Genomic DNA, 57671 nt, shown 5'->3' with positions numbered 1-57671 from the left:
GCGCACCTCGCCGACAAGCGGGTGCGAAGCGAGCGTGCGCAGCCGCTTCTGCATATGCGCGCCGACCGCACGCGCATTGCCGACAAGGTCGCGCTCCTCGATCAGCTTCAGGTTCTCGAGCGCGACCGCTGCCGCAACAGGATGGCCGCCGCCGGTGAAGCCATGGCCGAAGGTGCCGATACGATTGCTTTCGTCGGCAATCGGCTGGAATACCTTGTCGTTGATCAGCAAGGCCGAGATCGGCAGATAGGACGAAGAGATCTGCTTCGACAGCACCATGATGTCGGGCCTGATGCCGAAGGTCTGCGAGCCGAACATCTCACCTGTCCTGCCGAAGCCGCAGATCACCTCGTCGGCGACCAGCAGGATGTCGTATCTCGACAGCACCGCCTGGATCTTTTCCCAGTAGCCGGAAGGCGGAACAATGACGCCGCCAGCACCCATGATCGGTTCGCCGAAGAAGGCGGCGATGGTTTCCGGTCCTTCGGCCAGGATCAGCTTTTCCAGCTCGTCGGCGAGCCGGCTCGAAAACTGCTCTTCGCTCTCACCCGGCATCGCCTCACGCCAATGGTGCGGTGTCGAGGTATGCAGCACATTGGCGATCGGCAGATCGAACGAGATGTGGTTGTTGGGCAGTCCGGTCAGGCTCGCCGAGGCAATGGTGACGCCGTGATAGCCCTTCTTGCGGCTGATGATCTTCTTGCGCGCCGGCTGGCCGAGCGCATTCGACCGGTACCAGATCATCTTCATGGCCGTATCGTTGGCCTCGGAGCCGGAATTGGTGAAATACGCCTTGCTCATCGGCACCGGCGCCATCTGCACCAGTCTCTCGGCGAGATCGATCAGCGGCGAATGCGATTTGGAGCCGAAGTCGTGATAGTAAGGCAGCTTCGACATTTGCCGTACCGCCGCATCGACCAGCCGCCTCTCCGAAAAACCGACCGCGACGCTCCAAAGCCCGGCCATCGCCTCGATATAGCGGTTGCCGGCGAGGTCCTCGACATAGATGCCGTCGCCCTTCTCGATGACGAGCGCCCTGCCTCCTGATGCTTGCGGGCGTTGGTGTAGCCATGCATGTGATAGCTTATGTCGCGGGCTTCGGGCGAATTCGGTCGTGCGTCCATGACGGCTCCTGTGCTGCACGCAGAAACAGTTCCGCCGCCGGTCCGGCTCGGCAGGTCCCCGTGCATTATGCGGTTTGATGCATCTTTCTCGAACGATATAGTGTCAAGCGCTTTCGACAGGGCCAGCGGATGGATGGACGCATGCAGAACTTCGGCTTGACCTGATCGTGGACCAAATCGACTGCATTGTCGCCGGCGCCGGCGTCGTTGGCCTGGCGATCGCGCGAGAGATGGCGAAGCGCGGCATCGACACGCTGGTGCTGGAAGCCGAGAGCGCCATCGGCACCGGAACAAGTGCGCGCAATTCCGAGGTCATCCACGCCGGCCTCCACTATCCACTTGGATCGCTGAAAGCCCGGTTCTGCGTGGCGGGCCGGGAAAAGCTCTATCGCTACTGCGACGAGTGTGCGATCCCGCATTTGCGCTGCGGCAAGCTCATCGTCGCCACAAATGCCGAACAGGAGCCGGTGCTCGCCTCGATCCGGGCCAATGCGCGCGCTTGCGGCGCCGGCGACCTGGCGCCCTTGAGCGAAGCCGAGGCACATGCGCTGGAACCCAGCCTCAAGTGCACGGCGGCGCTGCTGTCGCCGGCCACCGGGATCGTCGACAGCCATGCCCTGATGCTTGCCTTGCTGGCTGATGCCGAGGAGCACGGGGCGGCACTCAGCCTCAACACCCGCGTCGCCGCCGGCCGCATCGAAGCGGGCCGCGTCGTGCTCGACACGGTGGACGCTACCGGCGGCGAGCGCTTCGAGACCGCTACCACACGCTTCGTCAATGCGGCCGGGCTTAGCGCCGCAGCGCTTGCCCGCTCGCTTGAAGGGCTAGATCAGCAGTTCGTGCCAAAGCTCCATTACGCCAAAGGCAATTATTTTTCGGTGGCCGGCCGGGCGCCCTTCTCGCGGCTGATCTATCCAGTACCCGAACCAGGCGGACTCGGTGTTCATCTGACGCTCGATCTCGACGGCGTCACCCGCTTCGGGCCGGACGTCGAATGGACTGATCAACTCGACTATCGCGTCGATCCAGCTCGTGGCGAGCGCTTCTACAGCGAGATCCGCAAATACTGGCCGAACCTGGCCGATGGCAGCCTGCAGCCCGCCTATAGCGGCATCCGGCCAAAACTGTCCGGTCCCGGTGAGGCCAATGCCGACTTCGTCATCCAGGACGTGGCGGTGCATGGCGTGGACAGCCTGCTCAACCTGTTCGGCATCGAAAGCCCCGGCCTGACCTCCTGCCTGGCGATTGCCGATCATGTCGCGCAGCGCCTCGCGCCGAAGTTGTAGCGTGCGGCGCCCGCGCCACGATCTGAGGCGCATTGCGTGAACTTTCAGGCGCAAGTCGCCTAAGAGGCACATCGCGCACTTGCAGCCCGCTCCGCGCTCTGATTCCCTGCATTCTGGGCTGTTCTGATTCGCACTGCCCGGTTCAAAGTTTTCGCAGTGCGCCCGGGACAAGCTTCCAGCGACCACTCGGCGTATCCAGGGAGAACGGCAATGAACACCGCGACGAGGCCGGTAATCTCGGAGATAAGGCCTAAGATCACCGTCGTCGGGGTCGGCGGCGGCGGCGGCAACGCCGTCAACAACATGATCGCCGAAGGCCTGCAGGGCGCGGAATTCATCGTCGCCAACACCGATGCCCAGGCCCTTGCCATGTCGAAGGCAACGAGGCTGATCCAGTTGGGCGCTCATATCACCGAAGGTCTGGGCGCCGGGTCCCTGCCCGAGGTCGGCCGTGCCGCGGCCGTGGAATCCATCGACGAGATCATGGATCACCTTGCTGGAACGCATATGTGCTTCGTGACCGCCGGCATGGGAGGTGGAACCGGAACAGGTGCCGCGCCTGTTATAGCGCAGGCAGCGCGGGCAGCTGGAATACTGACCGTCGCCGTCGTCACCAAGCCATTCGTCTTCGAAGGCAGGCGCCGCATGCACGCTGCCGATGACGGCATCGAGCGCCTGCGCGAAAGCGCCGATACCGTCATCGTCATCCCCAACCAGAACCTGTTCAGGATCGCCGACGCCAGAACCACGTTCGCCGACGCATTCGCCATGGCCGACCGGGTTCTCTATGCAGGTGTCGGCTGCATCACCGATCTGATCGTCAAGGAAGGGCTGATCAATCTCGACTTCGCCGATGTGAAGTCGGTGATGCGCGACATGGGTCGCGCCATGATGGGAACCGGCGAGGCCGCCGGAGAAGGCCGTGCCAAGAAGGCGGCGGAAGCGGCAATCGCCAACCCGCTGCTCGACGAAGCTTCGATGATGGGCGCCAAGGGCGTCCTTGTCTCGATATCGGGCGGCATGGACATGACGCTGTTCGAGGTCGATGAAGCGGCTACCCGCATCCGCGAGGAGGTCGACAACGATGCCGACATCATCGTCGGCGCCATCTTCGACAAGGCACTCGCCGGAAAATTCAGGGTGTCGGTCGTCGCGACCGGCTTGCGGCGTGGCCTGGAGATTCCACTGCTGGCGGAACCGGAAGTTCGAATGAACTGAACGCGTATCGCGTGCGGCTCGCTCAGCTGATTGCCAGCCTCTCCTCACCAGGGCCGCGTGCCATCGATGACTTCCATGGCGCGTGCAGCAAAACGGCCGGCCAGCGGCGACACGTCGGCCGCATCGGCCGCAACCGCGCTGCCGGCCATCACGCGGTCGGCGATGCCGACGAAAATCACGGCAAAGCGGAACATGGCAAACACCAGATGGAAGTGCTGCAGCGGCGCCGTCAGCACTGCGTAGGCAAAGTAATGATCGAGGAATTCGCGCTGTGTCGGAATGCCGAGCGCTGCCTGATCGAGGCCGAGGATGCCGCCATATTCGTCAGGCGAGGAATGCCAGGGCATCGAGCAGAAGCCGAGATCGGCAAGCGGATGGCCAAGGGTCGATAACTCCCAGTCGAGTATGCCGATCACTTCGGGCCGCTCGGGATGGAAGATGAGGTTGCCGAAACGGAAGTCGCCATGCGCGATCGAGACGTGGCCGTCATCTGGCGGAAGATGTCGCGGCAGCCATTCGGCGACGGCTTCGAGCGCGGTGATGCGCTCGCTCGGCGATTCCCGCAACTGTCTGGTCCAGCGCGCGATCTGTCGTTCAAAATAGTTCCCGGGACGGCCATAATCGCCGAGCCCGACCTCTTCCGGCCGGACTGCGTGCAGTTTTGCCAGCGCCTCGGCCATGCCAAAATAGATGCCGCGCCGCTCGTCCGGCGCCAGTCCCGGCAACGAGCCATCGTGGAACACCCGGCCGTCGAGCCGCTGCATCAGGTAGAATGGCGTGCCGAGCGGCTCGTCGCCGTCGTGAAAGAGCACCGGCCGCGGCACCGGCACCTCTGTCGCCGCTAGCGCTTCGATCACCCTGTATTCGCGATCGACGGCATGAGCGCCGCGCAGGATCGGTCCCGGAGGTTTCTTGCGCAGCACCATGCGGCGGCCGCCGTAGTCGACGAAATAGGTCGGGTTGGATTGGCCGCCGACGATCCGCTCAAGCGACATCTGGCCATCGCCAAAATGCGCTCTCAGAAAATCCTCTGGCAGCCGCGGCCGGAACGGACGAACCGAGCAACAGCCAGGACACGATTCCAAGCGCCAGGGAGAAACGCAAATTCCGAGTAGTTTTCGGCATCTCGTCCACAGAATTTCTCCTCCTCTGTCAACAGTCTACCAAATCTCCCAGTAGAACATTACCAAAAAATCAACGCTCTCACCATTTTCGATATTCTGTGGACTGGAAACTGACCTCCCTCTTCTTCTATCTTGAACCTGCTGGCGGCATATCGTATCGCATCAGATCAATTCGATGATAGCACAGCCATAGCCGTCCAGGGTCAGCACTCCGGAGACAGGCCTTTTGCCGTCGAGCAGGTTGCTGCCGGCGGGAACGCCGGTTACCGCAACCGGCGTGTCCTTGATGTTTTGCATGAACAGAAGCTGGCGTTCATCATTCTCGCGCATCGTCACCTCGACGCCGTCCGGCAGATCCGGAACCAGAGGCTCCACGTTCGCGTCGGCGAAAGTGCGGGTTGCGAGCTGAGCCGTCAGTTCCGGAGTCAGGTAGGTGCCGACATAGAGCACACGGCCCTTGCCGACGGCGCGGGAAGTGATTGCAGGCGCTCCCACCGCGTAGCGGTTCGACCAAACCCCGATAATTTCGACTTCCGGTTCGACTGCGAGGTTCTCATAGAAATAACCGGCATCGAACTCGTGGTTGCCGAAGGTATAACGACGGATGCGGCGGCTGGATTCGGCCGGTCTGTCGGGAGGAATGACGAGCCCGCCGGAGCGCGACATGGTGTTGAACAGGCCATTAGCCCCAGGTGCCGCCAGCCGCCCGAAATCCTCGACGCGAACACCGGTCAGCTTCGACAGCGACCGGCCCGGCGCTGTCTCGCGGATGACGTGGTTGTTTTCGTCGCGGGTTCCCGTGCGCGCGCCGATGATGATGATACCGCCATTTTCGGCAAAGACTTGCAGCCGCTCGGTCCAGTTGTCCTTCCAGATCACCCAATGCGGCACGTAGAACACCTTGAGCTTCGATAGATCGTCTTCCGGGTGGATGAAGCCGCAGGCGATGCCGCGGTCATAGCAATACTGATGCAGCAAGGTTGCGTCGTCCTGCGGGCTCGGCAAGCCGATCGGGAAGGTTTTGTGGGCTTCCTGATTGTCGAAGTCCGAGCCGGCGATGCCGACATCCATCCGCACATGGGTGCCTAGGATCTTGTCTTTAAGCGCCGTCATCTCGGTGGCGAACTGCCTCGCTTCGTCGTAGCGGCGGCGAGCGACATCATCGTGATCGATGATGCCCATCCAGTATATCTCGGCGCCGAAATGCGCGGGACGCCAGCGGAAGAACATGATGCCATCGGCGCCACGCGCAACGGACGACATCGCCATGCGTCGCATTTCGCCCGGCTCCGGCGTCAGCGTGCAGAAGCCCGGCTGGGCGCCAAAACCTGACTGTTGTTCCGGCACTATGTAGTTGCCGGAAAATCCCCTGCAGATGTCGAGATGCAGTGCCTGGATCTTGGCGTGGTTGCCGAGGCGAAAGAACTCGTCATAGAGGAACGGGTAGATATCGTAGCCGACAAAGTCGAGATCGGTGGAGAACTGGCCTCGAAAATCGATATCGCGCAATCCGCCGAGATTGTGGAAGATGAACCAACCGGCATTCGTGGCTCTCAGGATCTCGACCTGGTCGTGCTGGAACCGTGCTGTCGAAAACGCGAGAAAACGGTGGTAGTCCTGGAGGTGACCGGGACCGGGAAAGGACGGGGAAAAATCCAGCGGGAAGACAATTTCGCTGAAATCGCCGTAAGCCGTCGCCCAGAAATCGCCACCCCAGGCGAAGTTCAGCCTGTCTATCGTCTTGTAGGTTTCCTGGAGATAAGCCTGGAATTCCTTCAATGCCGACGGCGAATAGGATTCCGGCATGCTGGTGTTGAGTTCGTTGTCGGTCTGCCAGCCTATGACATTTGCATTGTCGCGGTAGTGGTCCGCCATCGCCCTGGTAATCTTGCGGCTATAGTCGCGAAACACCGGGCTGCTGGTGTCGGCATACTGGCGCGAGCCGTGGCCCATCGACCGGCCATTTCCATCAAGCCGCAGGATTTCCGGATGCTTTGCGGTCAGCCAGCGCGGCGGGGTGGCGGTCGGCGTGCACAGGATCGTGTTGACGCCGCGACGCGCGAGGCCCTCGATTGCCCGGTCGAACAGGTCGAAATCGAAGGTGCCTTCACGCGGTTCGAAAATGTGCCAGGCGAATTCGCCGAGGCGGGCGACGTTGAAGCCGGCCTCGGCCATGCGCCTGGCGTCATTGTCCCAGTAACTCTCGTCCACATGCTCGGGGTAATGCGGCGCGCCGACCAGAAAGCGGTCGGTCTGGATCGTCCGCCAGACCGACAGGGCGCGGCCGTTTGAAGTCTTGTTCACGAAGGATACTCCTGCAGGTCAGTCGGTGATGGTGGGTTTACGGGCACTGATGGTCCGCTCATCGACAGAGGAAAAGAGATAGACGTCACGCGGCTCGACCTTTAAGCCGACGGTCGCGTCGGCAGAGACAGCGCTCGCATGGCCGATCTGGACGGTGACGTTGCCGCTGCCGCTTTCAGAACTGACGCATTGCAGCGGGCCGGCGTCGGCATAGAGGATGGTCTCGCGGCCGAGATGCTCGACCAGCCGCACCCGTCCTGCAAAACTCGCTGTCCCTTCCGCGGCCAGGCTGATGCTCTCCGGCCGAATCCCCATTGTCACCCTATCGCCGACCTGTACGGATGCCGCTTCCGTCAGTTCGACAGCCAAAGGAGAAAGACCGGCGGTCGACAGCGTGGCGGCGCCGCCGGAGACAGCGGCGACGGTCACTTCGAAAAAATTCATTCGGGGTGCGCCGAGGAAGCCCGCGACGAAGAGATTGGCCGGATTGCGGTAGAGTTCGAGCGGAGCGCCCACCTGCTCGACCGAGCCGCGATTGAGCACGACGATACGGCTCGCCATTGTCATCGCCTCGGTCTGGTCGTGCGTGACATAGACCATGGTGGCGCCGAGCCTGGCGTGCAGATCGGAAAGCTCGACGCGCATCTGCGTGCGCAGCGCTGCGTCAAGGTTGGATAGCGGTTCGTCGAACAGGAACACGTCGGGCGAGCGGGTTATGGCACGGCCAATCGCCACACGCTGACGCTGGCCGCCGGAAAGCTGTTTCGGCCGCTTGTCGAGCTGGTCGGTAATGCGAAGGATCTTGGCGGCTCGCAGCACGGCGGCATCGATCTCGGCCTTGGGGCGATGCGCCATGCGCAGGCCGAAACCCATGTTCTCGGCGACGGTCATATGCGGGTAAAGCGCATAAGACTGAAAAACCATGGCAATGCCGCGCTCACCCGGCTCGGTGGTGGTGACATCACGGTTGTTGATGAGAATTTCACCGGTCGAAACGGTTTCAAGCCCGGCAATGATCTTCAACAGCGTTGACTTGCCACAACCGGACGGCCCGACGGTGACAATGAACTCGCCCTGTTCGACGCTGAGATCAATGCCGCGCAGTGCATGATAGGTGCCATAATTCTTTTGTATCTGCCGGAGTTCAAGACTGGTCATGGAGCCCTGCTTGCAAAATCAGTTTCGAATCGGATGGGCGACGCCTTGAAGCCATGGTCGTTCATCCCTTGACCGCTCCCATGGTGAGGCCGGTGATGAAGTGCTTCTGCATAAGGAAGAACATGGCGACTGGTGGCAAAGCCACGACGATGGTTCCAGCCGAGATCAAGTTCCAGGCCGAGACCCATTCGCCGCGCAGATTGGCAAGGCCGGCGGTGACCGGTTTTACGGTATCGCTGATGGTGAGCACGACCGCCCAGAAATAATCGTTCCAGATGAAGGTGAAGAGCAGGATGGCAAGCGCCGCGAGAGCCGGCCGTACCAGTGGGACGACGACGTGTACCAATGTCTGAAACGGTGTCGCGCCCTCGGCCCTGGCTGCCTGAAACAGTTCTCCCGGCAAGGCGGCGATGAAGTTGCGCATGAACAGTGTTGCAAACCCGGTCTGGAAGGCGATGTGGAAGATGATCAGGGCCGACATCGTGTCGTAGAGGTTGAGCCGCACCATGAGATCGCGGACCGGGATCATCATGATCTGGTGCGGCAGGAAGTTTCCGCCGACGAACAGGGCGAAGACGAGCATGTTGCCGCGAAATCGGTAACGGGCGAGCACGAACCCGGCGAGCGTGCTCAAGATGAGAACGCCGATCACCGAGGGGATGGTGATCGTCAGGCTGTTGAGGAAGTAGCGGGCCATCGGCGTCTGGGTGAAGACTGCCGTGTAGTTGTCGACCAGGCCGAATTGGGTCGGCCAGCCCCACAGATTGCCGCCCATGACATCCTGCGTAGAGCGGAACGAGGTAAGAATGATGGCAAAGAGCGGCGCCAGCCAGACAATCAGGATGCCGACCACCAGCACGACATAGAGGCGACGCTGCCAAATAGCAGTTTCGGGAATCGGGCGGGGAAACATCAGCCGCCCCTTTCATCGGCGCGGATCATCCGCGTCAGGTACCAGGCGATGAAGACCGCCATGATCACGAACAGCACCGAGGCAATGGCCGCGCCATAGCCGAAGCGGTAGGAAAAGATGGACTGCTCGAACATCTGATAGGCAAGCACCTCGGACGAACCGAAGGGGCCGCCGCTGGTCATCACCGAGACCATGTCGAAGGAACGCAGTGCGCCGACGACGGTGACAGCGATGGCGATAAAGGTGACCTGTGTCAGTTGCGGCAACACGATGTGGCGCAGCATGTTCCAGCCCCTGGCGCCGTCGACCCGCCCGGCGCCGATCAGGTCCTCGCTGAGATTGTTGAGGCCGGCGAGATAGAGCACCATGCAGAAGGCGATCTGCGGCCACAACGCTGCGATCACGACGGCGAAGGTGACGAAGTTTTCATCCGACAGCACTGCCGGGGCGGTCGCGCCGAAGGTGCGGAAGATCAGGGCGAGAAGTCCGAATTCCGGCGTATAGACCCAGGTGAAGACAACGCCGACGGCAACCGAAGCCAGCACCAGCGGAATGAAGAACAGCGACTTGAGCAGGCGCATGCCGCGGATTTTCTGGCTGACGAGCAGCGCGATGGCGAGGCCGAGCGGCGGCGCCAGCATGAACATCACCAGCCAGATCAGATTGTTCTTCAGCGAAACATAGAACTGCGGGTCGGCGAACAATTCGCGGTAGTTGCCAAGGCCGATCCAGACCATCGGGCTGAAGCCGTCCCATTCGTGCAGGCTGATCCATAGGCTCTCGACCGCAGAGGCCAGAATGACGACGGAAAACAGCACAGCAGCGGGCAGGATCAGAAGTGTCGGTGTCAGCCACCAGCGATGGCGGCGCCAAAGCTTCGTCATTTTGGGAGACCTCATTCACCGGAACGCATCGGGGAGCGGGCAAGACCCCGCTCCCCTCGGCTGGGAGGCGCTAGATCTTGAAGATCCGGCGACGGGTTCCCTCGAGTCGCTGAAGAATGGCATCCCGGCGCTCCGGCTTGGCCATGAATTCCTGGAAACCGACCAGACCCGCCTGGGCCATGTCGGGATCGGTGTCGCGGTCGTAATATTGCGACGTGCCGGCCACCGTCTTGAGGCTTTCCACAGCCGCGTTGACCAGCGGGTCCTTGCTGGCTGGAAGGTCGTTGCGCGGCGGAACGTTGCCGCCAGGTTCCAGATAGGGGCCGAAATTTTCCGGCTGGTAAAAGAAGGCGAGGAACTCGCGGGCACCCGCCTTGTTCTTGGCGTTGGCCGGGATGTGGACCGAATTGACCGAGAATTCTTCGTAACGGTCGAGGGCGGCGTCAATCTTCGGGAAAGGCGCGAATGTCAGCTGCTCGAGATCCTGCTCAGGGAAAGTAGCCTTCACGAAGGCACCGAGATTCATCATGCCGGCCTTCTTCTGGGCGAGGAAGGCGCCGGCCTCCTGCCAGCCGAACGAGGTTTGATCCGGCGTGAAGAAACCCTGCCTGATCAGCTCCTCCCAGTGGTCGAAAACAGGCTTCAGCGCCGGGTCGGTATAGGCCATCTTGCCGTTCATCAAGGCGAAGTGCTTGTCGAGACCATTGATGCGCAGGTTCATCTGATCGAACCATCCGGCCGCCGGCCAGAGTTCCTTGGTGCCGATGCTGACGGGGATTAGGCCGGCGGCCTTGGATTTCTGGCCGTAAGCGAGGAATTCGTCCCAGGTCGCCGGTACCGTAAGTCCGTGCTCGGCAAAGACGTCCTTGCGATAGAACATGCCCCACATCGTGCCGCCGGTCGGCAGTCCATACTGCTTGCCGTCGACCGTGACGGCACCGGTCGTAGCACCCAGCGCGTCCTTGTATTTTTCCTTCTCGAACAGATCCGAAATGTCGTCGAACAGGCCGCGGTTGACGAAGGCACGCATGCGGTTTCCGGAGAACCAGAAGCAGACATCCGGCGCGCCGGCCACAAGGTAGTTGCGGATCGCGGTCTTGTGGGCCTCGTGATCCATGTTGTTGATCACAACTTTGGTGCCTGACTGCTTCTCGAAATCGGCCGCGATGCGCCGCAAAATCTGCAGGGCATCGGCATTGTTTTCATCTGAAATGATGGTGACTTCGCTCGACTGGCTGAGTGCCAGCATTGGAAAGCCCGTGAGCACCGCGGCGGAAACGCCACCGGCTCCCTTAAGGAAATTGCGCCGCGTCGACGGCTTTTCGATCCACTTGAACGTCATTGTCACTCCTCCCTTGTTGTTAATTCTGCCCGGCATCGCGGCCGACGCGGTCGTCCCCCTCACCGGCGCTGTGCGAACCCGACAACGCATCTCCCGGGCAAGACAACATGCTTGCCCGCTCCTTCAGAGCGCGGTGGCTGCCGGTATGAACCGGATTATTTTCGTTAACCCCGGTTCGGGTGTTGAACAGTTGGGCAAACTTACGCATATGTTTGATCGAGAGGCAATAATTAATTTACAAAATTAAGGAATAAGTCCGTGAAGCTCAAGGGTGACCCGAGCACGACCCGGGCGATGAACCGGAGACTGATCCTCAATCTCTTGCGGCAGGAGGGTCCGCGCAGCCGGGCCGACATAGCGTCCGTTACCGGCCTCAGTCCGGCGGCCGTCACCTTCGTCGTGGCGGACCTCATCGAGGATGGCCTGCTGATCGAGGGCAAGACAGTCGTGGGCTCGGCCGGGCGCCGCCCTATCCCGGTGGATATCAACTACGCAAACGGCCTCGCCATAGGTTTCAAGCTGATGGTCGGGTCGGTCGAATGCGTGGTCACCGATCTTGCGACCAATCCGCTGGGTTCCATGCGCGTCAAGCTCTCGGACAGCGATCCCGACCGTATTACAAAGGCGTTGGCCAAGGCGGTGCCGGAGCTGATTGCGATTGTCGATCGGCCCGGCGCCAAGCTTGCCGGGATCGGCGTTTCAATGCCTGGCGTCATAGACAACCAGAAGGCCGTGTGTATCCGCAGCAATCGCTATAACTGGGACAACGTTCCCCTTGGCCCGATGCTGGCCGAACGGGTGGACGTCCCCGTGTGGCTTGAGGACGACACCAATGCCTACGCCATTGCCCAGCAACTCTTCGGCCTCGGACGCCAGCACCGCAATATGGCGGTGCTGGCGATCGGCGTCGGGATCGGCTGTGCGCTCGTCTTCGAAGGCAAACTCTATCGCGGTGCGAACGGTGCTGCCGGCAAATTCGGTCACACCTCCTATGAGGAGAACGGCCGCCTTTGCGAGTGCGGAAAACGCGGCTGCCTGATGGCCTATTACGCCGAGCCGGCGATCCTGCGCACATGGCGCGAAGCCACCGGGCACGACGAAGCGGATTGCAAAGCGACCCTTATGGAAGCCTTGGCAGACCGCGAACCGCGAGCCGTCGCCATTCTCGAAGAAGCCGGACGTGGCGTCGGCCGGCATCTCGCCAATCTTGTCAACATCACCGACCCGGAGGTCATTGTTGTCGGCGGTGAAGCGGTATCGTTTGGCGACGCGCTGTTTGGCCCGATGCGGGTGATGCTCGGGCAAAACACCTTTCGACAAGCACCGCCAATGCTGCTGGACTGGGAGGACAATTCCTGGGCAAGAGGGGCGGCTGCACTGGTGACGCAGAAGCTCTTCGATTTCGAGACATCGGCCGGCAACGCCGCGCCGCTTTCAAAGCGGGCTTTATGGTCGGCATAGGCGAGTGAAATAGACAGCCCTGCGCCTCAGGCCGCCCGAACGCTGCGCGCTCCGCGCGCCCAGGCCGGCAGCCAATCGCCATGCGCAACCAGCAAATCATCGACCAGCGACCATATCTGGTCGAGGTCGAGCTCAGCCGCCGTGTGCGGGTCCATCATCGCCGCGTGATAGATGTGCTCGCGGTTCTCGGTCATCAGCGCCTGGACCGTCAGCTCCTGGACGTTGATATTGGTGCGGATTAGCGCAGTAAGCTGCACCGGCAGGTCGCCGATGAAGGTGGGTTGAATGCCGGAGGCGTCGACGAGGCACGGCACCTCGGCCGCGCAATTATATGGCAATGACGTGATGCAGCCATTGTTGCGGACATTGCCGTAGATCACCGACGGCTCGCCGGTCCAGACCGAATTCATGATCGAGGACGCATATTCCTTCGACTGCTCCACTTCGATCTTGTCAGCCGAGCGATAGGCTTCCGCTTGCCCCTTCCAGCGTTCGATCTGCTCGATGCAGCGCTTCGGATACTCGTCGAGCGGGATACCGAATTTCTCGATCAGATCTTCGCGCCCGTCCTTGATGAAATAGGGCGTGTATTCCGCGAAATGTTCGGAGCTTTCAGTGACGAAGTAACCGAGGCGCTTCAGCATCTCGTAGCGCACCTTGTTCGGGCAGCGCGGGTTCCACCCCGGCTTCGGCGCCCGCCCTTCGCTATAGGCGCGCAGCAGATCCGGATAGAGGTTGCGATAGGAGCCGTCCGGCTGGCGATGCTCGAACTTCAGGTAGAAGGCCATGTGATTGATGCCGGCCGAGCGATAGCGAATCTCCTCGTAGGGAATGTCGAGATCATGCGCCAGCTCCATTGCCGTGCCTTGCACCGAATGGCAGAGGCCGACCTGCTTGATGTCGGGGTATTTCTCCGCGATCGCCCAGGTGTTGATCGCCATCGGGTTGACATATTGCAGCATGATAGCCTGCGGGCAGACCGCGAGCATGTCTTCGCAGATCTTCCACAGATGCGGCACGGTTCTCAAGCCTCGCATGATGCCGCCGACGCCGAGCGTATCGGCGATGGTCTGGCGCAGCCCGTATTTCTTCGGAACTTCGAAGTCGGTGACCGTGCAGGGCTCGTAGCCGCCGATCTGGAAGGCGACGACGACGAAATCGGCGCCCGCCAGCGCCTTGCGCTGGTCCGAATAGGTTTCGGCTTTGGCCTTTACGCCAAGCGTCGAGATCAACTTGCCAACGACGATTGCACTTTCTTCAAGTCTTTGCGGATTGATGTCCATCAGTGCGATCGTCGCGCCGGATAAAGCCGGACGCTGCAATATGTCACCAACGATGTTCCTCATGAACACCGTCGAGCCAGCTCCGATGAAAGCGACCTTGGGATTTCTTGCCACAATAACCTCCGGCATAACAATCAGGCTACCTCGAAAGCGGCTTTGACCAGCCGTTCGGTGTAAGCGGTTTTGGGATGGGACAGGACTTCGTCGACAGGCCCCTCTTCGACGATCCGGCCGTGCTGCATGACGATGACGCGATGGCACAGCGCCCGCACGACTTTGAGATCGTGCGAGATGAAGATGTAGCTCAGGCCCCGTTCGCGCTGCAGCTTGCGCAGCAGTTCGATGATCTGCGCCTGGACCGAGAGATCCAGCGCCGATGTCGGCTCGTCGAGTACGATGAATTCCGGTTCGAGCGCGACGGCGCGGGCAATCGCAATACGCTGGCGCTGGCCGCCGGAAAACTCGTGCGGGAAGCGCGACAGGATATCGCCCGGCATGCCGGCGCTGATCAGTGCCTCGCGCACCCGCTCGATCCGATCGTTCCTCGTGGCGCCGATGCGGTTGACGACAAGCCCTTCCTCGATGATCTGGCCGATCGTCATGCGCGGGTTGAGCGACGAGAACGGGTCCTGGAAGACGACCTGCATGCGCGACCGCAGCGGCCGCATCTGCGCCCGCGAACAGCCATGGATCGGCTGGCCATCGAAATAGATCTCGCCGCTGTCCGTGGTGTTGAGCCTGAGCAACGCCTCGCCGAACGTGGTCTTGCCCGATCCGCCGACGAGGCCCAGCGTCTCGTGCCGCCGGAGGGTCAGGCTGAGGCTGTCGACGGCGACAAGTTCGCGCAGATCCGGCTTCATGAACGTGCCGTGCCGCAGCATGAAGGAGACGCGCACACCCTTGGCCTCAAGAATGACGTCGGCGCCTTCCGGCAACGGATTTGCCTGGCCGCGCGGCTCGGAGGCAAGCAGGTGGCATGTGTAGGGATGCTGCGGATTGGCGAACAGCTTCTCCGTCACATTGTGCTCGCGCATCTCCCCATGCTGCATGACGTAGACATAGTCGGAGAACTGCCGCACCACGGTCAGGTCGTGCGTGATCAGGATCACCGCCATGCGCAGTTTCTTCTGCAGGTTGCGGATGAGATTGAGGATTTGCGCCTGAACCGTCACGTCGAGCGCCGTCGTCGGCTCATCGGCGATCAGCACGTCCGGATCGTTGGCCAGCGCCATGGCGATCATCACACGCTGGCGCTGACCGCCGGAAAGCTGGTGCGGATACTGCTTCAGCCGCGCCTGGGGCTCAGGAATTTGCACCTGCTGCAGCAGCTCGAGCGCCCTTGCCTCGGCCTGCCTGCGGCTCATCTTGCGATGCACCCGTATCGCCTCGACGATCTGGCTGCCGATCGTGTAGATCGGGTTGAGCGAACTCATCGGTTCCTGGAAGATCATCGAGATGCGGTCGCCGCGCAGTTTGCGCCGGGCACGCTCGGAAAATTTCAGGATGTTCGCCCCATTGTATTCGACGGTCGATTTCGGCGACACGACCGCACGCTTCGACAACAGTCCCATGACGGTGCGCGCCGTCACCGACTTGCCCGATCCGGACTCGCCGACAATGGCGATCGTCTCGCCGCGATAGAGCTGGAAGGAGATGTCCTTGACCGCTTCCACCATGCCGTGCTCGACCTTGAAATCGACGGCGATGTTGCGGGCATCGATGACCGGGTTTTCCGAACGTCCATCATGGTCGAGCCGGACAGGCGGTGCGAAAGATTTGACGAGCGCGTGTTGCATCATGTCACGTCAATAAGGATCGACTGCATCGCGCAGTCCGTCGCCAAGCGCGTTGAACGCGAAGACGGTGACAAGCACGAAGCCGACCGGCGAGAGGATCCAGGGATAGGTGCCAATGACCGAATAGGTGGCGGTGTCTTGCAGCATCAGCCCCCAGGAGATCAGTGGCGGCTTCACCGCGAAGCCGAGAAAACCGAGGAAGGATTCGAGCAGGACGACACTGGGGATCGCCAATGTGACGGCAACGATCACGTGGCTCATCACGTTTGGGAAAATGTGCTGCATGATGATGCGGCCATCCGTGGCGCCGACCGCCATCGCCGCACGGACGTAGTCGATTCGCGCCAGCGCCAGGGTCTTGCCGCGCACCTCGCGCGACATCTGCGCCCAGCCAAGCGCCGACATGACGACGATCACGAAGGCCAGGAAGACATTTGTCGGCGCCGTCACCGGAACCAGCGACGTTAGCGCCAGATAAAGCGGCAATTGCGGAAATGCGAGCACCAGTTCGACGAAGCGCTGGACCCAGACATCGAATGTGCCGCCGAAATAACCCGACACCATGCCGACCGTCGTGCCGATCACGGTGACGATGAAAACCACGGTCAATGCGATCATCAACGAGATGCGCGAACCATAAATCGCACGAGCCAGCACATCGCGGCCGAATTTGTCGGTGCCAAGGAAGTGCACCGGCTGGCCGTCGGTCGAGCCGAAGAAGTGCCGGTTCGCGGGAAGCAGGCCGAGCAGTCTGTACTCCGCTCCCTTGACGAAGAAGCCGAGCAGCCGCGGATGGTCGTAGTCCGGCCCGACGACGGGTTGGAAGGTAACCGGGTCGAGGTCTTCCGAATCCGCCAGGGCATAGACGCGTGGCTGGAAGACGAAGTTGCCGTCCTTGTCATGGAAGCTCATCATCTGCGGCGGGGCGAAGCCGACATCGGTCACCTTGGGATCCATCGGTGCGAAGAAGTCGGCAAACACCGCCAGCAGCACCAGAAACGCGACCAGGATGAGCCCGGCCATGCCGGTCCAGGACCGTTTCAGGCGGCGCCAGACGAGTGCGATGTAGCTCTCATTGCCGCGCGGCTTGATCTTGGCCGGCTCCTCGGCAAGTGGCGGCAGCGAGGGCTCGAACACAAGCATCTCAGGACCCTGCATATTGGCGCACACGCGGATCGAGCATGACGAGCAGCATGTCGGCGATGATGTTGCCGACGATCAGCGTCGCCGACAGCACCATCATGAAGGTCGCCGTGACATAGACGTCGCCAACCGCCATCGAACCGACGATCGCCGGGCCGACGGTCGGCAGGGCAAAGATGATCGCAGTCTCGATCTCGCCGGTCAGCATATAGGGCAGCACCACGCCCTGATACATGACCAGCGGATGCAGCGCATTGGGCACCGCATGGCGCATCACGACCGCACCACCGCTGAGACCCTTGGCGCGAGCGGTTTCGACATATTGCGCGTTCAGCGTGTCGAGCAAATTGCCGCGCATCACCCGCATGTTGTAGGCGAGCCCGCCAAAGGTGGCGATGGCGACAACCGGCCAGACATGCCGGACGAGATCGACGAACTTCGCCCAGGACCACGGCGCCCCGCCAAATTGCGGCGAAAAGAAGCTGCCGATCTCGGACACATTGAACTGGAAGACCAGCAGGTAGACGATGATCAGCGCCATCAGGAAGCGCGGCACCGTCATGCCGAGGAAGGAAATCGCTGACAGCGTACTGTCGATCCAGCTGTACTGTCTGGTCGCCGCCCAGATGCCAAAGCCGATGCCCAGCACCGAAGCCAAGAGATGGCAGACAAGCGCAAGCAGCAGCGTGCGCGGCAGCCGCTCGCCCACCACGTCGGCGACGGGCTTGTTGTAATACAGGCTGTAGCCGAAGTCGCCGCGGGTGACGATGCCGGCGATCCAGTTCAGGTATTGGAGCGGAACCGGCTTATCGAGGCCATGCTCCACGCTATAAGCCTTCGCCTGCGCATCGGCCTCGGCAAAGGAGGCTCCACCCTGGTTGATGAGCTGCAAGCGGATGTAGTCGGCATAGTTGCCCGGCGGGGCCTGGATGATCGCGAAGGTAACCACGCTCAAAATGGCGAGAACCGGTAATGCGGATGCTATGCGCATAAGCAGAAATCGCAGCATCGGCCGTTTCTCTCCTCGCTCGGTTTCAGTTATCCCCTTGCCGCTGGCTTTGTCCCGGCCGCGCCAGCAGCGCGGCCGGGAATTTTCAAGTCAGGGGAGGAAACTCAGTTCGTCGGACCCTTGTCGCCGGGCTTTCCGGGAAGCTGTTCGGGGAACAGTTCATATTTCTGCTGCTTGTCGACAGCGACCCAGACCCTTTCACGAATGATCGAATCTTCGGCCCAGTTGAACATGAAGATCGGCGTTCCCTGCGGGATATTGGAGAAGCGGTTGTTGATGATCAGCGCGCCGGGATATTCGGTCAGCCCGACGGTATAGACGTGTTGCGTCGAGATCTTCTGGAACTGCTTCATCAGGCTGGCGCGCTCGTCGTTGTCCTGCGCCGAGACGAACTTGTTGACGATGTCGACGAGGTCCTTCTCGAACGGCATCAGATCGACCTGGCCGTTTTCCGGAGCGCGATGGTTCCAGCTTGTGCGTGGGCCGATCGGCGCCAGTTGCTCGGTGTTCTGTACGACCGAGGTGAGCTCCTCATCATTGCGCCTGACCATCCAATCGAAACGGCCAGAATACATGGACGCGTCGCGCTGGACGCCGTTCAACCCGTTCAGGACAACGCGAAGACCTAGCCTCTCCATCTGGCCGACGACGCCCTCCGCGAGGCTCTTGTCGGTGGTGTAGTCATTGTTGACGAGCATCACGATCTCGACATTCTTTCCGCCGGCGGTGCCGGCAGGAAAATTGACGAAGCCGTCGCCGTCGCTGTCCTTCAGGCCTGCCTTGGCGAGTTCCGCCTTGGCGCCTTCGAGATCGAAGGGGTAGTAGACCGTCGACTTCCGGTCGTAGAAGCTCGTACCCGAGGAGAAGCCGCCCGGATAGATGGCGGTGAACGGACCCTTGACCAGCGAGTCGCCGAGCGCCTTGCGGTCGAGCGCCATGGTAACGCCCTTGCGGAAATCCTCGTTGCGGTTCAGCTCGCGAACCGCCTGCCCACGCTCGTCGGGATTGCCCCAGCCGTTGGCGGAGAAGTTCATCCGCAGATTATAGCCGATCAGCCGCGGACCGAAGGCAAGCCGGGCCGGCGCGTCCTTTTGCGCCGCCCGCTTCAGCGAGGCGACGAAATTCTCCGGCTGCTCCAGATTGGAGATGTCGGCCGCCCCCGACACCGCCTGAACGTCGCGGTCGGCCCAGGTCGATAATTTGTAGTGCAGTTCATTGAGATACGGCAGTTGGTTGCCCTTCTCGTCGACCTTCCAATAGTACGGATTACGGCGCATGACGATGATGTCGTCGGGGCGGTATGCCACCGGCACCCAGGCACCCATCACGGGCATGTTCATATATTCCGGCGGGAACGCGTTCTTGAACTGCTCGTAAGTGTTCTTCGAGTATTTCGGATGCTGCGGCTTGAGGATGTGCGACGGTCCGGGGCAGAACTTGCCGTAAGCCATGGCGTAGAGGTGTTGCTTCGGAAAGGCGTCCTTGAAGGTCCACTCGACGGTGTAGTCGTCGATTTTCTTCAGCGTCGTGCCGACGCCGAAGGTCTCCTGCGTGGCGCCGTTCAGCGGCGAGACATTGGGGTCGATCACCTCGTCGTCCCAGTAGAACATCACATCGTCGGCGTTGAACGGAACGCCGTCCGACCATTTCGCGCCCTCGACCAGATGCATCGTCAGCGTGTGGCCGTCCTTCGACCAGTCCCAGCCCCTGGCGAGGTTCGGCAGCGGCTCGGTGTCCTTGGCTTCGACCTGGAAAAGCGGGGCCGTTCGCGTAAGGCATTCGGAGAGGCCGATGTCGATGCCGCCCCAGCCTTGCGTCTGCCCCGCGCCGTAGTTCCAGCCCTCCGGCCGGCCGCCGATGACATGGCGCATCGTGTCACCGTAGACGCCGACGCCGTCCGGCATGTTGCCGGTCTTGAAGACCAGCGGCTCCTTCGGGAGCCGGTCCTTGACCGGCGGCAGCTTGCCTGGCTTGACGTATTTGTCGGTGACCCAATCGGGTTCGTGGTATTCTGGAAGTGCCTTGAACTCCAGGATGGAGTCGCGCGCGACATATTTGATCTTTCCCTCGGCGGGAAATTGCGCGGGCACCGGCGGCACGGTCGGCTCGGATGCATATGCGCTCAGCGCCGAGGCCGAGACGCCAAGCGCCAGCCCTGCGAGAATGCCAATGTTTCGAAAATTCCTCATCGTCTCTCCTCCCTGTTGTTCAGGAGCGCGTTGACGCCGCTCCATTTCTCCTCGAACGCTATGCAGACGGTGCGGCGCCGAAAATCCCTCCGAAACTTTACCGCAATCCGTCCCGATGAAATTCAGACGGCCTGCTTGAGAGCCGTTTTTTCCGCACGCAATTCCTCGATCGAACGGACGTCGCGCCGTGCCGCACCGGCCCATTCTCGGGTCTTGACCCTGGATTTCGAAAGCCGTTCCTTCGCGGCCGGCACCGCATCGGCATATTGCGGCAGCCAGCGGGCCTGGGCGACGACCATCTCGTCCACCATTTGCCAAACCTCTTCCGGGGTCGAAACCGCGCCGACCAGTGGGTCGTGCAGGACCGCGAGCTTCAGCAGGTCGATATCGCCGGAGATTGCCGCATGAACCGACATGCGCTGGACGTTGATCGAGGAAATGCAAGTGGCGGCGCAGCCCTCCGGCAGCGTGATGCCGGCCACCATGTTGATACCGAAGCGATCGACGAAGCCGGGCGACTCGACGATCGCATCCTGCGGCAGGTTGGCGATGATGCCATTGTTCTTGACGTTGAAATGACCGCGATAAACGCGGTTCGTCTCCAGCGCCTCGAGAATATGGCTGGCATGCTCGTTGGAGCGCTTGGCAGGATCGATCGGCCTCGCGGCGGATTCCAGAAATTGCGGGAATTCGGTTTCGAACCAGTTGCGCGTTTCGGTCGAATAGCGAAGGTAGCCGCCGGTCTCGCCGTGGATCCAGTCGGACATGTCGATCCAGCGGGTGATTTCGTCCGGCCGCTTGCGGTACCAGGGCAGGTATTCGGAAAGATGGCCGTTGCTTTCGGTCGAATAAACGCCGAACCGCTTCAGGACGTCGATGCGCAGCTTTTCCTGTTGCGAATAGACCGGATGCGCCTCGAAGGCGGCAACCAGCTCGTCCTTACCGATCTTGCGGCCGTTGAGACGCAGGTCGATGAACCAGGTCTGGTGATTGATGCCGGAGCAGATGTAATCGAGTTCGGTGCGCGACTTGGCGCCGAGCACTTCGGCGATCTGGTCGGCGCCGTGCTGGACGCCGTGGCAGAGGCCGACGGTATCGACCTTGCCATATTCGATCGCCGCCCAGGTGTTCATGGCCATCGGGTTGGCATAGTTCAGGAATTTCGCCCCAGGCTCGGCGACTTCGAGGATATCCTTGCAGAAATCGAGGATCACCGGAATGTTGCGCTGGCCGTAGAGGATGCCGCCGGCGCAAATCGTGTCGCCGACGCATTGGTCGATGCCATACTTCAGCGGAATGCGGATGTCGTCGGCATAGGCTTCGAGACCGCCGACGCGAACGCAGCTGATGACGTAGCGGGCACCCTCGAGGGCAGCACGGCGGTCGGTCGTTGCTGTAACCCTGGTCGGCAGCCTGTTGAATTCGACGACCCTGTCGAGGATCGACTTGATCATCTGGAGATTGCGCTCGCTGAGATCGGTCAGCGCGAATTCGACATCCCTGAATTCAGGAACGCACAAAATGTCGGTGAAGAGCTTCTTGGTGAAGCCGACGCTTCCCGCACCGATGATAGCGATCTTGAAACTCATCAGTCTCACCTCGACCTGATCGAATGTTAGGGCAAAGGCGGCGAAAACAGGCCTGGCCCGCCTGCCATGGCGTGCAGGCTGGACTCCGGCGCTTCCTCCCGTCCGCTCTTTGACCGCGGTTTCTTTTGCTTTTCTCGAGGGATTATGCGCCTAATTCAGCACGCGACCAGAGAAGGATTATGCTTTTAGGGGTAATTTTGTGCTGCGGAACTTGATCGACGCCGGGCCGGCGGGCAGGACGGTATCGCTGCCGCGCGGCCGCCAGCGCCTGCACACCATGCCGACAAGCACGGGCTATGAAGTGCGCGAGAACGAGGTCTACGACTGGGATGGGCGCAGGCGCGGCCAGACGCCGTTTACCGTGCTCCAGCACACGATCAGCGGCATCGGCCGATTGCGCTACGAGAACCGGAACTACCGTCTGCAAAGGGGCGATACGTTGCTGGTTCTCGTGCCGCACAACCACCGTTACTGGCTGGCCAGGGGCGAACGCTGGGAATTCTTCTGGATATCGATGAACGGCGAGGAGGCACTGCGCATTCACAAGTCGATCCTTGCCGCCGTCGGTCCGGTGCTTCGGCTGAAGCCCTCGACGATCGATCATCTCGCGGATTGCAGCGTACGCCTGATCACAGGCGCGGTCTCGCCCGGAGCCGCCTCGGCTGTCGCCTATGAAGCCGCCATGGCGCTCTACGACGATGTCTTCGGCTCGCATGCCGTCACCGACGACAAGAGCGCCATGCAACCGGTCATCGATCACATCAAGGCTAATCTCGACAGGCCGCTCCGCGTTGCCGATCTCGCCGAGATCAGCGGCCTGAGCCGCGCGCATTTCTCGCGCTGCTTCGCCGAGAGTGAAGGTCTTCCGCCCGCCGAATTCGTGCTGCAGCAGCGACTGCAGCGCGCGGCGAAGTTGCTGACGAAGGCCGATTTCCTGCCGGTCAAGGAAGTCGCCATCATGTGCGGCTTCGAGGATGCCAATTATTTTTCGAAGGTCTTCCGCCGCCTCTACGGCATCAACCCGACGCAATTCCGCACCAACGGAATGTATGCCAGCCTGGGAACCGCCCGATAGATTCGCACCGCGCTTGGCGTCGGAATCGGGAACGCTTTTGCTTCCCCTTGGTTTAGGACAAGAGAGCCTGATCGCCGCTGCGACAACCCACTCTGAGCGGAGATCAGGCCACAGATGTCAGGGGAGTGATCGATGGACAATCCCGATCCGAACAACCCGAATCCACTGCCGGACAATCCCAATCCCGAGCCGGCCCGGCCGCCTGCCCCGCCGGAGACTCCGCCGGGAGAACCTCCAGGCGTACCCCCACCCTCGCCGGATCCAATTCCAATGCCGGACCAGGAGCCAATCGGGATTCCTCCTGGCACCCCTTCCGAAATTCCTTCGGAACCGACTTTTCCCGGGCCGACCGCCTGAAGGGCGGTCGGAGTGGAGGATGGCAAGGGTGATTTGGCGGAGCGCTCGAAACGGGTCTTGCCATGGAACGTTTTGCGCTGGCGCTCATTCACCCTTCCATCACGGAATTGGCGGCAGGGCCTGCAACCAACGGAGGTTAAAATGAAAGTTGGCAACTGCATGACAAAGGACGTCGAGATCGCCAGTCCGCAGCAAACCCTACGTGATGCGGCAGAAATGATGGGTCGCCTCGACGCCGGCGCGATGCCGGTGGGCGAGAACGACCGGCTCGTCGGCATGATAACCGATCGCGACATCGCAATCCGCGGCGTCGCCCAAGGCAAGACACCTGACGCCAAGGTACGGGAAGTGATGAGCACCGAGGTCAGGTATTGCTTCGACGACGAAGACGCGGAGGATGTTCTGCGCAACATGGCTGATCTGAAAGTGCGCCGGTTGCCGGTGCTTAATCGCGACAAGCGCCTGGTCGGCATCGTTTCGCTGGGCGACCTCGCCACCAACAGCGAGACGGCGACAGCCGGTGAAGCGCTAAGCGGCATCTCGCAACCCGGCGGCGAGCATTCGCAAACGATACACTGACGGCGCACCGTCGACCGGCCTTGCCACGACCGAACCGCCGGCCGGATAGACGCCAGCCTGCCGGTGAAACTGTTCAGAGGCGAACTGGACCGCAAACCGACGAGGAGCAAGCCATGATTACCATGAAGGCCGTCCGTATCCACGATTTTGGTGGACCGGAGGCTCTTTCGCTGGACGCGGTTCCGTTGCCTCAGCCGCATGACGACGAGGTCACGCTCAAGGTCTACGCGGCAAGCGTCAATCCCGTCGACTACAAGGTTCGCGAGGGCTCTTCGGGCGCGGATCTGCCCGTCACGCTCGGCCGTGACGTATCCGGCGTGGTGGAATTGTGCGGCACGCGGGCCCATACGCTGAAGAAGGGCGATCCGCTATATGCCATGCTCGGCAACGACCGCGGCGGCAACGCCGAATATGTCGTCGTCAAGGCAACGGAGGCGGCGGCGAAGCCGCAACGCTTAAACCACGCCGAAGCCGCCGCCGTGCCGCTTGCGGGCCTTACCGCGTGGCAAGGCCTTTTCGATCACGGCGGCCTCAAATCCGGGCAGCGGGTCCTCATCCATGGTGGCGCCGGCGGCGTCGGTCATCTGGCGGTGCAGTTTGCAAAGGTTGCGGGCGCCTTCGTCGCGACGACCGTTTCCGCGCAGGATTTCAATTTCGTCCGCGCGCTTGGCGCCGACCAGGCGGTCGACTACAAGAACCAGCGCTTCGAGGAGGTTGTCGAGGACGTCAACCTCGTCTTCGACCTTGTAGCGGGTGAAACACAGGACCGCTCGTGGGACGTGCTCAAACCCGGCGGGACGCTCGTCTCGACGCTTTCCGAACCGTCGGCGGAAAAGGCCCGCCAGCATCGGGCTCGCGGCGTCTCCTATCTGACCAAGCCGAACGCAGCACAGCTTGCCGAAATCAGCCGCCTCATCGACGCCGGGAAGGTCAGGCCGTTCGTGCAGGCAATCTATCCTCTCGAGGACGTCGCCAAAGCCGAGGAACGGCTCGAGAAGCAGCATACGCGCGGCAAGATCGTGCTTCAGGTGGCCGCCTAGCGGACGCAGGCCGTTTCTCCTGTTCAGAAGCCCGGCGGCCGAGAGTTTGACACAGGACGGCGCGCCGGGCCTGGCCGGCTTAGACAGGCGCCGGCCGAAGCAGCATGCGTCGGGTTTGCCGGAATACGCAAATCAAACAAATCAGGGAGATGCAACGGAATGTGAGGCACCTCGCGCCGGCACCGGCGCACGGGCCGCTGTCAGTGAAATGCGAAGCGAAGGGCGCAGCGTTTACCGACAGGCGGGTTAGGTTCCTACGGCCCGCAAGCCGCAAAAAACCGCTTCAATCTGTCGGACAGCGGCGATAGGCTCGAACCATGTCTCAATCTGCCAATCCGATCTCCATTGCCCGTCGCGACCAGATGTTTCCCGCGCTGGCTGAACCTGACCTGGACCGCATGGGCCGTTTCGGCGAAGCCGTGTCCTATGCTGCAGGCGAACAGATCGTCAAAGCCGGTGAGCTGGCGCCCGGTCTGATCGTGGTCCTGTCCGGCAAAGTGGATATAATCCAGGGCGGCAGCTTCGGCCGGCGCGAAACGATCGTCACGCACGGTGCGGGCAATTTCGTTGGCGAGCTGGCGCAGCTTTCAGCCCGGCCCTCACTGGTGGATGTGGAGGCGGTCGAGCCGGTCGAGGCGCTCGTCATCGCCTCGCAAAGGCTGCGGGACCTGATGGTACAGGAAGCAAACCTCGGCGAGCGCATCATGCGGGCGCTGATCCTGCGCCGTGTCGGCCTGCTCGAGAGCGGCACAGCCGGACCGATCATTGTCGGACCGGTCGACAGCGGTGACGTATTGCGGCTGCAAGGTTTCCTAGCCCGCAGCGGTCAGCCGCATCGGGTTCTCGATTCCGCTACCGATCCCTGCGCCAAGACGCTGATCGAACGCTTCCATGTCGATATCCACCATTTGCCGATCGTGCTCTGCCCGAACGGCAAGCTGCTGCTCAATCCCGGAGAGAACGAGCTCGCCCGCTGCATCGGCCTGGTGAGGCCGATCGACGCCGACAAGCTGTACGACGTGGCCATTGTCGGCGCCGGACCAGCCGGCCTCGCGGCGGCCGTCTATGCGGCTTCCGAAGGGCTGTCGACGATCGTGCTCGATTGCCGTGCCTTTGGTGGACAGGCGGGCGCCTCCTCGCGCATCGAGAACTATCTCGGCTTCCCGACCGGCATTTCGGGAATGGCGCTGATGGCGCGCGCTTACAATCAGGCGCAGAAATTCGGCGTCGAAATGGTGATACCGGACGAGGCGAAGCGGCTGGGCAGTGCAAGCGACGCGTCCGGTGCCCACTACACGCTCGCCGTCGGCGGCGGGGAGACCGTGCGGGCACGGTCGGTGGTGATCGCCAGCGGAGCGCGCTATCGCCGCCTTGATATGGCAAACCTGGCGCAATTCGAGGGAACCTCCGTGCACTATTGGGCTTCGCCGATCGAAGCCCGGCTTTGCGCCGGGCAAGAGGTGGCCCTGGTCGGCGCCGGCAATTCGGCTGGCCAGGCTGCTGTTTATCTGGCGGCGCATGTGAAGAAGGTATGGCTGCTGGCGCGCGGCAGCAGCCTGGATGCGAGCATGTCGCGCTATCTGGTGGAGCGCGTCAGGGCACAGCCGAACATCGAGGTGCTGGCTGAGACCCAGATCACGGCGCTGGAAGGCGACGACGGCAATCTTGGCAAAGTGCGCTGGCGCAACCGCGACACCGAGACAGCACGTCCGATCCGCCACCTCTTCCTGTTCATCGGCGCCGATCCGAACACCGACTGGCTGGCGCAATGCGGCGTGGCGTTGGACGCGAAGGGCTTCGTTCGCACCGGGCCTGACATTGGCCAGGAACGTGGTGCGCTGGAGACGAACCGCGGCGGGGTGTTCGCCATCGGCGACGTGCGCTCCGGCTCGATCAAGCGCGTCGCCGCTGCCGTCGGCGAAGGCGCCCAGGTGGTTGCAGCGCTGCATGCATATCTCGCGCGAAACGGCAGTCTCGCCGTGGCGCCACAACTGGTCAGGAGCGTATGATGGCAGACGAATGCAGGCACGCCGGGGACATTCGCGACGTGACACCGAGCGCGCTCGGCTGCGAGGAATGCCTGAAGAGCGGTTCGCAGTGGGTGCATCTGCGGCTCTGCCGCACATGCGGCCATGTCGGCTGCTGCGACGACTCGCCCAACCGACATGCCACCAAGCATTTTCGGGCAACCGGCCATCCTGTCATCGAAGGCTACGATCCGCCGGAAGGTTGGGGATGGTGCTACATCGACGAAATCTTCCTCGACCTCGGCGACCGCACCACGCCGCAAAACGGTCCGATACCGCGCTTCATTTGAGCTTTTTGCGAGCGGGCCGCTACAGCAATTCCAGGAAAAGTGTGAACGGTTTTCGTCCGGAATTGCGTCAAAACAAAAGATGGAGCTGTTCCGCGTTTCCGTGAAACGATGAACCGTTCTAAAGCATGTCGCGCAAAAGTGTGCAGCGATTTTGCGATAACGACATGTATAAAACAAGAATCTAAAGCGCGTCGCATGAGGCCGATCGAATGCGACGCGCTTTAGTCCAAGGCTGCTTCGGCTTGAGCGGGCGTATCGCGTCCCTCTGGTGGTGCCGATGACCGCTCGCGCATATGCCTGACGGTCTGGAGGACACGATCGGCAAGAGATGCAAGCGCGCCCTGTGCCGTGCGCGTCCCGATGACGGATTCCAGCGTAACCGCCTGCGTTGAGAATTTGTGTTTGAACGACTCTGCGCCACAGAGGAAATCGACCGTGCTCAAGCCGTGATCGATCGACCACTGCACGTAATCCATCAACAGGATCACACCCGGCGACGCCCGGCCGAAATCCGGATCGAACGTCGTCACGAAGGCCATCATCACGTCGTGCTGGACGAAGTTGATCGACACCGCGACCATCACGCCATTGCATTCGAGGACGAAGATATGCAGCACGCCGGCGCGCGCCAACGCATCGACGAGCGCGGCGAGTACCGGCACGCCCTCTTCGAAGAGGTCTGATTCACGCATGCGCTCGGTCAGCCATTTCCGCTTCAAGGCCGCGAGGCGCTCCAGTACCGGTTGCAGCGGCTCGTCGGGCGCAAGCAGGCGAAATCTCACCTCTCCGGTTTCTTCCAGCGCCTTGATGCCGCGCCGATAGTTCTGGCGCGTCTTTTTCGACTGGTCCGCCAACCATGCCGCTCCGCTTTTCCATTGTCCGGCAACGCGATAGCTGACTTCCGTTCGGTGAAAGTGACGAAGCCTGATGCCGCCGGAAGCTCCCGGCGTGAAAATTTTGCGGGCCGCCGCATCCGGCGAGAGACGACTGATCAAGGCAAGATCGAAGCCGCCTGCATCGCAGAGTTGGCTCCATAGCTCCTGCAACGCCGACAACGAGCATTCCGGAGCAACGAGAATATCCCCATAGTCGGTATAGCTGCCGGCCGCCCATTCGAGAAACCGCAGCCCCCTGCGCCTGCCGATCGCCAGCGGAACGACAGCAACGAGTCTCTCGCCCTTCCAGACCAGGCCGATCCGCAACGCGCGCTGGTCACGGCGTTGTACGGTACTCCACCATGCCGAAATCCAGGCATGGCTTTGAAAGATCAGCCCGTCGGTACGATGCCAAAGCTCCATCCAAGCGGCTTCGACCGCAGCCAGGCGATCCGCCGAACGGACGATTTCCAGGCGCTCCGCGCCTAGGACGTCGATGGAAACAGCGGTGTTCATGAAGGAGAACTGTCCTGTGGCTGCGCGACCACATTGGGCCGTCTGTGAAACAGTCGCATGACATGCCTTGCCATCTTCTTGAGCGGCAGGATGTAGAGCCCAAAGAGCGACTGGTAATCGCGCACATCGCGATCGACCAAGCCAAATTTCAGGTCTTCATCCGGCTCCGGGACAAATTGCGTTCCGAACAGACGATCCCAGAACGAAAAAAGCAGGCCGAAATTCTTATCGTAGTGACGCGGGTCGATGCTGTGATGCACCTGGTGCCAGTGCGGACACAGGATGATGTTGTTCAACGAGCCGAACGATATCTTGAGATGCGTATGGCGAACAAAGTCCATCATCAGGATGTTGCGGATGACGTAGACGTTGATGCCGAAGATAGCGATCTCTACCGGATCGAGTGCAATGAGGCTCCAGATGCCGAAGCAGATGCCCGGGATGACGCCATCCCACATACGGTTCATCAGATCGTCCAGCGGATGAACCCGGTCCTTGGTGATCCCCACCATCACCTCGGCCGAATGATGCACCTTGTGCAATTCCCACAGGAACGGAAAGCGGTGCTGGGCGACGTGGTAGAGGTAGTAGGAAATATCATAGGCGACCAGCATGGTTGCGGTGAAGATGACGATCGTCATCGGTCCCGCCGGGCCGCCGAGAAGCGGCGCGTGGATGTTAAGGAGCCAGCCGATTGCCTCGCGTGTGCCGTAGCCCACCGCGACGACGAAGGTGACGCCGGCAGGAATGAGCAGGAAAGGCATCATCGCCCGTTTCGTGATCCAGAACAGGGCGTCGGCTCGCGCCGACGGGTGCAGGATGACTTCCGCCGGGAAGGCGAAGTCGAAAAAGTCCCTGAGGGACTTATGTTCGGCAGTTCGCCAGTAGGCGATCACCGCGCTGCCCAGTGCGGTGAGGAGAAGCAGGCCGAGCGTGGTCAGATTGACGTTCGAAAGCTTTTCCACAATCGCTCTGGCAAATTCGGAAAACATCGTTGCAGCGGCTCCTGGGGCGAATTGCAAAGCACGAAATCCCCGCCACACCTGCTACGCCGCCTGCAACCAGTGGCTGTTGCGGGCGCAGCGGGCAAAGCAGGCTGGATGATGCGAGACTAGCAGATCAACGGTAACGAAACCGCTAAATGTCCAAACGTAATTAATGTCGAATACGGCTGGAACTCGCCCGGCAACTCTACGTTGGCGCCGGTTTTTGCCGTTGCGGCGGGTGAATTGGGGCAAGATGGATATGGATTCCAGCTTCGCCCACTTCACCGTGCCAGGCGAGGCGTTCGGCTTGCTGCCTGGTGCCAAAACGCAGTGAAACCCAACCGCCTTGCCCCGGCATGTCACCGCCGGCGCGGATATCGAGCGCGGCATCAGGAAAGCGGATGGCCAATAGCGCCTCGTCGCCGCGCAACACCGTGACCGTGTTTTCATGCCGGTCGGTATGGAGGCCGGCGGCCAGTTGGAAGACGATCTCGGACTGATGCTTGCCGCTGAGCAGTTGGTCGGTGATGAGGATGCCATCGGCCTGGCGCGCCAAAGTGCGCTGATGCATGACGCCGAAGCGGCTTCTATACCCGTCGTGCCGGCCACACAGCCTCCAGTGCGTTCCAGGCTCGCTGTCCACCAGCGTCGCAACTGCCTTGTGCGACCAGTTGAAATTCCCAGCGATGGTGCTTTGGTTTTTACCCTCGATGTTCAGCGTGTTGTGCGCCGGCGTGGAGCGGAACCAGTCGCGCCATGCGCCTCCCGAACCGTAGAGCCAGGTGCCCGGATCGACCAGCACCGGCTCACCGTCGATGCACAGGGTGAGCGACAGCGCGTCGGCATGGCCGTGCGCCGCTATCGAGAGATAGCCGAGCGGCCCATGGTCGAACGTCAGTTCGACATCGCGGCCATTCATTGCTCCGCGCCAGACGGAGAGCCCACCTCGCGCGAATGTCTGCAAGCCATGCACCGCCGGTGCCGGGCCCGACGGCGCACCAAAGAAAAGCGAACGAAAGTCGTCGGGCCCCGGCGCGTTGCCCGGCGTCCCCAGTAAGCTTTGGATGGCGGCCGCGACGGATCGGATATAGTTCGGCTCGTCCCCCAGCTTCAGCACGCGGCCCTCATCGTCGTCGCCGAAGCGGGCGGCTTTCAGTGGCAGCCAGCCGACGAAATTGGCGAAGGCACCCAGACGCGCTTCGACAGCGTGGGGAAACGGCGTTCCCGCCTGGCGTGCCGCGGCGGCGCACAGCAAGATGAGTTCGGCGCTGAAGGCTGCGTAGGTCGGCGTTTGCTCGGCACCGGCGCCGTCGGCGAGTATCTGCTTGTGCGTCTCATTCAGGAGGGCGCCGTGGGCGATTTCGGATTCGGCCCCGAGCGCCAGGCCGACCAGATATTCGCCAGCCAATTCTGCGACGAGATGGTTGTTGGCGGAGGAATATCGCGATGGAAACCGCGGCAGCCAATAGGCGCTTGCCGCGAGTATCTCACCGGCTTTCCGCAGGGTCGTCGGGTCAAGCCGGTCGCCAACGAGGTCCAGGGTGACGATCAGGCTGATGGCTCGCAGCGCTACCTCGATGCCGGACGCCCAGCCAATGCCTCGGAACGGCGGATTGGCGGAATGCCAACTGCCGATTGCCACCTCAATGGCCCTCCGGGACCGATTGTCCTCGCTGAGGAGCAGGTGTGCAGCCAGTGGCGGCAATTGCTGCAGCCGGTTGATTTCCCAGACATATTTTATATCGCCAAGGTCGCCGCCATGGCGAAAATCGATGTCGAAAGTATGAGCCTCGGAGCCAGGCCAAAGCCTGCCGGTCACCGGATCAAGACGCCAAAGCTCAGCAGGAAACAAAACATCGGGCTCGCGCTTTGGCCATGTCCGCCCGAGTGCCGAAAACCGGCCCTGAAGCGTCTCTTGCGCGGCCGCCGCTATGGCTTGCCGTTGAGCGTCGGTCGCTGCCAGCACAGCGTGGCGAAATCCCGGCAGCACCGGGTGCAACTGCGGCGATGGATAGCGCTCCCACCCATCATCGCGGCGGCGCGACGCGATCCTTCGACGTTGCTCGCTCAGCCGGTGCAACACCTCGGCCGGTCCCATGCTGCGCAATCGGTTGATGTACCAGCCGATTCTCATGCACGCCCCGTCAACGTTTCGGTCCTTGTATACCATGCCGTCGAAAAGCTGCGCGCCGGCAATCTTTTTTCCCGTTCGTTGCGGTTAATATCTCCGGCGACCATGCGGAGAGAGCGATGAGAAAAGCGGTGTGTGTTGTTGCCTGGGTGCTCGCCTTGGTTATGGCGGCCGAGGCAGCGCCCATCCCTCTCAAGCGCGGCGTTGGCGTGCATGAGTGGCTCAACTGGTCGCCGGTGGAGAAAGACGGAACCTACGTTTGGCCGCCCTATCGCAGCGAAAAGGAGTGGCTTGCGGGAAGCAGGCCGTTCACCGATTGGCCGGCCGGGGAGGTGTTTGCCCACATCCGATCGATGGGCTTCGACTTCGTCCGGCTGAGCGTCGATCCCGGCCCTCTGCTTGCCAGCGAGGGCGCCAGGCGGCAGCAGGCGCTGGACATACTTGCCGCCGCCGTCGAGCGGATCACGTCGACCGGCCTCATGGTGGTTTTCGACCTGCATGGCGTCACTCAGGTTCCGGACTACAGCATGGAGATGATCTACGGCGGCGCCGACAGCGAGGGCGTCGCCGGCTACCGCCAGATGGTTGTGGCGGTCGCCGCCATGCTGGTCAAGATAGGCACCGACAAAGTCGCCCTCGAACCTTACAACGAGCCAGCATATTACCCTTGCGATCCAAGCGGCAGCGATGACTGGCAGCGGATCATGGCGGGGACCGTCCACGACATTCGAGCGGTCAGCAGCGAACTCACCATCGTTGCGACCGGCGCCTGCGGCGGCAGCATTGCCGGACTGGTCAACCTCAGCCCCGGCTTTGATGACCCAAACCTCTATTACAGCTTCCATATGTATGAGCCGCACAGCTTCACCCACCAGCGGCCCGACGACACAAACAGCTTTGTTTCGGGACTTCCCTGGCCTGCCGACAGCAGTACACCCGAAGTGGTGACCGAAACCCTTAGGGCGCGGATGGAAGCTGCCGGCTTGAGCAGGGTCGAGCAGATGATGAACATGGCCACCGCGCGCGAAGCAGTAGCGAAATATTTCGAGCAGAACTGGGGGCAGAGCCAACTCGAGACGAGCTTTCGTCAGGCCGTCGACTGGGCTGAAGGCCATGGCATTCCAAGCCGGCGGCTCTTCATGGGCGAATTCGGCGCTATCCTCATGTCAGCGGACGGCCGCATGGGCGCCTTCGAGGCCGACCGTTCGCGCTATCTCAAGGCGGTGCGCCGAGAGGCCGAACGCTTCGCGATCCCATGGTCTGTCTGGGAGTTCTCCAATCGCTATGGGATGAGCCTCATCCGGCCCGATGGCCCCCCGGTGCCCGACCCGGAGATGCTGCAGGCACTGGGCCTGCCCTAATTGCCGTCAGTTCTCGTCGCGGATGAGCAGCCGTCAACTTCGATCCTCTCAACGCCAGGTTGGATCGAGAACGGCCTGTGGCAGTTTTCCCTCGCGGCTCGATCTGTTAGCCACGAAGTGTTTAATACATTTGTTGTACTGGAGTGAGGAATACGCGCGCCTAGGGGGAACAATGTGTGGAATTGCCGGGTGGATCGGCCGAAGGGCCGAGAATCCACAAGAGCGGGCCGCCAGAATGTCAAATGCATTGCGGCATCGCGGTCCCGATGCCGAAGGCATCGAGTTCTTGGACTTGAATACTGGCGAGGAACAATTGGCATTGGTCCATCGCCGCCTGGCGATTATTGACTTAGCGCCAGAGTCAAATCAGCCGATGCATATCGAGGACGGCCATCTCAGAATAACTTTCAACGGCGAAATATACAACTATATCGAGCTGCGCCAGGAACTGATCGGCCTCGGTCATCATTTTCGAACGCGCTCCGATACCGAGGTGCTGCTCAGAGCTTATGATCAGTGGCACTTGTCCATGTTCGAACGGTTGAGCGGCATGTTCGCTTTTGCGCTCTGGGATGCTCAGAGGCACGAATTGATCCTCGCCCGTGATCCGTTCGGCAAAAAGCCCCTTTACCTCATGCAGAGCGAAAAACTGCTGTCCTTTGCCTCAGAGATCAACGCGTTGTTGTCATCGCAGCCAAATGCGCAGCAACTCGATTTGGACGCTGTGCACGAGTACCTGCGCTGGCGTTACGTGCCTGGACCGCGCACGCTTTTTAAACAAATCCGCAAGCTCAACCCCGGAAGCTATGCCGTTTGGTCGCAAGGGACTGTGACGGAAACGCGCTATTATACGCCTCCAGATCAAACGGACCTGACCGAGGACATCGACCAGGAAACCGCCAAGCGACGATTTCTGGAACTGCTCGACCATTCCGTCGAGATCAGAATGCGCAGCGATGCACCTTTCGGCGCCTTTCTCTCCGGAGGCCTCGACTCGTCAGCAATCGTCGCCCTGATGACCAAGCACAGCGACAAGCCCATCCGCACATTTTCGGTCGGTTTCAGCGAACCGGCCTATAGTGAACTTCCATTCGCCCGACGCGTCGCCGATCATTTCAAGACCGATCATTGCGAACTGGTCATAGAAGCGGACGACCTGATTGACCACCTGCCGAAGTTGATTCGCCATCTGGGGGCGCCCGTTTCACAAAGTTCGGACATTCCGATTTACCTGATGTCGGAGCGAGCCTCACAGGACGTCAAGATGGTGCTCACAGGTGAAGGGGCAGACGAGGTTCTCGGCGGGTATCCCAAACATCGCGCAGAGTCACTGGCTGGAATCTACCGGTCGCTCGTTCCAGCCTTGCTCCACAACAACCTCCTCGCCCCTTTGATACGTGCCATGCCTGGCGCATCGGCCAAGTTCGATACATTTGCCCGAAGCGCGGGTGAAAGGGACTTTGCCACCCGGATGATCTCCTGGTTTGGAGCCATGACAGAGCAGGAACACAGTCGCCTCATCGGTGCGCCGGCCAATTGCCGCAATGGACGCAACAACTTACCGTTTTCCTCAAGCGCGACAGCATCCCATCTTCGCCGCGCGCTATTTTTCGATCAGACATCGTGGTTGCCCGACAATCTCCTGGAACGAGGCGACCGGATGATGATGGCCGGTTCAATCGAAGGAAGAATGCCGTTCCTCGATCGCGATCTGGTTGCGTTCGTCAGCAAATTGCCCGATCGCTACAAGGTGGGTTGGCGGAAGGGTAAGCTGATCTTGCGCAGCAGCATGGCCAACATACTTCCGGAGGAAATTCTCAACCGCCGCAAGATCGGATTCAAGGTGCCCGTCGCCGAATGGTTTCGGGGGTCGATGAGGAACTACGTGCACGACCACCTTTGCTCGCCTAACTCCGTCATTCGCAGCTATTTGAGCCCGAAACAGCTTGATCAAATCGTCTCGGAACACACCACAGGTGCCGCAGACCACGAAAAGCTGATATGGGCGCTGTTGAATTTGGAGATATTCCACCGCGAATTCGGGCTTGAGGCGCCGCCGCGATCATCAGCCTCAGCGCTTGACCGGTTGACGGCTTGACGCCGCCGACCGCCAGACATCGCAGATTGCGCCGACAAACGGGGCGAGTTCAAGCCGTTCCCGATGCACGGCCATGGCACCGGCACCAAGCCTCGCCCTCAGTGCTGGGCTCTCCACGAGGCGGCCCAGCGCATCGGTCAACGCAGTAACATCGCCTGGCGGCACCAGCAGCCCGGATTGCCCGTCGGTAATTATGTCTTCGACCGCGCCAACCGGGGTTGCCACCACCGCCAAACCGGCTGCCATGCCTTCGATCACCGACATAGGCAGGTTTTCGGCGAAGGAGGGAAGAACCAGAATATCCGCGAAAGAGATCAGCGACGCGACATCGTCGGGTCCCACCCAACCCGGAAAGGCGATCCGGTCTGCGATCCCTAGCCCGGCCGATTTTGCCCGTGCCGCATCGATTTCGCCATCGCCGGCAATCGTGGCGCGCCAGTTCTTGACGGGGTTCATGCGGTGCAGCGCGTCCAACAATTGCGGTACGCCCTTGCGGTCGCCGATACGACCCAGGAACAGGATATGCACGTGGCCGCCGCCACCGACGTGCGCCAGCGACGGGACTTCGGTCGCATTGGGCACGATCACGATATTGCCGGCAGCGCCTGGCGCCCGGCTGGCGACGAAATCGCGCCAAAGCCTGCCCAAAACGATCACCCGATCGGCATGCTCGAACAGAGCTTTGATACGGCGGCTTATGAACCCGTGATCGTCTTTCCAGAATGTCTGATACTGCGCCCCGTGCAAATGCAGGACATAGGGTATCGACAGCAGCCGTGCGCAGGCGGCGATCACCATCTTGCGATAGGTGCTGCCGGAGACTGAGATGTTGATATGAACGACATCGGCGCGTCCAGCCAGACGCGCTTTAAGCATCCGCAAGCAAAAGCCGAGCATATAGAAGATCGAAAGTCCGACATGCCCCGAGCCACGACTGGCAAGGAAGCGCACATCGATGTCGGTGACTTCTTGCCGTTCGAACTCCTGCTTCAGCGCCCCCATGATGCGGTCGATGCCGCCCTGGCCCGAAACGCCCGACGGCGTCGCGACCAAGACATGTATTTTTCGATCGGATATGAGGCGCTGCAACATGATGGTACTCTAAATAACACAGACCGGGTAACTGCAAAGCAAACGTTCCCGATAAGGTTTACGGCAAATCTTTTAGTTCAAACTGAATCTGTTCACCCTTCGCCGTCATCGCGCTGGATTTTCCGCCAATCGGCGGCTAGTCGAAGGTGAATTTTCCAGGGACACGCCTTTGCTGCTCCGTTCCACGCTCATTTATGCTCCGGCGATCCTGCTGACGCGAATCTCGGCGTTGCTCCTGCTGGTCGTCGTGACGCGTTTGATCGACCAGACCGAGTATGGCCTGCTCACTCTGGTGGTGACCGTCGGCGAAATGACCGACATTGCCGTCACCAACTGGCTGCGCATCGCGTTGCTCAGGCTTGGCGGCAAGGGCGAAGTCAGCCGCGGCAGCCTGATGCTGGCCGGGCAGGTGTTGCTTGCCACCACGGCACTGGCGCTGGTCATATCGGTAGGCGCGTCGGCGGTGGTCGTGCCGGAACGCTGGGTCGAGTTCGCGATCGCGGTCTGCGGCTATCTCGTCGCCGGATCCATCAGCCGCTTCGCGTTGACGGTGCTGCAGATGCAGCAGCGCCACTCGGTCTATTCGATGCTCGAAGCCCTGCGTGCCCTGCTGCAACTCGCGCTGCCGATCGGCGCCATCCTTATCTTCCAGGATAGCTTTCTGACGGTATCGCTCGGCTCGAGCCTCGGCGCCTTGATTGCCGGCATCGTGGCGGGCATCATGGCATCCCGACGCGTCGTTACCGGTCCGCCGCGCTTCACCCACAGAGACTTCTTTGCGCTCGGTGTGCCGCTGATCATCATGGCGCTGGTTGGCTTCGGGCTCAACAGCGCGGAGCGTCTGTTCCTCAAGTTCTATTACGATGCCAGCGCTGTGGCGATCTTCGCCGCAGCCTATGCGCTGGCCCGCCAACCGATCGACATGGTCGCTAACGCCATCAACATGGGCGCCTTTCCCGAGGTGGTCAGCCGGTTCGACGAGGACGGGCCCGCCGCATCGGGTCGGTTGCTATCGCAGTTGATGGCCTTGATGATGCGGCTTTGCCTGCCGATTGCAGCTATGCTGGTCGCGCTCAGCAGCGATATCACTGAGCTCATGCTGCCCTCGCAATATCACGGCCGCTTCGGCCTGCTGTTTCCGATCATCGCCTTCAGCGTGCTGTGTGCCAACCTCACCAGCTTCGTCTATGGCGTCGTGGTGCACGCGCACAAACGGCCGTGGCTGCTGATCATCGCCAATCTCTTCGGCTCGGCGGCAACAATCGCATTGTCTCTGCTATTGATCCCTTCGATGGCGGAGATCGGCGCCGCTTTGGCGCTGGCGGGCGGCTCGGTGGTGGGCTCCATAACCTGCATCATCATCAGCGAACGGCTCACGCCGGTGCCGGTGCCGTGGCGCGACATTGGCGTTTCGGCAATCATCTCGCTCAGCACAGGGGTGGCCGCCAAGCTTGCCAGCATGGTGGCCGGCGATGTGCCGGCAATCTTCTCGCTTATCGCCGGCGGCACCGCCGGAGCTGCGGTTTTCTTCGGGCTGACCTCGCTATTCCACCCTGTGGCAGCGACGCAATTCCTCGCCCAGCTGCGGGCGCGGCTACGGATCGCGTAGGCGCATAAGCGATCTGTAAGCGGCTCTTTCCTAAATCTGCAAACAACATCCCGCGGCTTGCGGAAATGGAAATTTTTGGTCTTCCAAGGCTTGCCCGGCCGTTCATCGCGGAGTGGACGAAACGTGCGCAGTTCCATCGTTTCGGCAGAGAACGAGCCTGGAATTCTGGTTCAGGACTGCCAGATATTGCCGGATTACTTTCCGGCGCTGATTGGCGCCATTTACGACTGCGCGCTCGATCCCTCACGCTGGGAGCAGACGTTGGCGGAAATCACAGCGGCACTGTCAAGCGAATCCGCAATCCTCTCCCTTAACGATCTCCGCCATAACCGGCTCTTGATCGACAAGAGCGTAGGCTGGGATAGGTTTGGGCTCGAGGAAAGACAAAAGCATATTCCCGAAATCCATGCGCGGCTAGAGGAATGGTTCGCTAAGGGATGCTCGGTGAACGAGCCTTACGTGGCCTCGCGGCAGCTCTCGCCCGACTACCTGCGGAGGTCGCCATACGTCCAACGCTGCCTGAAGCCGCTCGGCATTGTCGACGTCATGCATCAATTCCTGATGCGTACCCCATCGCATTTCTCGGAACTCGTTATTGGACGCCACAAACAGCACGGCGCGATCACTGATCGGGAAATTGAGATTGGGGCACTTCTCCTCCCGCACCTGCGTCGTGCGATCACCATCAGCAATGTGCTGGACGCCCGCACTGTCGAAAGCGCGCGCATGGCCGAAGTGCTCGATACGCTCCGCTGTGGTGTAGTGCTGACCGACGACAAAGCCACCATTCTGCACGCGAATCGCGCGGCGGAGCACATGTTTGGCACCGGAGCGGCGGTGCAAGGCACACGAGGTGTCCTCAGCGCGAAATCGTCGGCGGCAGCGCATGAGCTGCGCAAGGCGATCCGCGTTGCAGCCAACAACGAAGTCATGCTCGGCAAGGCCGGCCTTGCCGTCCGCTTAACCGAACCCGAAGCGCGGCCAATCTTCGCCCATGTTCTGCCGATGAATGGCAGCCAGCAGCGTGCAAGGCTGCAGCCTCAGGCGGCGGCGGCTATATTCATTGGGGCGCCGATCCGGGCAGCCTTTGACGTGCCGCCTGGCGAAACAAAAGAGAACATGCGCCGCCAGTTTGGATTGACCAAAGCCGAGGCCGATGTGGCCGCGGAAGTTCTTAAGGGAGGCGGGCGTGATGCAGTGGCTGCCCAGCTTGGTGTCTCAGTGACGACTGTTCGGACGCATCTCACCCACATTTTTGAGAAAACCGGCGTGCGCCGCCAGGCGGAGCTGGTCAGCATCCTGCTGAGCGGCGAAGGGCACGGCTGAGGAAGACCCCGGCCGTTATCCCCGAAGTAAGTCTGACTGATGTTTCACTCAGTCGCACTGGCACTTCCATGACGAGATCTGATCGTTCCACAGGTCGCCGACATAACGGTAGCTGCCGCGAAACACTTTGCTGTCTCCTTGATAGTCCCGATGCTGATAGGCGCGAATGCCGCAACCGTTCCTCATTCTGAAAGACGAGATCTTATCGTTCCAGCCGCCACCTACATACCTCCAACCCCTCCCGGCGTTTTGAGTAATGGTTGCGCCACCGAAATCCCGGTGTTCATAACCAATGCAGTCGTGCCTTCTTGGCCCGCCTGGCTCTGGCGCCCCCGCAGCTTGCGCATCAAGAACGTTTGAGGTGGTGAGTCCGAGGCCTGTGAGAACAAGGACAACATGCAGTTTTGAAACCATGACCGATATCCTTTCTGTTTTCGCCATTGGTTGGCGAACATCCGTCTCATGGATCGGTTCTTTGCGCATCGGACGTTCGTTCTACGCTTGTCGGTCATGAGATGAATGATGCAACCGCAGCCGACAGGCCAGGAACGCTCCTGAGAACGCCCAACTCGGCGTGCTCGGTTACCTTGGAAATGCATATCGCGTTCGAGACGGGCGTCGTCCCATCGTGAAGCATCAGTTGACCAGCGGCAAGCACTGGATCAGCGCCCCAGGCTCGTGAGCGCGAAACTCAATCTCAGGCAAAAGTTTGGTCGAGGCAGCCGGATCTCATAAACCGGCGTTTCGGCGCCAGCGACGCTCCCAGAACTCCCGGCACAGCAGCCCGGCATAGGCAGTGTTGGTGTCGTAGTAGCGGCGCCACAAGCGTCGCGGCTCCTGGACCACGCGGAACAGCCACTCCAGGCCGGCTGCTTGTATCAGCCTCGGCGCACGGGCAACCTTGCCGCCATAGACATCGAAACTGCCGCCCACGCCCATCACGAAGCTTGCGGCGAGTTCGTCGCGGTAGCGCTTGAGAAATCGCTCCTTACGCGGTGTCGGCATGGCCACCAGCAGGCAGTCGGCGCCCGACGCGTTGATCGCCGCGACGATCCCGGCCTCATCCTCCGGCTTGAAATAGCCGTTGCGCATCCCCGCTATGACCAGGCTCGGATGGTCCTTGGCAAGTCTCGCTACAACTGCGTCGAGAACGTGCTGTTCGGCCCCCAGCAGATAGGGCCTGAACCCACGCTTCGCGCAGAGGCTCAGCAGATTGATCATGATGTCGACGCCCGCCACCCGCTCGGGCAGCGCGACGCCACACAGACGTGCGCCCCAAAGCACGCCGATCCCGTCGACATTGACCACGTCCGCCCCTGCAACATCCTCGCGCAGTTCGGCATTCTGGCGCATGGTCACCAGCTTGGCGACATTCACGACCACATGATGCAGCGGCCGCCGCACGGTCATCGCCTCGTCGGCGATGGCCAGCGTCTCGGCCATGGTCAGCGCATGGATCGGTGCGCCAAGGAACTCCCGGCGCCGTGATGCCAACAGGGAATGCTGCGCCCAAGCCGGGTCGTGCGCGTTCATGCAGCCTGCTCCCTTGCGAGCGTCACTTGTGCGACTTCTGGTTTCTTGCCTTCGATACGGGCGTCGGGCTTGCGTGCCTTGCGCCAGGTCCATAGGCCCCTTGTATCGACGAGCTTCTTGTCCTTGAGCGCTTCGGGGTCTACCAGATTGAACTGCCGATGGTCGACCAGGAGGACGACGATATCGGACTTGTCGATGGCCGAAAGTGCGTCGGTGAACACGATGCCCCTGCCCTCGAGTTCATGCGGCAGCGCATTTGTGTTGGGTTCAGCCGCAATGATCTTCACATTGGGGTTATCGGACAGAAGCTTCACCACCTCGACGGCCGGGCTCTCGCGCAAATCGTCGATATTGGCTTTGAAGCTGAGGCCAAGACAGGCGATCGTTTGCTTGCGGGAGGGGTCGAGCAAGGCCTCGATATCCCTGACCACCGACATGGGCCGCTCGGAATTGATCCGGCGTGCGGAAGCCATCAGCCGCGTGCTGTTGGGTGCGGCGTCGATGATAAAATATGGATCGACCGCAATGCAGTGACCGCCAACGCCCGGGCTCGGCTGGAGGATGTTCACGCGAGGGTGCCGATTGGCGAGATCGATCACTTCCCAGACATTGAGCGACAGGTCCTGACACACTGCGGCAAGCTCATTGGCGAAGGCGATGTTGACGTCGCGGAACGCGTTCTCGGTAAGTTTCACCAGCTCAGCGCTTTCGGCCGTCGTCATGAACAGGTCGCCGGTGACGAAGGTTGAATAGAGTGCCGCGGTCCGTTCCGACGATTTGCGGGACAATCCGCCGATCGAGCGATCGTTATTGATCAGCTCGGTCAGCACCTTTCCCGGCAGCACGCGCTCGGGCGAATAGGCGACCAGCACATCGGCGTCTTCGCCATGCAGGACAGGAAATTTGAGGTCAGGCCGCAACTCGGCAAGCAGCCCGTTCATGATGCGTGTCGTGCCGACCGGCGATGTCGATTCCAACACAACAAGGTCTCCCCGCTTCAGCACCGGGGCGATGCTTCGTGCCGCCGCCAGCACGTAGGTCACGTCCGGCCTATGGTCGTGGGTCATCGGGGTCGGCACGGCGATGATATACGCATCCGCCGGCTGCGGCGTGCTGTAGGCCTTGAGCTTGCCGTTCGCCACGACCTTCTGGATCAGGCCGTCAAGGTCCGGCTCGACGATGTGGATTTCGCCGCGATTGACTTTCTCGACGACCGCTCCGTTCACATCGACGCCAATGACGTCGAGCCCTCGGCTGGCGAAAATGGCGCAGGTCGGCAGGCCGATATAGCCCATGCCGATTACGGAAACGGTTTTGATTTCAGCCATGATGCAGCAGTTCCTCAACAATCCGGTTACTGGCCCGGCCATCGCCATATGGGTTGTGTCGTTCCGCCATGCCGCGATAGGCAGCCTGATCGTCGAGCAGGCGATTGGCGTTGAACAGGATTTTCTCGACATCGGTGCCGACGAGGCGGGCGGTGCCGGCCACGATCCCCTCGGGTCGCTCGGTATTCTCGCGCATCACCAGCACCGGCTTGCCGAGCGAAGGCGCTTCTTCCTGCACGCCGCCGCTATCGGTAAGCACCAGATAGCTCTGCTTCTGCAGATACAGGAACGGCAGATAGTCCTGCGGCTCGACCAGATGGATGTTCGGCACGCCTTCCAGCTCTGCGTTGACCACCGAGCGCACATTGGGGTTTGGATGGACAGGGTAGACGATCTGCACGTCTCCGCGCGCCGCCAATCCTTTCAACGCCGTACAGATGCGCTGGATGCCGCCGTCGAAATTCTCGCGGCGATGGCCGGTGACGAGGATCATTTTCTTCGTAGGGTCGAGGAAGGGGAAACGGGCGGCGAGCTTCGCGTTCATCAACCTGTCGGCATCGATCGCGCTTGAAAAATGCAACAGCGTGTCGATCACGGTGTTACCGGTCACGAAGATAGTGCTTTCGGCTTTTCCTTCGGCGATGAGGTTGTCGCGCGCCTGAACGGTCGGCGCAAAATGCCAGGTGGCGATGTCGCCGGCAATCTTGCGATTCAGTTCTTCAGGAAACGGCGAGTTGATGTTGTGGCTGCGCAATCCTGCTTCGACATGAGCGACCGGGATGCGCTTGTAGAAGGCAGCCAGAGCCGCGGCCATCGCCGTGGTGGTGTCGCCCTGTACCATGACGATATCGGGCTTCGCCTTGTCCAGCACCTCGGCCATGCCCAAGAGCACGCGCGAGGTCACGTCGAACAGCGACTGGCCGGGTTGCATGATGTTGAGATCGTGATGCACCGGCAGGCCGGTCAGTTCGACAACCTGGTCGACCATCTCGCGATGCTGGGCGGTGATGCATATTTCGGTGATGAAGCCTGGATGAGCAAGGGCGGCGCGCGCCACCGGAAAGCATTTGAGCGCCTCCGGCCTCGTGCCGAACACGATCAGTAGTTTCCGCCTGGACGGCAGTTTTGGACGTGAAAGGACGTTCATTGCTGATCCTGGCCGCCTGCAGCACTCGAAACATGCCGACTATTGTCCGCAACAGCCATAATAGCGCCGGAAAACGCCTTCGTGATCTCAATTCTTAATATATGATTAACAACCAAGGCCGCGTTCTCCCGGGTTAACTCTTGTGAAAGGTCGGGCTGACAAATAGTCTATGGTAGTAGTCTTGAAAAAGAATATATTGGATTGACTAATATTTTAATCATCGGCCACGCCGACGCATCCCGGCGCTGGGAAAATGAGCTTCTGGTGCGGTTGAGCGCGGCTGGACACGTTGTCTCGAGTTGCCGCGCGCCGACGCCTGAAGCCAACGCGCGCGGGATGGATAATGTGCTGGCGCTCGAGGGCCGGCGCTTCGGCCCCTCACTGGCAAGCCGTTCCGAGCCGTTGCCGTCCGGCGATACCGGCCCCGCCGACCTTATAGTCGATCTCACCGCTACCGCCGCACGACGGGGCACGCCTGTCCTGACGCTCGAATTTTGTGGCCGCAGCAGCTTTGCCGCGGGCATGACCGAGATACTGGCGAGCGGGCGGCTACCCGAACTCACCGCCCGCCTCGACGGCGTTGCCATCGCCAGGGCGCGGCCGATGATCAGCGATCGGCTCTGGCTGTCCCGCAGCAGCAACGAGCTGCTCGCCGGCGCGATCTCCCTGATTGCCCAATGTGTCGCCCGCTTTTCCACGGGCAAACTTGCGCCGATTGCCGAGAGCCCGGCGCCACCCCTGCAGAAAGGCGGATTTATCCGGCACTATCTGCCCTTTTTCGGCAGGGGATTGGTCGACCGTGCCGTGCAAAAACTGCGACGTGGCCGGCGCCCCTTCTATTGGCAGGTTGCTTACCGGCTGATCGACGGTCCAGGCGTCGCCGAAACCGGACAGCTGGATGGCAAGCCGTTCACCGTGCTTGCCGATGACGGGCAGCGATTCTACGCCGATCCGTTCGTTCTCGAACGCGACGGCCGCCACTATCTTTTTGTCGAGGAGTTCCCCTACGCCACCGGCCGCGGCGTGATTTCCGTCGCTGAACTTGGCGACGACGGCGTTTTCGGCGTGCCGAGGTTGGTGCTGGAGGAAGCGCATCACCTGTCATATCCGCAGGTGTTCGCCCACTCCGGCGAAATTTTCATGATTCCTGAAAGCGCTACGGCACGCGAACTGGTGCTCTACCGTGCCGTGCAGTTTCCGGATCGCTGGGTACGCGATACGGTGCTGATCGCGGACAGGGATTTCAACGACGCCACGCTGCTAGAATCCGACGGCCGCTTCTGGTTGCTGGGGACGGAGCGGTTCGGTCACGGCAGCGCGTCGGACACGATGACCGTCTATTCCGCCACGGCGCTGCGTGGGCCTTGGGTAGCGCATGCGCTCAATCCCGTCGCCGTCGATCACTCGGCCACTCGGCCGGGCGGCGCTTTCATCCGTCAGGGCGACGCCTTGCTGCTGCCGGTGCAAAACGGCTCGAGAGCCTATGGCGGTGGCCTGGGGTTGATGCGGCTGGATCGGCTTAATGATTTCGACGTCCGTTTTGAACTGCCCCGCCCAATCGATCCGGGGCCGGCATGGGCGCGGGCGGGTATCCACACGCTCAATCGCGCCGGCGATGTCGAGGTCGTGGATAGCGCCGGCTGACCGGATCCGAGGTCCGTGCTTAACGAGACCCGGCCGGGTTTGGGTGGGATGCAGCGGCCGAAGGCATGCTCTCGAGCTGGCCTCTATCGGGCTGCTTCCTATAGGCAAGCAGCAACACCACAATAATCGCGATTTCAGGCGATTTTGATGAGAGCGCGTTGTTCGACAGCGCAGCAAGCAGGAAGGTGATGATGCCTATCCATGCGGGCAGCGGCGCCCCGCGCAGCAGCCGAAAAACGAACCAGAATATCAGCACCGTAAAGAGCACGGCTATGGGCAGGCCGAAGAGCATGACGATGACCACCGGCGCGCTCTCGATGAACGGCAGATGCAGCTTCTCGTTGACGATCGCCAGGAGTTCGTCGCCGTTCATGCCAAACAGGATGTCTTTCCAGCTGACAAGTCCGAACACCTGGTAGATCGTCACCCGCGCCATAAAATTTTGGTCGAAAATGGTGTTGCTGAACCGGTTCAGCAGACCGCCAGCAAACAGCATCGCAACAAGCACCGCGCCGCCTGTCATAGTGAACATCAGCACGACAAATTTGGCCTGCCGCTCATACTTGAGCGACAGGCCCGGCCAAGGCACGAACAGCAGCAGAATGAGGATTTCTCCGGCAGCGAGCAGAAGCGCGGCGCGAGCGCCCGATGCAGCACAACCGACGACCAATACGAAAATCGCCACCACCCGCACCCATATGCGCCAGCGCGTCAGCGGTACGAATCCGATGACTGTGGCGCAGAGCGCGCCTAGTGACAGCGGATGGGCCGCTAGGCCGATCGGCCTGAACTGCAGTTCGTTGATGCCGTAAGGCAGGAATCGATGTTGAGTCACCGCTTCGATAGTGCCGATCACGGCGCTCAGGATGGCCATTCCAAGCACTACGTCGCCCAGCGCCCGCCGCGACTCCGCGTTTAATGCCAGCATCAACAGGCCTGTGGCGCCGGCCACCAGATAGGTATCGATGATGAACCCGGAGGAGCCCGCACGGCCGGTAATGAACAGATAAGGCACCAGCGCGAACATCAGCACCGAATAGCGCATCAACGCCTTGAATATTCCAATTTCGTCGCCCTGCAGCAGAAACGGTCGGCTGAAAAGAACGACAGCAAGCAGCAGGAAGATCGCGTAAGTGCCGAAATGCAGCTTCTCGTAGAACGAGCCTCCCTGGGCCGTATAGTCGACGACCATGTTCATCACCTGCGGCGACACCGTAAAGCGCAGCAGGAACGCGAATGCGGCGCATAGGAAAAACAGCAGCGACAACGCGTTTTGACGGCGCGCCTGGCTGGACAACAATCGTTCCGATGCGGCAGCAGGATAGCTCATGGCCCCTCCAAGTGAAGGTATTCAAACGGCATTCCGGCCACGAGATCCATTCAAGAGACTGCCGAACGGATGCGGCGTGTGTGTTGTCAAAATATGCCGGGCCATGCGTTTGCCACAACCGTTAAGTTCGATGACGTTTGCACGGTCTCCTTATTTGTTCCCCGTGGCAGCGTAAGGAAGCGATGTGGCTCTAACCTTCCTTCTGCCGTTCAGAATGAGAAGAATCGGCTTCTCGATCATCTGGTGGATCACCAGGCTGGCTATGCAGGCAGTCACGATGCTGACCACCGAGACCAGCAACACTGTTGCCGGATGGTCGTAGCCGATGGTGCGCCTGGCCAGGTAGGCTACGGCGCCGATCACGAAGATATGCGACAGGTAAAGCGCGTAGGAGGCGTTGCCGAGCTCTTCGAGCAGGCTCCAGTGCTTCAGTTTCGGTTCCAGAATGAGGCCAAGGTGAAGCAGGCTGGCGGCCCACATTACCTGCCCCGCGAAGCTGATCTGGCTCATCAGCGGCGTGCCGTCATCGACGAATGCAAGCAACACGCCTGCAGCGGCCATAGGGCCGAGTAGCCAGACATGGCGTGTGTCGGAAGCAAAGCCGCCGTCCAGATAGCGCCGGCCTATCCACATGCCGACGACGAAGGCCACCGGCGAAGCGTTCAGATAGAACTGGAGAACAGGGTTGGTGGGAGCTATCAACAGCCCGGCCAGCCACATCGCAATGAAAAAGACCGTCAACACAAATGCGCGCGCGGTCACCGATAGGAATGCGAGCACCGCGAATGCGATATAGAAATAGGCCTCATAATTGAGCGTCCAGCCGAGTGACAAAATTGGGCTGACGCCATCTCGTTCGGGCGCTTGGTGGACAACGAAGAACAGCGACTGGAGATAATGGGGCCACGTAAAGACGGTCTTCTGGAAGAGACTTGGTGCAAGAGCTGCCAGAAGTGCGGCGACGCTTGTGAAAAGCCAGTAGAGGGGGATGATCCGGATCGCTCGGCGTTTCAGGAAGGTTGGAGCAGAGAAGGGACCGCTCCCCGTAATATAGACCATTATGAATCCGCTAATGACGAAGAACAGAATGACACCAAGGCGGCCCGCAGTCACGATAATCGGATTATCTATGCCGATCTGGTAGGAAAAAGCGTGCGCGAACAGAACCAACAAAGCGGCGCAGGCGCGAAGATACTGGACCGAATAGAATTTCGTCACGTTCCTCTCCTGCAATTGCAGGCGACTGACGCCATCCTGCAGGTCGCGGTCAGTGCTTCAGATGTCATTCAAAAGGCATTGCCATCTTTTCAATACAACCGCGCCGTTAAGTGCGCGTTACCGATTTCATGAAAATCACTCACCGGTTGCGGACGCAAATCGGGCGACGGCAAGAATGCGCGCCAAATTCTGGGCAACGAATCCCTTCAACGTCCGCCGGACGGAAGGGGGGATGAACGGCAAAATGGGCCAGCTTGGAAAATAAGATATTAACGATGTTTCTGTAGAGCAGGCCAAGCGTAACGATTTAACAAGGGTTGTCACCATGTCTGCCGGTTCCGGCACACCCCCGATCTCCGCGACGGCTTCCAATAACAGTGCGTTCGAGCGTATCGCCAATGCGCGGCGCAGGGCGATGCTGCAACAGCATGACCCAGTCGCGGCGCGCAGCTCCGCACCGGTGACGCCGCAACCATCCGAGCCTGTCGCGACGGTGACCCTGGACAAGATCGGCGATTTCCTCGAGCTCGATTTTCGACGCCTGTTCGTCTGGCTGCGGGCCGGTCTCGCCCTGGCGTTCATGCTGGCGGTAATCGGCGGCATTGTCGGCGGCGCCTATGCATTGCTGAGCAAGCAGCGTTACACCGTCACGACAGAGGTACTCATCAACCCCTCCAATTTGCAGGTTGTGGAAAACGACCTCTACTCACAACCGGGCCAGGTCGATAGCCAGCTGCTCAACACACGCAGCAAGCAGCGCATCTTGACCTCGGGCAACGTGCTTTCCCGTGTGGTGGACGAACTGAATCTGACTCACGATCCAGAGTTTTTCGATCCAGACCGGAGCACGTCTACGTCTGGCGCGGTGGCGAAGCCCGACCCGAAGCTTATCGCCTTGAAGAACCTGGCGGACCGGGTAAACGCCGCTGCGGACCCAACCTCGTTTGTCACAACCCTCTCGGTATCCGCGGAAACCACTGCCAAAGCGATCCTGATCTCGCAGGCCATAGTCAAAAACTTCCAGGAAGAACTGGCCAAGGCCGAAGCTGCCGGTGCCGGCCGTGCCGCGGCTGCCCTCGACAGCCGGCTTGGCCAACTCAAGAGCGACGTCCAGGCAGCCGAAGAGAAGGTCGAGAGCTACAGGCGCAGCCACAACCTGTCCTCCAGCAATGGCCAGCTCGTCAGTTCGCAGACGATGACGCAGCTCAACGGCGAAATCGTCGATGCGCAATCGCGCGTGATCGCCGCGCAGGCAAGCTACGACGCCCTGGTTGCCTCCGGTATAAATGGGGCCAATCCCGACCCCACGGTTTCGGAAGCGCTCGCGGCGCTGCGCGACAGGTCAAACAGCCTGCGACAGCAGATCGACTCACAGTCGATGACCTTCGGTCCGCGCCACCCGACGATTGTCAGGCTGAGGACGGAGCTCGAGACCGTCAACTCGCAACTCCGAGCCGAGTTCTCCCGCACCGTCGGAACGGCAAAGTCCAGCCTGGACAAGGCCAGGGCCTCGTTGGCCTCTCTCAACGCCAGGATGAACGATCTGAAGAGCAACGTTTTCACCGACAGCGAGTCCGAAGTCGCCCTGCGTGAGCTTGAACGCGATGCGGCCTCGAAGAGAGCGGTCTATGAGAGCTTTCTGTCACGTGCGCGCCAAATCAGTGAGCGCGAGCAGATCGACACCACAAACGTACAGGTGATTTCGACCGCGGTGCCCCCGCCAGGGCGCTCATGGCCCCCGCGCACTGCCCTGGTGGCAGGCGCAGGAGCGTTCGCAGGCTTTGCCCTGGGCATGCTGCTGGCCATTGGCATGGGCATTATCCGCGACATGCGCCGGCCGCCGAACAGATCAGACCTTGCTGCCAGCCGAGCCTGAAGCAAGGCATGGCGAAGCGCATCGTTTTCCACATCGCCAGCCTGCGAGGCGGCGGCGCCGAGCGTGTCTTCGTCCTGATGGCAAATGAAATGGCGTCGCGTGGCCACGAGGTCACGCTTTTTACCTGGAACGCGCAAGGGCCTAACGCGGCGCTGCGCTCCGCCGCCGTGCATCTGGTCGACTTCGGCCTTCTCTTGCGCGGCGAGGGTTACGCCAAGTCGGCGACGCTAAAAGGCATCGTGCGAAGCGCAAATTTGTTCCGCCGCCTTGATCCTGATGCGGTCTATAGTGCCCCGGAATTCGCCAATCTGGTCATGGCGCTGTCACTCATGTTGGCCAGAAGCCGCGCAAAATTCTTTCCAAGCTTCCACGCCGCCGCCTCGCTGCCTGCGAGCGGCCTCGGCGCGAGGCTGGCGATCTGGCTTTCCGCGCTGGTTGCAGCGCGCGCGACCAAAGCCATCGCCGTTTCGGCGGGTGTCGGCCGTGACATCATCGCCCGCGGCTTCCCCGAATCCAAGGTCGTGGTCATCAGCAACCCGCTGCCGCCGGCTGAAGCACCGCAGGGGACTTCCTATGCCTGGCAGGCAAAATTGGCAGCGATGGGATATGGCCCGGTCATCGCCACCGCCGGGCGCCTGGTGCCGGTCAAGGACCACCGGACTTTGCTGCGGGCCTTCGCTGCCCTGCGCGCCGGCCGCCCTGCCCGGCTTGTCATCTTCGGCGAAGGTCCGCTGGCTGCCGAATTGCACGCCTATGCCGAAGGTACCGGCATAGGCGGGGAAGTGCTCTTTGCCGGCTACGTCAACGATCCGGCAGCCTGTTATGCCGCAGCCGATCTGTTCGTCCTTACATCCACCAGCGAAGGCTTTGGCAACGTGTTGGTCGAGGCCATGGCTGCCGGTGTCCCGGTAATCTCCACCGATGCTCCGCATGGCCCGCGCGAGATACTCGGTGACGGCCGTTTCGGCACCTTGGTGCCGGTCGGTGACGCCGCAGCCCTGGCGAAGGCGATGGCCGAGATGCTGGACCACCCCACCCCTGCTGCCGTCCTGAAAAGCCGGGCGGCGGATTTCACAGTCGACACGATTGGCGATCGGTACGAAGCCTTGCTCTAGTTGTCGCGCCCGGCCAACAGATCGCGGTGGCATCCAGCCGCAGCTGATGGCCGGCACGGAAGTCCTGGCTGATTTCGGCGCAAGCAAGTCACATCAAGCCAGAAAACCGGTTGCGCAAACGTTTCGATGGCGCTAGCTTTCGGAAAGTCACAACGGCCGCCCAGGCGGATTCAAAGATTGTGAGACTGGGAAACGCAAGATTCGAGGAGGAGCGTGCGTGCGCTTGCCCGTCACCACGTCGAGCGCGACAGCTCCGCGATGACGACGATCGTCGAGGTCGCTCGCAGGGCAGGCGTGTCGGTGTCGACCGTTTCACACGTCGTCAATCAAACCCGCTATGTCTCCCCGGCCACTGCCAGATCGGTGAGCGAGGCGATCGCTGCTCTCGGCTATATGCCCAACAGTGTCGCACGCTCGCTAAAGCTGGCCTCGACGAGCAGTGTCGGCCTGGCGATTTCGGCGATCTCAAACCCCTATTTCAGCGACATCATCTGCGCCGTCGAGACCGAGTGCGCGCGCCTTGGCCTCATGGTGTTCCTGTCGGATACGCAGGACGATCCCGACAAGGAACTGGCTGTCGTCCAGGCACTGCACCAGCGACGCGTCGACGGGATCATCCTGGCGCCCTCTGCCGCGCCGCAAGCTGCATTGCGATATCTCTCGGAACGGTCCCTGCCCTGCGTCTTGATCGACCGACTACCTGACGATCGCTTTGATCAGGTCGGTGTCGAGAATTTCGAGGCCATCCGCGCGCTGATCGACCACGTCGTGTCCTTCGGACATCGCCGCATCGGTTTTGTTGCCGGACAGCGGGGATTTGCCACCACGCTGGAGCGCATGAACGGATTTCGCGCGGCACTGGAGGCCAACGGCCTGGAGTTTGTGCCGGACTACGTCGTGACGGGAAACGCGACCACCGCCAGTGCGAGCACCGCCGCCCATGCGCTGTTGTCGCTGCTGGTGCCTCCGACTGCCCTGGTGACCGGCAACAATCTGTCGACGATAGGCGTGATGCGCGCGGTCCGTGAGCGAGGGCTCGCTGTCCCCAGGGACATATCGGTGGTCGGCTTCGACGATTTCGAATGGGCCGATTACTTCGAGCCGCGACTGACGCTGGTCGAACAGCCCTGCGAGGATTTGGGCCGGCAGGCAGCCGCGTTGCTGATTGAGCGGATTGGACTTCCAGATGGCCAACGACGCACGGTTCGCCTTGAGCCAACGCTGCGCCTGCGCGCATCCTGCGGAAGACCGGCATGACTTCGCCGCTTCTGACCATGAATGGCGTCGTTAAACGTTTCGGTGGCGTTCACGCTTTGCGCGGCGTCGATTTCGAACTGCGCGTGGGCGAGATCCATGCCCTGCTGGGCGAGAACGGCGCTGGCAAGTCGACATTGATGAACATCCTGTCCGGTGTGCACGCCCCTGACGAAGGAACGATCACGATCGATGGCGCACCGGTGCATTTTGCCAATCCGCGCGAAGCGCAGGCCGCCGGCATCGCCACGATCTTCCAGGAACTCGATCTCGTGCCTGGCCTCGATGTCGCGGCCAATCTTTTCCTCGGTCGCGAGTTGGTGAAGCCCGGCGGTTTTCTCGATGTCGCAAGGATGCGCGAAGAAGCCCGCACCCGGCTGACCGCCATCGAGTTGGACATCGATGTCGAACGGCCCGTCGGCGAACTGTCGATCGGGCATCGTCAGGTCGTGGCGATCGTCAAGGCACTGTCCTATGCATCGCGTGTCCTGATCATGGACGAGCCGACGGCGGCCCTGACGGTCAGCGAGGTGGACAGGCTCTTCACCATCATGCGCAAGCTCAGTGCCACCGGCGTGGGCATCATCTACATCTCGCATCGGCTTGAGGAGGTTCCCCAAGTTGCGGACCGGGTAACGGTGATGCGCGATGGCCGCGTGGCCGGGACGACAGCCCCGGACGCACCACAGGCCGAACTGGTCAGCCTTCTCGTCGGCCGGCCTCTGGAGGACCTTTACCCGAAACGCACACGCACGGTAGGTCGCCGGCTCCTTCATCTCAAGGACGCCCGTTTCCATCCCGCTCGAGCCAGCGCCGGCTGGCAGGTTCCCCAAAACGTTTCGCTCGACGTGCATGAGGGCGAAATTGTCGGGCTGGCGGGCGTCATGGGTGCCGGCCGTACCGAGTTGCTCAGCGCGCTCTATGGCACCGGCCTGGCAGGCCGTTGGGCCGGCACCGTCGAGGTCGACGATCGCCCGGTGCGCCTCGAGTCCATCAGAGCTGCGCGCAGGGCCGGCGTCGCCTTCGTCACCGACGACAGGCGAGGAAGCGGACTGATGCTGCGTACGACGGTCGGCCGCAACCTGGTCATGTCGGTGCTGCGACGAATCTCACCGCGCGGCTTCATGTCGATTGCACGCGAAGCAGCCGCTGTGGCGCGCTCGTTCGGCCAATTCGACATACGACCGCGCAATGCGGCCATCCCGGTCGGCGCGCTGTCGGGCGGCAACCAGCAGAAGGTGGTGCTCGCCAAGGAGATCCTCGGCAATCCGCGGCTGCTGTTGCTGGATGAACCGACGCGTGGCGTCGACGTCGGCGCCAAGGCGGAAATCTATGCCAGGCTTCGCGATCTGGCATCGCAAGGCCTCGGCATACTCGTCGCCTCGAGCGAAATGCCTGAGCTGATTGGCCTATGCGATCGCATCGTGGTTCTTCGGGAGGGCCGCAACGTGGCGGAATTCGAGCGCGGCGTCGATGAACACACGGTGCTTGCCGCCGCAACCGGAAAGGCCTCCTGATGTCCGACACCAGCACGGCGGATACCGAACTGCCGAGCGGCAAGACAGCTCAGAAGCGGCGCGATCCGCTTGCACTCATCGTCCGCTTCCAGAGCCTGATCGGCTTGGTGGTCGTCGTGATCGGCGGCATCATCTTCTCGCCGCGCCGGCACGGACAGATACTGTTCATCGCCCCGGACAACATCGCCAACATCGTACGCGCCGTGTCCGAGACCGGCATCATCGCGATCGGCATGACTTTCGTCATCATCACTGCGGGGATCGACCTCTCGGTTGGCGCTTTGCTTGGCCTGGCCAGTGTCGTCACGGCTACGATGATGATCAATGGCGGTGTTGGCCTCGTGCCGACGATTCTTGCCGTGCTTCTTGCCGGCGTGGTCTTCGGTGCCGTTCAGGGCTCGATCTCGACGCGCTTCCGCCTTGAGCCCTTCATCGTCACCCTCGCGGGCCTTCAGGCCGCGCGCGGTCTGGCCCTGGTCGTCTCGGGCAACGAGTACATCAACATCTCCTATGGCGACGGACCCGGGCTTGCCCCTCCGGTATTTGCCATTCTGGGCGAGCGCTTGTTCAACAATGTGGTGCCGGTGGCAACCATCGTCTTCATCGCTTTTGCGGCGATCGCCACAGTGGTTCTCAACACGACCCGCTTTGGCCGCTATGTCTTTGCCGTCGGCGGCAATGAGCGGGCGGCGCGCCTCTCGGGCGTTCCGGTGTCCGCCGTCAAGATCACCGTCTATGCGATCACCGGCTTCGCGGCCGCTCTCGCCGGCATCGTCCATGCAGGGCAGTTCAACTTCGGCAGTGCCAATGACGGCGCCGGGTACGAACTTACCGCCATCGCCGCGGTCGTCATCGGCGGTACCAGCCTGTTCGGTGGAGCCGGATCGATGGTCGGCACGGTCGCCGGCACGATCATGCTCGGCGCGCTCGCCAACGTCCTGCAACTCAACAACATCACACCCGCCCTGCAATTGCTCGCGACAGCCGCGATCATCATCCTGGCGGCGGTTCTTCAGTCCCTCGTCCGTCGCCGCGAAGGTCTGGTCCGTTAAGTGGGCGACATTGGAAGACCCCTGAACGCCAGCTTACCCGGCGTCGGGAGAGTGAAGCTCAGCAAACCAACAGTCGAGCCAAGGGCATCGACAGGAAGGAAACAACCATGGTTATCAGGAGCACACGCAATAGCAGACAAAGGGCCTGGCAAACGTGTCTGCTTGCCGGGACCTTTCTCGCAGCCGCCGGAGGGGCTCAAGCTGCGGAACCATTGGTCAAGGCTTGCTCCAAGACCGGCGAATTCGTAATCGGCTTTTCTCAGGCCAACAATGCCGAGCCGTATCGCCAGCACGTCAATGACGAACTCACCGCCGCCGCCAAGGCAGTGTCCCAGTTCACCTTGCAGATCGCCGATGGCGCCGGCAGCGTGAACACCCAGACCTCACAGGTCGACAATTTCATCACCCAGAAGGTCGACCTGCTGCTGATATCGCCCTTCGAAGCATCGCCGCTGACGCCGGCGGTGAAGCGGGCCATGGAGGCCGGCATCCCCGTCATCGAGCTCGACCGCAAGACGGTTGGCGATCCGGGCAAGGACTACACGGCTTTTATTGGCGGCGACAATTACAAGATCGCCTTCGAAGCCGGCAAATACACCGCCACGAAACTGCTTCCTGACGGCGGTGAAGTTGCCGTTCTGGAAGGGCTGCCCAGTTCGACCCCTGCCGTGGAACGGCTCAACGGCTTCAAGGACGGCGTCAAGGAGAACGACAAGATCAAGGTCGTCGCTGAGCAGGCGGCGGACTGGCTGCCGGACAAGGCACAGACGGCGTTCGCAGCCATGCTGCAGGCCAATCCCGATATCAAGATGGTCTACGCCAGCAACGACATGATGGCCGCCGGAGCGCGCCTTGCCGCCAAGGGCGCCGGCAAGGAAGGGCAGATCAAGATCATCGGCACCGACGGATTGCCAGGTCCTGCCGGCGGCATCCGGGCCGTTGCCGAAGGCGAATGGGCTGCAACCTTCACTTATCCGACGGGCGCCAAGGAGGCGATCGATATGGCAAAGTCGGTTCTTCTCGATTGCGCCACATCCGTCGAGCCGACGGTCACAGTTGCAACGACGGCGATCACGCCGGAAAACGCCAAGCAGATGATGGGTAACTGACAAAAGTGCCATGGCGATTGCGGTGCGGAGGTCGAATGGCACCTCCGCACCGTCGCAACGCCTCATTTCCGCCCATCGGCCGGTCTTCGGCAACGGCGAGGGTCTCCAGGGTCCAATCAGATCGACCGTCGGTGCGCTCCGAAACAGCAAGAATGGAAGCCTCGGAAGGCCGCCATTAACTGTTCGTTAACCATGCCGGGCTAGCCTTAACCAATCAGTAAGGAGTCGCCTCTGTGACCTGCGTCGCTCCCATCCAAAACAAGTCCATACGCTTTCGAGCGCGCTCGTTTGTAGCCTTCACCCTCACCCCTGAGGCCCCGTTGGGGGAATGGCTGCAAAGCCTGGATCACTGGACCGAAAACTCTCCCGGCTTCTTTGCCGGTCGCCCGGTCGTGCTCGACCTGAATATGCTCAAGCCCGAGGCGGGCGAGATCGAAGATCTGGTCTCACAGCTCGCGGAGCGCGGGATTCGCATCTACGCGATCGAGGCGGACGGCAATGTTGGTCTCGATGCTGATCTGCCGCCGCTCCTCGTTGGCGCCAAGGAGGCCACCGCTGACGCGCTTTACGTGCAGCCGGACCCAAAAGCCGCCGCTGAGGCCAAGACGGAAGAGCCGGAGGCGCCGAACTCATTGATGATCAAGGCACCGATCCGCTCCGGCCAGTCGATCTTTCACCCCGATGGCGATGTGGTCATTGTCGGCTCCGTCAGTTCCGGTTCCGAAATCATCGCCGGGGGGTCGATCCACGTCTACGGCACGCTGCGTGGGCGTGCGTTCGCCGGCGCCACGGGAAATTCTGCGGCTCGTATCTTTTGCCGGAAAAATGAAGCCGAACTTCTGGCGGTAGACGGCTGGTACCGCACCGCCGAGGAGATGGACGCCTCCTCGCGAGGAAGGCCGGTACAGGCCTTTCTCGAGGACGGCGCACTTTGCGTCGCACCGCTCAACTAACAACATTGGAGGCACAAATATGGGCAAGGTAGTGGTTGTCACATCCGGCAAAGGGGGTGTCGGCAAGACGACCTCGACGGCCGCTCTCGGCGCGGCGGTCGCGAAAACCGGCAAGCGGGTGGCCCTCGTCGACTTCGATGTCGGCCTGCGCAATCTCGATCTGATCATGGGCGCCGAGCGGCGCGTGGTTTTCGATATCGTCAACGTCATTCAGGGAACTGCCAAGCTTTCGCAGGCGCTGATCCGTGACAAGCGGCTCGACACGCTGTTCCTGCTGCCGGCCTCGCAAACGCGCGACAAGGATGCCCTCACCGAGGAAGGCGTCGCCGATGTCATCGACAAGCTGCGATCGGTTTTCGACTACGTCTTCTGCGACAGCCCCGCCGGCATAGAGCGCGGCGCGCAACTTGCCATGCGCTTTGCCGACGAGGCGGTAATCGTGACCAACCCGGAAGTGAGCTCGGTCCGCGATTCCGATCGCATTATCGGCCTGCTCGACTCCAGGACGATGAAAGCCGAGCAAGGTGAATCGATTGCCAAACACGTCCTCGTCACGCGCTATGACGCTGCCCGCGCTGCCCGCGGCGAGATGCTCAGCATTGATGACGTTCTCGAGATCCTGTCCACGCCTCTGCTGGGAATAATTCCCGAGAGCCAGGACGTGCTGCGCGCATCCAATGTGGGCGCGCCGGTTACGCTCAGCGAAAACACCAACCCCGCCGCACGCGCCTATATCGACGCGGCAAGAAGACTCGAGGGCGAGGACCTGCCGGTCGTTCTGCCTTTCGAGCGGAGGGGCCTCCTCGACCGGCTGTTGGGAAGGAGGGCAGCATGAACCTGCTCGATATCTTCAAGCGCCGCGGCAGCGCGCCCGTGGCGCGCGAGCGCTTGCAACTGCTGTTGGCTTACGAGCGTCGAAGCCGCAACCAGCCCGATCTCGTCTCCGTGTTGCGCGAGGAGATCATGGCGGTGATCGCCCGGCATGTTCAGGTCGACCAGGATTTCCTGCAGGTGAGCATGGATCACGGCGAAACGACGTCGAGATTGGAGATCGACATCCAGATCCCCAACAAGATCGCAATGCCCATGGCCGCGGCGTTCTAGCGGAATCCTCCAGTCAGGGCTCGCGTCGGCTGCTGCCGAGGTTGCGGCGCCGTGATTGGCGTGTTCGACCCGGTCGCCACGGGCAAGTCACGCAATAACCACTGCAACCACCGCCTCACCAAAACCCCGCGGCCGTTTCCAAGTTGTGTGCGTCAAGTTCTGCAAAAATGGCGTGGCAGTAGCTGTGACGTCGGCGTGTCCGCCGCGCAGCCCCCGTGTTTAGCGGCGCGGCGGCCACACGGCGGTGCTCAGGCGGCCAATGCACACAGTCACAGCATCTTGTTGACCCGCAGAATATAAATGTTG

44 protein-coding genes and 1 pseudogene (1 of these 45 running past the window's edge) are annotated in these 57671 nt (G+C 61.4%); 22 read left to right on the top strand and 23 right to left on the bottom strand.

Features of this window, described 5'->3' with window-relative positions; genetic code table 11:
* Positions 1 to 1124, bottom strand: a pseudogene (locus NKI22_RS24650) (aspartate aminotransferase family protein); it reaches 252 nt to the left of the window's first position.
* Between the two features lie 167 nt (positions 1125 to 1291).
* On the opposite strand from NKI22_RS24650, the gene NKI22_RS24645 reads away from it, so the two are divergent.
* Both NKI22_RS24645 and ftsZ read left to right on the top strand, forming a co-directional pair.
* Positions 1292 to 2410, top strand: coding sequence for an NAD(P)/FAD-dependent oxidoreductase (locus NKI22_RS24645; protein WP_023720664.1), 1119 nt, complete (start codon positions 1292 to 1294; stop codon positions 2408 to 2410).
* 210 nt (positions 2411 to 2620) lie between these two features.
* Complete coding sequence (ftsZ, locus tag NKI22_RS24640; RefSeq protein WP_352958977.1) at positions 2621 to 3628, top strand: cell division protein FtsZ; 1008 nt, start codon at positions 2621 to 2623, stop codon at positions 3626 to 3628.
* 44 nt (positions 3629 to 3672) lie between these two features.
* On the opposite strand, the gene NKI22_RS24635 is transcribed toward ftsZ, so the two are convergent.
* The 6 genes from NKI22_RS24635 to NKI22_RS24610 all read right to left on the bottom strand — a co-directional run bounded on the left by NKI22_RS24635 (position 3673) and on the right by NKI22_RS24610 (position 11353).
* On the bottom strand, positions 3673 to 4623 hold the full coding sequence (locus NKI22_RS24635; RefSeq protein WP_352716149.1) for a phosphotransferase family protein: 951 nt from the start codon (positions 4621 to 4623) through the stop codon (positions 3673 to 3675).
* Positions 4624 to 4914: 291 nt separating this feature from the next.
* Positions 4915 to 7056, bottom strand: coding sequence for a beta-galactosidase (locus NKI22_RS24630; protein WP_352639428.1), 2142 nt, complete (start codon positions 7054 to 7056; stop codon positions 4915 to 4917).
* Between the two features lie 18 nt (positions 7057 to 7074).
* Entirely contained in the window at positions 7075 to 8214 is a 1140-nt protein-coding gene (locus NKI22_RS24625) for an ABC transporter ATP-binding protein (RefSeq protein ID WP_023720669.1), read from the bottom strand.
* 61 nt (positions 8215 to 8275) lie between these two features.
* A complete protein-coding gene (locus tag NKI22_RS24620; RefSeq protein ID WP_352484037.1) occupies positions 8276 to 9127 on the bottom strand; it encodes a carbohydrate ABC transporter permease in 852 nt (283 codons plus the stop codon).
* Complete coding sequence (locus NKI22_RS24615; protein WP_023720671.1) at positions 9127 to 10011, bottom strand: carbohydrate ABC transporter permease; 885 nt, start codon at positions 10009 to 10011, stop codon at positions 9127 to 9129. Before NKI22_RS24615 ends, NKI22_RS24620 begins: the two co-directional genes overlap by 1 nt.
* A gap of 70 nt (positions 10012 to 10081) precedes the next feature.
* Positions 10082 to 11353, bottom strand: a complete 1272-nt coding sequence (locus NKI22_RS24610) for an ABC transporter substrate-binding protein (RefSeq protein WP_352958975.1) — start codon at positions 11351 to 11353, stop codon at positions 10082 to 10084.
* Between the two features lie 258 nt (positions 11354 to 11611).
* Here NKI22_RS24610 and NKI22_RS24605 point away from each other — a divergent pair, with 258 nt between their 5' ends.
* Positions 11612 to 12814: an ROK family transcriptional regulator gene (locus tag NKI22_RS24605; protein ID WP_352639425.1), complete on the top strand. Its 1203-nt coding sequence runs from the start codon at positions 11612 to 11614 to the stop codon at positions 12812 to 12814.
* Between the two features lie 26 nt (positions 12815 to 12840).
* On the opposite strand, the gene NKI22_RS24600 is transcribed toward NKI22_RS24605, so the two are convergent.
* The 6 genes from NKI22_RS24600 to NKI22_RS24575 all read right to left on the bottom strand — a co-directional run bounded on the left by NKI22_RS24600 (position 12841) and on the right by NKI22_RS24575 (position 21823).
* The gene (locus NKI22_RS24600; protein WP_352639423.1) at positions 12841 to 14211 is read right to left on the bottom strand and encodes an alpha-glucosidase/alpha-galactosidase; all 1371 of its coding nucleotides are present in this window, start codon (positions 14209 to 14211) and stop codon (positions 12841 to 12843) included.
* A 20-nt stretch (positions 14212 to 14231) separates the two neighbouring features.
* Positions 14232 to 15893, bottom strand: a complete 1662-nt coding sequence (locus tag NKI22_RS24595; protein ID WP_352958988.1) for an ABC transporter ATP-binding protein — start codon at positions 15891 to 15893, stop codon at positions 14232 to 14234.
* Between the two features lie 9 nt (positions 15894 to 15902).
* Positions 15903 to 17036, bottom strand: a complete 1134-nt coding sequence (locus NKI22_RS24590; RefSeq protein WP_031194485.1) for an ABC transporter permease — start codon at positions 17034 to 17036, stop codon at positions 15903 to 15905.
* Position 17037: 1 nt separating this feature from the next.
* Positions 17038 to 18045, bottom strand: a complete 1008-nt coding sequence (locus NKI22_RS24585) for an ABC transporter permease (RefSeq protein WP_031194486.1) — start codon at positions 18043 to 18045, stop codon at positions 17038 to 17040.
* Between the two features lie 104 nt (positions 18046 to 18149).
* Positions 18150 to 20234, bottom strand: coding sequence for an ABC transporter substrate-binding protein (locus NKI22_RS24580; protein WP_023720678.1), 2085 nt, complete (start codon positions 20232 to 20234; stop codon positions 18150 to 18152).
* Between the two features lie 122 nt (positions 20235 to 20356).
* The gene (locus tag NKI22_RS24575; protein ID WP_023720679.1) at positions 20357 to 21823 is read right to left on the bottom strand and encodes an alpha-glucosidase/alpha-galactosidase; all 1467 of its coding nucleotides are present in this window, start codon (positions 21821 to 21823) and stop codon (positions 20357 to 20359) included.
* Between the two features lie 277 nt (positions 21824 to 22100).
* On the opposite strand from NKI22_RS24575, the gene NKI22_RS24570 reads away from it, so the two are divergent.
* The 5 genes from NKI22_RS24570 (at position 22101) to NKI22_RS24550 (ending at position 27191) form a co-directional block, all read left to right on the top strand.
* Positions 22101 to 22898 carry a helix-turn-helix domain-containing protein gene (locus NKI22_RS24570; RefSeq protein ID WP_084642854.1) on the top strand — a complete coding sequence of 266 codons (798 nt, stop codon included), beginning with the start codon at positions 22101 to 22103 and terminating at the stop codon, positions 22896 to 22898.
* Positions 22899 to 23396: 498 nt separating this feature from the next.
* The gene (locus tag NKI22_RS24565) at positions 23397 to 23834 is read left to right on the top strand and encodes a CBS domain-containing protein (RefSeq protein WP_023720681.1); all 438 of its coding nucleotides are present in this window, start codon (positions 23397 to 23399) and stop codon (positions 23832 to 23834) included.
* Between the two features lie 113 nt (positions 23835 to 23947).
* Positions 23948 to 24874 carry an NADP-dependent oxidoreductase gene (locus NKI22_RS24560; protein ID WP_245278648.1) on the top strand — a complete coding sequence of 309 codons (927 nt, stop codon included), beginning with the start codon at positions 23948 to 23950 and terminating at the stop codon, positions 24872 to 24874.
* A gap of 317 nt (positions 24875 to 25191) precedes the next feature.
* Positions 25192 to 26883, top strand: coding sequence for an FAD-dependent oxidoreductase (locus NKI22_RS24555; RefSeq protein WP_352852339.1), 1692 nt, complete (start codon positions 25192 to 25194; stop codon positions 26881 to 26883).
* Positions 26880 to 27191, top strand: a complete 312-nt coding sequence (locus NKI22_RS24550; RefSeq protein WP_036238601.1) for a UBP-type zinc finger domain-containing protein — start codon at positions 26880 to 26882, stop codon at positions 27189 to 27191. Before NKI22_RS24555 ends, NKI22_RS24550 begins: the two co-directional genes overlap by 4 nt.
* A gap of 221 nt (positions 27192 to 27412) precedes the next feature.
* Here NKI22_RS24550 and NKI22_RS24545 read toward each other — a convergent pair whose 3' ends face one another.
* The 3 genes from NKI22_RS24545 to NKI22_RS24535 form a co-directional block, all read right to left on the bottom strand.
* Positions 27413 to 28582 carry a GNAT family N-acetyltransferase gene (locus NKI22_RS24545; protein ID WP_352815161.1) on the bottom strand — a complete coding sequence of 390 codons (1170 nt, stop codon included), beginning with the start codon at positions 28580 to 28582 and terminating at the stop codon, positions 27413 to 27415.
* Positions 28579 to 29574 (bottom strand): sterol desaturase family protein, encoded by a 996-nt coding sequence (locus NKI22_RS24540; protein WP_023720687.1) that lies wholly within the window; start codon positions 29572 to 29574, stop codon positions 28579 to 28581. The genes NKI22_RS24545 and NKI22_RS24540 overlap by 4 nt, the downstream gene beginning before the upstream one ends.
* Positions 29575 to 29773: 199 nt before the next feature.
* Positions 29774 to 31702 (bottom strand): heparinase II/III family protein, encoded by a 1929-nt coding sequence (locus NKI22_RS24535; RefSeq protein WP_031194489.1) that lies wholly within the window; start codon positions 31700 to 31702, stop codon positions 29774 to 29776.
* Positions 31703 to 31818: 116 nt separating this feature from the next.
* Between NKI22_RS24535 and NKI22_RS24530 the strand changes: the two genes are divergently transcribed.
* Both NKI22_RS24530 and asnB read left to right on the top strand, forming a co-directional pair.
* The gene (locus tag NKI22_RS24530) at positions 31819 to 33060 is read left to right on the top strand and encodes a glycoside hydrolase family 5 protein (RefSeq protein ID WP_352639419.1); all 1242 of its coding nucleotides are present in this window, start codon (positions 31819 to 31821) and stop codon (positions 33058 to 33060) included.
* Positions 33061 to 33232: 172 nt separating this feature from the next.
* Positions 33233 to 35158, top strand: coding sequence for an asparagine synthase (glutamine-hydrolyzing) (asnB, locus tag NKI22_RS24525; RefSeq protein WP_352716136.1), 1926 nt, complete (start codon positions 33233 to 33235; stop codon positions 35156 to 35158).
* Here asnB and NKI22_RS24520 read toward each other — a convergent pair.
* The gene (locus NKI22_RS24520) at positions 35132 to 36250 is read right to left on the bottom strand and encodes a glycosyltransferase family 4 protein (protein ID WP_023720691.1); all 1119 of its coding nucleotides are present in this window, start codon (positions 36248 to 36250) and stop codon (positions 35132 to 35134) included. The genes asnB and NKI22_RS24520 overlap by 27 nt on opposite strands.
* Positions 36251 to 36419: 169 nt before the next feature.
* Here NKI22_RS24520 and NKI22_RS24515 point away from each other — a divergent pair, with 169 nt between their 5' ends.
* Positions 36420 to 37859, top strand: a complete 1440-nt coding sequence (locus NKI22_RS24515; RefSeq protein WP_023720692.1) for a lipopolysaccharide biosynthesis protein — start codon at positions 36420 to 36422, stop codon at positions 37857 to 37859.
* Positions 37860 to 37982: 123 nt separating this feature from the next.
* A complete protein-coding gene (locus NKI22_RS24510; RefSeq protein WP_031194491.1) occupies positions 37983 to 39185 on the top strand; it encodes a helix-turn-helix transcriptional regulator in 1203 nt (400 codons plus the stop codon).
* Between the two features lie 48 nt (positions 39186 to 39233).
* Here NKI22_RS24510 and NKI22_RS24505 read toward each other — a convergent pair whose 3' ends face one another.
* The 4 genes from NKI22_RS24505 to wecB all read right to left on the bottom strand — a co-directional run bounded on the left by NKI22_RS24505 (position 39234) and on the right by wecB (position 43193).
* Positions 39234 to 39668 (bottom strand): peptidase inhibitor family I36 protein, encoded by a 435-nt coding sequence (locus tag NKI22_RS24505; RefSeq protein WP_156948150.1) that lies wholly within the window; start codon positions 39666 to 39668, stop codon positions 39234 to 39236.
* A 246-nt stretch (positions 39669 to 39914) separates the two neighbouring features.
* Positions 39915 to 40718 (bottom strand): WecB/TagA/CpsF family glycosyltransferase, encoded by an 804-nt coding sequence (locus NKI22_RS24500; protein WP_023720694.1) that lies wholly within the window; start codon positions 40716 to 40718, stop codon positions 39915 to 39917.
* On the bottom strand, positions 40715 to 42046 hold the full coding sequence (wecC, locus tag NKI22_RS24495; protein ID WP_023720695.1) for a UDP-N-acetyl-D-mannosamine dehydrogenase: 1332 nt from the start codon (positions 42044 to 42046) through the stop codon (positions 40715 to 40717). The genes NKI22_RS24500 and wecC overlap by 4 nt, the downstream gene beginning before the upstream one ends.
* A complete protein-coding gene (gene wecB / locus NKI22_RS24490; protein WP_352484050.1) occupies positions 42039 to 43193 on the bottom strand; it encodes a non-hydrolyzing UDP-N-acetylglucosamine 2-epimerase in 1155 nt (384 codons plus the stop codon). The genes wecC and wecB overlap by 8 nt, the downstream gene beginning before the upstream one ends.
* Before the next feature lie 336 nt (positions 43194 to 43529).
* On the opposite strand from wecB, the gene NKI22_RS24485 reads away from it, so the two are divergent.
* On the top strand, positions 43530 to 44837 hold the full coding sequence (locus NKI22_RS24485; RefSeq protein WP_352494486.1) for a glucosamine inositolphosphorylceramide transferase family protein: 1308 nt from the start codon (positions 43530 to 43532) through the stop codon (positions 44835 to 44837).
* A gap of 19 nt (positions 44838 to 44856) precedes the next feature.
* On the opposite strand, the gene NKI22_RS24480 is transcribed toward NKI22_RS24485, so the two are convergent.
* Together NKI22_RS24480 and NKI22_RS24475 are read right to left on the bottom strand one after the other, a co-directional pair.
* The gene (locus NKI22_RS24480) at positions 44857 to 46134 is read right to left on the bottom strand and encodes a VpsF family polysaccharide biosynthesis protein (RefSeq protein ID WP_352548898.1); all 1278 of its coding nucleotides are present in this window, start codon (positions 46132 to 46134) and stop codon (positions 44857 to 44859) included.
* 183 nt (positions 46135 to 46317) lie between these two features.
* Positions 46318 to 47385, bottom strand: a complete 1068-nt coding sequence (locus NKI22_RS24475) for an acyltransferase family protein (protein ID WP_023720700.1) — start codon at positions 47383 to 47385, stop codon at positions 46318 to 46320.
* 325 nt (positions 47386 to 47710) lie between these two features.
* On the opposite strand from NKI22_RS24475, the gene NKI22_RS24470 reads away from it, so the two are divergent.
* The 9 genes from NKI22_RS24470 (at position 47711) to minE (ending at position 57365) form a co-directional block, all read left to right on the top strand.
* Positions 47711 to 49261 carry a GumC family protein gene (locus NKI22_RS24470; protein WP_352484053.1) on the top strand — a complete coding sequence of 517 codons (1551 nt, stop codon included), beginning with the start codon at positions 47711 to 47713 and terminating at the stop codon, positions 49259 to 49261.
* A gap of 8 nt (positions 49262 to 49269) precedes the next feature.
* A complete protein-coding gene (locus NKI22_RS24465; protein ID WP_352484054.1) occupies positions 49270 to 50376 on the top strand; it encodes a glycosyltransferase in 1107 nt (368 codons plus the stop codon).
* Positions 50377 to 50634: 258 nt separating this feature from the next.
* A complete protein-coding gene (locus NKI22_RS24460; protein WP_352484067.1) occupies positions 50635 to 51633 on the top strand; it encodes a LacI family DNA-binding transcriptional regulator in 999 nt (332 codons plus the stop codon).
* The gene (locus NKI22_RS24455; protein WP_352484055.1) at positions 51630 to 53147 is read left to right on the top strand and encodes a sugar ABC transporter ATP-binding protein; all 1518 of its coding nucleotides are present in this window, start codon (positions 51630 to 51632) and stop codon (positions 53145 to 53147) included. Before NKI22_RS24460 ends, NKI22_RS24455 begins: the two co-directional genes overlap by 4 nt.
* Positions 53147 to 54199: an ABC transporter permease gene (locus NKI22_RS24450; RefSeq protein ID WP_352484056.1), complete on the top strand. Its 1053-nt coding sequence runs from the start codon at positions 53147 to 53149 to the stop codon at positions 54197 to 54199. Before NKI22_RS24455 ends, NKI22_RS24450 begins: the two co-directional genes overlap by 1 nt.
* Before the next feature lie 107 nt (positions 54200 to 54306).
* On the top strand, positions 54307 to 55308 hold the full coding sequence (locus tag NKI22_RS24445; protein WP_031194494.1) for a substrate-binding domain-containing protein: 1002 nt from the start codon (positions 54307 to 54309) through the stop codon (positions 55306 to 55308).
* Between the two features lie 233 nt (positions 55309 to 55541).
* Positions 55542 to 56261 carry a septum site-determining protein MinC gene (gene minC, locus NKI22_RS24440; RefSeq protein ID WP_031194495.1) on the top strand — a complete coding sequence of 240 codons (720 nt, stop codon included), beginning with the start codon at positions 55542 to 55544 and terminating at the stop codon, positions 56259 to 56261.
* 19 nt (positions 56262 to 56280) lie between these two features.
* Positions 56281 to 57096: a septum site-determining protein MinD gene (gene minD / locus NKI22_RS24435; protein ID WP_023720708.1), complete on the top strand. Its 816-nt coding sequence runs from the start codon at positions 56281 to 56283 to the stop codon at positions 57094 to 57096.
* Complete coding sequence (gene minE, locus NKI22_RS24430; protein ID WP_023720709.1) at positions 57093 to 57365, top strand: cell division topological specificity factor MinE; 273 nt, start codon at positions 57093 to 57095, stop codon at positions 57363 to 57365. Before minD ends, minE begins: the two co-directional genes overlap by 4 nt.
* The last annotated feature ends 306 nt before the right edge of the window (positions 57366 to 57671 follow it).

The sequence above is a fragment of the Mesorhizobium sp. M0778 genome (genome assembly GCF_040320105.1).
Taxonomy (GTDB): Bacteria; Pseudomonadota; Alphaproteobacteria; order Rhizobiales; family Rhizobiaceae; genus Mesorhizobium.
The sequence above is the reverse complement of the archived record's forward strand: the minus strand, read 5'-3'. Positions and strand labels throughout refer to the sequence as shown.

Excerpts from the sequence above, each read along its gene's own strand:
- ftsZ (WP_352958977.1), top strand. The coding sequence starts at position 2,621 with ATGAACACCGCGACGAGGCCGGTAATCTCGGAGATAAGGCCTAAGATC.
- NKI22_RS24635 (WP_352716149.1), bottom strand. The coding sequence starts at position 4,623 with ATGTCGCTTGAGCGGATCGTCGGCGGCCAATCCAACCCGACCTATTTC.
- NKI22_RS24625 (WP_023720669.1), bottom strand. The coding sequence starts at position 8,214 with ATGACCAGTCTTGAACTCCGGCAGATACAAAAGAATTATGGCACCTAT.
- NKI22_RS24620 (WP_352484037.1), bottom strand. The coding sequence starts at position 9,127 with ATGTTTCCCCGCCCGATTCCCGAAACTGCTATTTGGCAGCGTCGCCTC.
- NKI22_RS24615 (WP_023720671.1), bottom strand. The coding sequence starts at position 10,011 with ATGACGAAGCTTTGGCGCCGCCATCGCTGGTGGCTGACACCGACACTT.
- NKI22_RS24610 (WP_352958975.1), bottom strand. The coding sequence starts at position 11,353 with ATGACGTTCAAGTGGATCGAAAAGCCGTCGACGCGGCGCAATTTCCTT.
- NKI22_RS24595 (WP_352958988.1), bottom strand. The coding sequence starts at position 15,893 with ATGCAACACGCGCTCGTCAAATCTTTCGCACCGCCTGTCCGGCTCGAC.
- NKI22_RS24590 (WP_031194485.1), bottom strand. The coding sequence starts at position 17,036 with ATGCTTGTGTTCGAGCCCTCGCTGCCGCCACTTGCCGAGGAGCCGGCC.
- NKI22_RS24585 (WP_031194486.1), bottom strand. The coding sequence starts at position 18,045 with ATGCTGCGATTTCTGCTTATGCGCATAGCATCCGCATTACCGGTTCTC.
- NKI22_RS24580 (WP_023720678.1), bottom strand. The coding sequence starts at position 20,234 with ATGAGGAATTTTCGAAACATTGGCATTCTCGCAGGGCTGGCGCTTGGC.
- NKI22_RS24575 (WP_023720679.1), bottom strand. The coding sequence starts at position 21,823 with ATGAGTTTCAAGATCGCTATCATCGGTGCGGGAAGCGTCGGCTTCACC.
- NKI22_RS24570 (WP_084642854.1), top strand. The coding sequence starts at position 22,101 with ATGCCGACAAGCACGGGCTATGAAGTGCGCGAGAACGAGGTCTACGAC.
- NKI22_RS24565 (WP_023720681.1), top strand. The coding sequence starts at position 23,397 with ATGAAAGTTGGCAACTGCATGACAAAGGACGTCGAGATCGCCAGTCCG.
- NKI22_RS24560 (WP_245278648.1), top strand. The coding sequence starts at position 23,948 with ATGATTACCATGAAGGCCGTCCGTATCCACGATTTTGGTGGACCGGAG.
- NKI22_RS24555 (WP_352852339.1), top strand. The coding sequence starts at position 25,192 with ATGTCTCAATCTGCCAATCCGATCTCCATTGCCCGTCGCGACCAGATG.
- NKI22_RS24550 (WP_036238601.1), top strand. The coding sequence starts at position 26,880 with ATGATGGCAGACGAATGCAGGCACGCCGGGGACATTCGCGACGTGACA.
- NKI22_RS24545 (WP_352815161.1), bottom strand. The coding sequence starts at position 28,582 with ATGAACACCGCTGTTTCCATCGACGTCCTAGGCGCGGAGCGCCTGGAA.
- NKI22_RS24540 (WP_023720687.1), bottom strand. The coding sequence starts at position 29,574 with ATGTTTTCCGAATTTGCCAGAGCGATTGTGGAAAAGCTTTCGAACGTC.
- NKI22_RS24535 (WP_031194489.1), bottom strand. The coding sequence starts at position 31,702 with ATGAGAATCGGCTGGTACATCAACCGATTGCGCAGCATGGGACCGGCC.
- NKI22_RS24530 (WP_352639419.1), top strand. The coding sequence starts at position 31,819 with ATGAGAAAAGCGGTGTGTGTTGTTGCCTGGGTGCTCGCCTTGGTTATG.
- asnB (WP_352716136.1), top strand. The coding sequence starts at position 33,233 with ATGTGTGGAATTGCCGGGTGGATCGGCCGAAGGGCCGAGAATCCACAA.
- NKI22_RS24520 (WP_023720691.1), bottom strand. The coding sequence starts at position 36,250 with ATGTTGCAGCGCCTCATATCCGATCGAAAAATACATGTCTTGGTCGCG.
- NKI22_RS24505 (WP_156948150.1), bottom strand. The coding sequence starts at position 39,668 with ATGCGCAAAGAACCGATCCATGAGACGGATGTTCGCCAACCAATGGCG.
- NKI22_RS24500 (WP_023720694.1), bottom strand. The coding sequence starts at position 40,718 with ATGAACGCGCACGACCCGGCTTGGGCGCAGCATTCCCTGTTGGCATCA.
- wecC (WP_023720695.1), bottom strand. The coding sequence starts at position 42,046 with ATGGCTGAAATCAAAACCGTTTCCGTAATCGGCATGGGCTATATCGGC.
- wecB (WP_352484050.1), bottom strand. The coding sequence starts at position 43,193 with ATGAACGTCCTTTCACGTCCAAAACTGCCGTCCAGGCGGAAACTACTG.
- NKI22_RS24485 (WP_352494486.1), top strand. The coding sequence starts at position 43,530 with ATGGATAATGTGCTGGCGCTCGAGGGCCGGCGCTTCGGCCCCTCACTG.
- NKI22_RS24470 (WP_352484053.1), top strand. The coding sequence starts at position 47,711 with ATGTCTGCCGGTTCCGGCACACCCCCGATCTCCGCGACGGCTTCCAAT.
- NKI22_RS24465 (WP_352484054.1), top strand. The coding sequence starts at position 49,270 with ATGGCGAAGCGCATCGTTTTCCACATCGCCAGCCTGCGAGGCGGCGGC.
- NKI22_RS24460 (WP_352484067.1), top strand. The coding sequence starts at position 50,635 with ATGACGACGATCGTCGAGGTCGCTCGCAGGGCAGGCGTGTCGGTGTCG.
- NKI22_RS24455 (WP_352484055.1), top strand. The coding sequence starts at position 51,630 with ATGACTTCGCCGCTTCTGACCATGAATGGCGTCGTTAAACGTTTCGGT.
- NKI22_RS24450 (WP_352484056.1), top strand. The coding sequence starts at position 53,147 with ATGTCCGACACCAGCACGGCGGATACCGAACTGCCGAGCGGCAAGACA.
- NKI22_RS24445 (WP_031194494.1), top strand. The coding sequence starts at position 54,307 with ATGGTTATCAGGAGCACACGCAATAGCAGACAAAGGGCCTGGCAAACG.
- minD (WP_023720708.1), top strand. The coding sequence starts at position 56,281 with ATGGGCAAGGTAGTGGTTGTCACATCCGGCAAAGGGGGTGTCGGCAAG.
- minE (WP_023720709.1), top strand. The coding sequence starts at position 57,093 with ATGAACCTGCTCGATATCTTCAAGCGCCGCGGCAGCGCGCCCGTGGCG.